Source organism: Streptomyces sp. WM6378, assembly GCF_001279695.1.
In the GTDB taxonomy this organism is placed as follows: Bacteria; Actinomycetota; Actinomycetes; order Streptomycetales; family Streptomycetaceae; genus Streptomyces.
The window spans coordinates 1-55,937 of the sequence record NZ_LGDD01000296.1 but is presented as its reverse complement, the minus strand read 5'-3'; the positions used below and the strand labels follow the sequence as shown (position 1 = coordinate 55,937).

The window sequence follows — 55,937 nt, the reverse complement described above, 5'->3', positions numbered from 1 at the left end:
CGATGGTCTTGATGTCCCGCGTGAGGTTGACGCACACGTTTTGCGCTCGCGGACTGATGGTCAGGACGCCCTCGCCCGTGGCGTGGGCGGCTGGGGTTACCAGCATGGGCGCGAGGATGAGTGGGGCCGTGAACAGCATTCTCTTCTTCATGGCCTGACAACGATCAAATTCCGCTGAGGAAACCAACCCTGGTTGGGCAGTCCGATCGCTCCTGCGGAATTCATCGAGCGTCTGCCGAGTGACACCCACCGACGAGGCGTCGGCCGCGTCGGCTGCTTCCATCCGAGGTGTCAGCCCGAACCGGAGGCGCTGATCGGGCTCGACACACTGCCGACGTGCGGATCCACCAGCTCGTGGAGCGCTTCCGTGGAGCGCTCCGGCTCGCATGGGCGGCGGCTTTGTCGGAGGGGTCGCGTCCGTCCGCACCCCTCTCCAGCCTCGCGCTCATGACTTCAACTCGTCGACGTCTGTGGTTGGTTGAACTCCTCGCTCTCATCGCCACCACCCTCCTCGGCGTCCCGATCGCTCATGGCGCCGAGGGGACCTCGCGCACCCCCGACCGAATCGGCTACGACGTGGCGTTGCGCTCCGACGCCACGGGCACGAACTGGACCGGGCGGGAGCGGATTTCGTTCACGCACACCGGCACGGGCCCGGCATTGCGCGAGGTGTACGTACGGCTGTGGGGCAACGGCGCCGACGGTTGCGGCGGTCCGGCTCGCCGTCGCCGGTCCGCGTCTCCCGGTTCGAGGGCGGGACCGCCGACGCACCCTCCGTGAATGCACCGCGCTGCGCATCGGCCTGATGCACCCGCTCGCTCCGGGTGCCCGGACGTCCGTGTCCTTCGACGTGTCACTCACCGTGCCGGACCGCATGGCACGGTTCGGCCGCGGCGGCGCGTACCGCTATCTCGGCAACGCGCTCCCCGTCCTGTCCGTACGCGACGAGGGCGGCTGGCAGCTGGCTCCCGATGTGGGCTTCGGGGAGAGCTACTTCACCCTTGCCGCGGACTTCCGGGCAGTCCTGGACCATCCGTCGGAACTCTCCGTACCGGCGACCGGCCGCGCCCCGACGCCGCGATCACCTCCACGATGGGCTTCTGGGCCCGTCCACCGGGCAACAACGGCTGGACCGCTGTCGTCTACCGGGCGGGCTCGTGCGCGCTGCACGACCTGGAGCGCGAACTCGGCAGCCCGGCGACGGAGCGGATGCTGCGGCGGTACGCCTGCGACCACTGGTACGGCGTCTCGACCAACGCCGCCTTCATGCGAGCCGCGCAGGCGGCGTCCGGCCGTGACCTGACGCGGTTCTGGGCGGAGCACCGGATCCGGGCGCAGGACAGCTGACCCGGCCCGCCATGCGCAGGCCGCCCCACGCCCCGTGACCTCGCCTTGTTCCCGGCGACGCAGTCGCTCGCGGGGGATTAAGATCTCCGGGTTCGGCCGGGGGACCGATTCATGGTTTCTTTCTTTTTTTGGGGGCGACACCGTGGGTGTCATCGTGGGCGCAATCATCGCCGTATTGATCATCGGGCTGGCCTGGTGGCTGGTGCGTACCTACAACCGGCTGGTCCGGTTGCGCAACCAGACGCAGGCGTCCTGGGCGCAGATCGACGTCCAGCTGAAGCGGCGGCACGAGCTGATCCCGAACCTGGTCGAGGGCGCGCGCGGCTATGCCGCGCACGAGCGGGCCACGCTCGAAGCCGTCGTCGCCGCACGTGGGGCCGCCGTCGACGGCGGCCTCGGGGTCATGGACAAGGCGGCCGCGGAGGACGCGCTGACCGCGTCCCTCGGCAGGCTGATCGCACTGGGCGAGAGCTACCCGCAGCTGAAGGCCGACCGGCATTTCGCCACGCTGCAGGACGAACTGACCACCGCCGAAGACAAGATCGCCTACGCGCGGCAGTTCTACAACAGCGCAGTACAGAGCTACCACAGCGCTCTGGAGAGCTTCCCGGGCAACATCCTGGCCGGCCTGGGCGGCGCGCACGCGCGCAGGGACTACTTCGAAGCAGGCGCGGCCCCGCAGGACGCGGTGCAGGTGAGATTCGCGTGACGTTCGAAGCGCAGGTGTACTGGGGCGGCGCCGCCCTGATCGGTGTGTGGCTCGCGTTGTTCGGGCTGGCCCTGGCGGCCACGCGCAACGGCACCGTGGAAACCGGCCCCGCCACGCAGGAGTTCGGGCCGGACCCGGAGCCCCCGGCCGTCGTGGCGCTGCTGGCGAACCGGTGGCGGTCCGTCGACCGTGCTGCTGCGGCCACCCTCCTGGACCTCGCGGCCCGCGGCCTCATCGAGGTGCGGCAGCCCGATGACGACCCGGCACGCAGCACCGTGCACGTCACCGGCAAGGACGCCGGACCTCTCATGCCGTACGAGCGGCGCGTCCTGGACCGTGTCGTCGAGCGGGCCGGGGACGCGGGCGCCCCGATCGGGGCCATCGCCTTCCGCGCCGAAGAGCGCGCGAAATCCTGGAACAGCGCACTGCGCCAGGAGATCGTCGCGGAGGCGCGGCAGCGCGAGCTGTCCCGCGCCCGGTTCGCACCCCTGCTCGCCAGCGCGTTGTACGTGACCGCCTTCGCCCCCGGAGTGCTGTTCGCGGTGGCCGTCGTCTCCGGTGGACACGGCATCCGTGGCGCCGTACTGATCGGGGCCGCACCAGCGGTCGCCCTGATGTGGCTGCTGGCCCGGGTGCTCGGTGAGCGGGCCACCCCGCGAGGCCTCGAACGGGCGGGGCACTGGGCGGGAGTCACCGCCTGGCTGCACGCGCACGAGGAGTTCGCCCAGTTGCCGCCCGCGGCCGTCACGGTGTGGGACCGCTACCTTGGCTTCGGGACCGCGCTCGGCGTCACCAGCCGGGCCGGTCGTCTGCTGGGCTTCGACGCGGGTGACAAGCGCCGGGTCTGGTCCGCGTACGGCGGCACCTGGCGGCCGGTGCGGATCCGTTACCCTCGGCTGCGCCCCGGTTTCGGGGCCACCACGCCCCGGCTGCTGCAACTGGCCTGCGCCGCAGGTGTGGTGGCCGTGGGCCTGTGTCTGTTCGCGCTGCTGCGGCAGCCGGACTGGGCCGTCACCGGTGGTGTGGACGCGACCCATTCCCTGCGGCGCCCCGGGCTGGTCCTGAGTGCTGGTTGGGTGGCCGTCGCTCTGCTGGGTGTCGCCGTCGCGGGGCGCTTCAGCCGCTGGACGCTGCTCGTCGCGTTCCTCGCGATGATGCCCGGCAACTTCGCCGACTCCCACGACTGGCTCGACCAAGCCATGGGAGAGCCGCTGGCGGCCGAGACCGTGGCGGTGGCCTGCTTCGGCGCGCTGACCGTGTACTACCTGACCCTCGCCGTACTGGAGCGCCGCGCCCCGCAGGCCGTGACCGGAGAGGTGCTGCGCATGGAGCCGCGTAGGCGTGAACAGGCGCCGCGCTTCCTCGCACTGGACACCGGCGACGGGGACCGAACCACCGCCTGGGCCCTGCCGCCCGGGATGCCGGCTGTCGCCCCGGGCAGCGTGGTACGCCTCGCGGTGTCACCGGCTACGCGCTCGGTGCGCTCGGCGGCCGTCGTCACCAGCTGATCAAAGACACGGTGACGCCTCGCCGACGGCAGCGGGGCGAGTAGTGGCCCCCGGTCCAGCAAGCCCCGGACCGGGGGCGCCGTCGCGTCAGAGGGGTGGAGCGGGCCCGAGTGGTCAGCTCGGTAGCTCGCTGGGCTCATAACCCAGAGGTCGCAGGTTCAAATCCTGTCCCCGCTACTGCTGAAGAGGCCCGGATCCGTGTGGATCCGGGCCTCTTTGCATCGGAGCTGCCCGAGGGCGAGGTCCTCCGGTACCGACGATCCCTTCTGGCGGCAGCCGGACGCCCGAGCCGCCTCGGAGGCCATTTGCCGGACAAGCAGCCATTAGGTCGCGGCAGTCGTGAAATTCGGCGTGTCACGGATGAGTTGGGACATATTTCGCACTAACTTCCATGGTCGTACGAAGTCGATCAACTTCTGATCGCTTCCGTTCGACCTATCGGAGATGAAATTGCGCAAGCTTCGCAAGGCCGCCGTTGTAATCGCCGTACTGGGCAGCGTCGGCCTCCTCGGCGTAGGCACCGCAAACGCCCACGGTGGGAGCCGGGGCGGGACGAACTCCTTCTTCGGCAACGGGGAGGACGGCGGAAAGGCAGGCGGGAAGGGTGACATGTTCAGCGTCTCCCAGGCCACCCAGTGCCGCTCGCACGACCTGAACATCGACGTCCTCGGTTCCGTCGGTCTCCTCAACGGCGTGCTCGGGGGCGCGCTCAACGGCGAGGGCAACGCGGGTGCGCAGCAGAGCCACCTCGGCTCCAGCATGGGTTGCAACAACGCCGCCTTCCAGAAGTAAGACGGGCGGTCCCGGTGCCGAGCCACTGGCTGGGCACCGGGACTCACCGAGCGCCCGGTCCACGCTCCGTCGAGCGCGGGGCAGTTGAGCTTGCGACCGAGGGCCGGGCGGCGGAATCAGCCAGACGTCAGGGATGAGTCAGGCAGGTCTGGCATCGTAGATGTTGTGAACGGCGAGGAAGACCGGAGCCGGGAACAAGGAGAGGTGCCCGGAGTGGTTGATCGGGGACCGGAGCATCGCCGAGGTCGGATCCTTCGGGGTCCACGCAGGTTCGAATCCTGCCCTCTCCGCCATGGCTCAGCCTGACAGCGAGCACCCCCGCGCGAAGCCGCCCCCCCGGCCGCACGCGCCGGGACGTGAATTTCCAACTCGACTTCCATTTCATGGAGTTGAGCGCGCTCGAACTGAATTCTGCTGGGCGCCGTCGTATCGGAGTGGAGTCGCTCGGCGACCCGCCGGACGTCAGCGTGTTCCCCGCGGAGGTCGAGCTCGTCGGGAATGTGACCGAGGCCAGACGGCGCGAGTTCACCACCGCACGCTGGTGTGCCCGGCGCGCGCTGGCGGGGCTGGGGCAGCCGCCCGTGCCGATCCTTCCTGGTCGGCGCGGCGCACCCCGCTGGCCCGAAGGGTGCTCGGCAGCTCGACGCGGGAGGTGCGGGCTACGGCCGCGGCCCGGTAGCCGACACATGCTGGGCATCGACGCGGAGCCCAATACCCCGCTCCCCGAAGGCGTACTGGACTCGATCACGCTGCCCGACGAGCTGCGGCTGGTGGAGAGGCTGATCGACACCGTCCCCCCAAGTCGCCTGGGGCCTCCTGTTCTTCAGCATGAAGGAGGCCGTTTACAAGGCCTGGTGTCCCGTCACCGGGCAGCGGCCCGAGTTCGAGGACGTTCACCTCGCCTTCGGCGCGGCCGGCTCCGTGTTCGGCAGCGGCCTGACCTGGGGATCCGCGACGCTCACCTGGCCGGACTGCAAAGTCGCCGATCCCCGGCCCGCCACCTGACCACATTTCCTTGGCTGGGGATCTGCCTACCAAAGGACATCCCGTGTACGAACCATCAAGGAATTCTTCGCCACTCAATTCACCGTGCCCGACGATCAGCTCACCCCGGACGCCTTCCTCACGGATATCGGCATCGGCTCCCTGGCCCTGGTGGAACTCGCGCTCATCCTGGAACAGGAAAGCGGAATTCCGATGGACGGCCATGCCGCGATGGCGGCTGGAGTGGCCGGTGTGATCAAGGCCGTCCTCGCCCCTCCAGCACGGCCTCCTTCCCAAGACGCTGCATGCCGAGCAGCCCTCGACCCGGGTCGACTGGTCGGCGGGAACGGTCCGGGTGCTGATCGAGTCCGTCGCCTGGCCGCAGGGACCGGAGCCGCGCGGGGCCGCGGCGTCATCGTTCGGCGTCTCCGGCACCAACGCCCACCTGATCATCGAGCAGGCCCCGCAGCCCGACCCAACACCACCTGTTTCCACGCCAGTTGATGGATCGCTGCCCTGGCCCATATCCGCCCACAGCGACCGTGCCCTGCGCGCCCCCAGGCGATGTGGCTGCGTACGTATGTGGCGTACCGCCCCGAGCTCCACCCCGACGATGTCGCGAGCGCCCTGACCGCCACCCGGACCACCTTCGAGCGCCGCGCGGTCCTGCTGGACTGTGCACCGGGGAGTCGGACTGCGCCCGACCAGGACGAAGAAGACCGGCCGGAAGTCGATGGGCAGCCGGGTGGTTGTGATGGGTGCGCTGGGTCTTGCCTCGGTGGCTCTGGCCACGGCGCAGGCGTTCGCCAAGGGTGCTGTGGACATCACGGCGCCGCACACCGCTAAGGTCGGCAAGACCATCACGGTCAAGGCGCCTGGAGGCGACGACAGCGCCGGCTACCTGCATCAGCTGTGCCTTGAGGAGAACGGGTTCGGCGAGGGCTGGCACCAGGAGACGTGCAGCGCTGCGGTCAAGGGCGATGCGCGGGTTACCGCACAGGGCACGTCCGCGCGGCGCGGCAACCTGCAATTCCGGGCGGTGCTGTACGGCTTGACCAGCGCGCACGACCAGAAGCCCGTGCGCCTGCACGCCTCTGACGTGGTGACGGTGCACGTCCGCTGAGCGTGCCGCGAGCCAGGGAGTCGTAGGTTTGAACCGGATCGGCATCAGTGAGACCGCCACCTGTGTGGCGGTCTCACGAATGTGCCACTGGGCGACTCGGCGACGTGCGCCGCGGGCGGCGCGCACCTTCGACCCCGTGCCGGAAGCGGGACCAAACCCGTCGACTCGCCAAGGTCGCGCCGCTCGGCCTCGGCATGTCCGGCATCGCGCTGCGATCAGCCGCCAGGCAAGAATGAGGGGATGTATTGCCTGCAGGCGGTCATCGCCACCGAATCCGTGCTCCGCAAGTTGGCCGACTCCGCAACGGAGGCGTGCATAGTTCCTCTCGGCCAACACCTCTGTCTCCTGCCGATGACCGACGCGCTGTTCGATGCGGCCACGGCTGCCGGAGCACCCGAACTCGACGGTTTCTGGAAGGCGCCAGCGGGCTTTGATCGCCTGCTGACCGCATGTTCGGAGGCAGGGCCGGTGGCCTACGTCGAGGCCGACTACTTCGGCGGGGCAGGTACCCAGAACGCGCAGGTGTGGGATGCAGGGGAGACGGTCCTTGGCCCATTGCGCCTGGCCGACGGGGAACCGTCGCCGACGACCGGCACCCCGATCTCTCAGGCGCTGCGGCGACTCGGCGCCGCCAAGGGCAATCACGTCGACGAGTTCTCCGCAGTCGGACTCGGCCGTCACCGCGACACAGACGACTGGCTCTCGCCCACGAACCGGCCAGGACCCGACGAGCAGACCGCTTGACTTGGTACAGAGAAGCTATCTCTGGGTGCTTGGGATCGACTGGGGCCGAGCGACACCGGTGGAGGCTCGGGACCTCCTGCCATGGACGTTGTTTCGGCGCCCACCTCGTCAGCCGGGTCACGGCGACGATGGTGGTGTTGGAGCCTTCGTCAGGTGCGTGTCGCCGATCGTCTGCCACAGCCGCAGCGCCCGATCGCGGTGTCGGCGCGCCAGGTCGTGGACGCCGGCGGCGGCGTCCAGGTCGCCGATCAGTTGCCAGCACGCGGCCTCGTCCTGGCGGTCGCCGTGCCGGTGGAACAGGTCCGCCGCGCGCTCCAACGCCGGGGTCGCCCGGGCCCGGTCCTGCTGACCGGCGTACACCCGGCCGACTTCCAGCAGGGTGTAAGCGGCACAGCGCTCGTCGGCCAGTTCCTCGAAGGTGGCCAATGCCTGCCACAGACAGCGCAGCGCCTCGTCCGGATCACCACGCCGATCGTGCAGTCTGCTGAACCGCCGCAGCACGACGGCCACTCGATGTCCGTCGTCGAGCGCCCTGGCCTGGCGCAGAGCCCCGGCGAACCAGGACTCCGCCTCGTCCAGTTCGTCCTGCATGAGCCGCATCACGGCCATCGCACAGGACAGTTGCGCTTCGAGGTGCCGATCGCCCTCAGCGACCGCGATGGCCAGCGCCTGCTCGACACGCTCGACGGCTTCGTCGTAATGGCCCTGCACCCGGCTGACCGTGCCCAGCATCGCCACCGACAACGCCTCGCCGCGTTTGTCACCGCCGTCCTGGCAGCGCCCGACGGAGGACTCCAGGGCACGGGTCGCCCCGTCGAACTCGTCCCGGTAGATGTGCAGCTGGCCAAGACCGCGCAGCAGCACCGATGCGCCGCGTACGTTGCCGGCGACCTCGGCCGCGTCCAATGCGAGCCGGTGCCCGTGTTCCCAGTCCTGATACAGGCACAGGTGGTCGTAGTAGGTGACCGGGCCGGCCGCCAGCTCCCAGGCCAACTCGTCCAGTCCCCAGTCCACGGCCAGTTTCACCGCGCCGAGCAGGTTGTCGCGTTCCGCGTCGAACCAGCTGACCGGGTCGGCCATCATCCGGTCCACGACCGCTTCGGGCAGCGACCGGCGTGGCGCCGAACCGGGCGCGGCAGTCAGGAGCCCGGCCGGCAGCCGCTCGGTCCCGCGCCCGGCCAGATCGAGCCAAGTGGACAGCACCCGGATGATCGCGTCCCGTTTGTCCGTCGTCGGCAGCGGGGCGGCGATCTCCACGGCACAGGTCCTGATCAGGTCGTGCAGGCGGTAGCGCGGCTGGCCGGTGGCGTCGGTGGCGGTCAGCCGCACGAGGCTGGCATCGACGAGGGTGTCAAGGACGTCGTCGGCGTCCGCGCGGTCCAGTAGCGGGCCGACCACCCAGCCGGGCAGGGTGTAGGCGCCGAGCAGACCCAGCAGGCTCAGCGCGCGCACCGCGTCGGCCGGCAGCAGCCGCAGGCTCAGTTCGACGCTGGCTCGCACGCTGAGGTCCCCGATCCTCAGCTCGGCCAGTCGCCGGGACTCGTCCTCGATCCGTTCCCGCAGCACCCGCAGCGACCAGGCCGGGCGGCCGGTGAGCTTGGCGCTGGCGATCCGGATGGCCAGCGGCAGGTTGCCGCAGCAGTCGAGGATGGCGTCGGCTTCCGCGGATTCCCGCTCGACGCGCTGCCGCCCGACAATTCCGGTGAACAACTCCCGTGCCTCGGCCGGGCTCAGCACGTCCAGGTCGATGTGCCGAGCACCGGGAAGTTGCGTCAGCAGAGTGCGGCTGGTGATCAGCACGGCGCAACCGTCGGCCCCGGGCAGCAACGGAACCACCTGGTCGGCGTGACCGGCATCGTCCAGCACCACCAGCATGCGGCGGTCCGCCAGCAACGAGCGGTAGAGCGCGGCCCGCTCGGACAGGCCGTTCGGGATCGCGCTGCCGGCGATCGAGAGCGCGCGCAGCGCCTCGGCCAGCATCAGCCCCGGGTCCCGGGGCTCGTCCGATGTGGCGGCGAGGTTGAGGTAGAGCTGGCCGTCGGGGAAGGTGGCGCTTGCCAGCCGAGCGGCGTGGGTCACCAGGCAGGACTTGCCGACACCGGGACCGCCCACGATGACGGCCACCCGGGCTGGGTTCGGCGCCGGGCCGTCGAGCAGTGCGGCGACCTCGGCCAGTGCCTCCGCCCGGCCCACGAAGTCGGGTACGTCGAGCGGCAGTTGACGCACCGGCATCGCCATCGACATGGCCGGTCCGGTGGCTGGCGCGTCGGGACTTTCCGGTGGGGTGTCCGAGGGGCCGCTCGCCGGGACCGGAGCCGCCAAAGAGGGATCGGCGGTCAGGATGCGCTGATGCAGTGCCTGGATCGGCGGGGTGGGATCGACGCCGAGTTCGTCGGCCAGCGTCCGGCGTAACCGCTCGTACACCTGCAGTGCCTCGCCTTGGCGTCGGCACCGGTAGAGGGCGACCATCAAGTGTTCGGCGACTTGCTCGTCGTAGGGGTGGTCGCGGATCAGGGCGGTCAGCTCCTCGATGACCTCACGATGACGCCCCAGGTCGAGTTCGATGCCCAGACACTGTTTGTGCGTGGCCGCGCGCTTCTCGTTCAGCCGTGCCGCATCGAGCTCCAGGACCCGGCTGGAGATGTCGACCAGAGCGTCGCCGCGCCAGCACGCCAGCGCCCGCCGCAGCGCGACAGCCGTATCGGACGGGGCATTGTGCCGTTCGGCGAGGCTGCGCGCATGGTCGAACTCCAGCAGGTCGAGCTGGTCCGGGGCCAGGTGGATCTGGTAGCCGCCGCGCCGGGTGCTGATCAGGGAGCCGGGTGCTCCACACGCGGCGAGGTTGCGGCGCAGCCCGGAGACGGCGTCCTGGACCTGGCGGACGGCAGTAGCGGGTGCTTTCCCGTCCCACATCACGGCGACGAGCCGTTCCGTGGCGACGATGTTGTTCACGTCGATCAGAAGCGCGGCCAGCATCTTGGCCTGCCGCGGTCCGTCCAACCGGACCTCGCGTCCTCTGATCTGGGCGTGTAACGGCCCCAGCACGCCGAATCTCATATTCCCCCTGGCACTCGACGATCGGCGCCGAATCCCCCGTCCGACCTCGCACTGGCACGAAATCTAGGACGGCCGACGGATCCGTGTCCATAGCGTCACCCGTAGTGGGGGTCAGCGAAGTGCGGGACGTTCCCGCAAGGCCCAGAAGGAGAAATGTCTTGAACTTGCGTAGGAAGTTTCTCGCCGGTGCCTTCGCTGGAACCGTAGTACTCGCAGGCGTCGCGGCAGCCACTCCGGCGAGCGCGATCGCCAACGTTGGTTGCAACGCCAACACCCTGCATGAGCGGAGCCACACCCACGACTACTGCTACGCCGGCGTCGGTGAGGCTGGGCGAACATCTCAGAGGTGTGGCAGACGACCTCGGGGGGCAGCACGAGCGTGACCGACATCAACGTGCATGGGGCGGACCGCAACACTTATTTGTCTGTGGGACGGGGCATCAACTATGAGCAGGTTTACGTGACTTGGGGGGACGCTTACGGGGTTCACATCAAGTAGCGGATCGCTGCTGGCGACCGCCAGCAGCGGTGTCCACGGCGTATCGACGCCATCGGAGGACCACCGCCGGTATCTGCTGCCGAAGCGCTTCCGCATGGAGGCCCCAAGGTTCCCTCGGACGATCCACATATGAAGGCGGTCAATGCACGCTGGGCGGCCTGCATGAAAGGCAGAGGGTCAAATACCCCAGCCCTTGGGCCTCGTACAGCAGCCCGAAGTGGAGAGAGCCTGCGGCTGTGTCACCTTCCCCGACAGACCCCTCACACAACAGAGGAAATCACCACTGCCACAGCCGATGTGGAGTGCAAGCTGTCCACCAATCGGGTCGGCGTCGCCGCAGCCGTCGAGATCGCCCATGACCGTCAATACATTGAGACGCACACGGCTCAACTCGCGGCGTTCAAACGGCGCCTTGGCGACCAACTGCGCGCGGCCGTGCGACTGACAGGCTCCAGCTCAGCTTGATTTCTCTGGGCTGAGGTGCCGTGGGCTCCCGCTCTGGCGGCTCACTCTCGCGTAACACGCGCAGTGGACCTGGGGCCCGCCGTACTCGTCCGTAGAAACCCAGGACTTCCATTCGGGCATAGCCTGGTAATGAGGGCATTTCTGAACATGTGCCTCGGCGTGTGTGCCCCCGTGGAGGAGGGATCATGTCGGTTCCTGAAGCGCGGCAGACGCCACTGGATCCCACTACCCAGGAGGCATTTGCCGCCGAAGTGGTTGACGTGCTCAACAAAGCGGTGCTGGGGCTGCTCGCCAGCGTCGGCCACCAGTGCGGCCTCTTCGATGCCCTGGCCGGCCTTCCACCGTCGTCCAGCGCCGAGATCGCCAAGGCGGCGGACCTCGACGAACGGTATGTGCGTGAGTGGCTGGGTGGCATGGTCGTCGGCGGATTCGTCAAGTACAACCCCGAACCGGGGACCTACTTCCTGCCGCCGGAGCACGCGGCATCGCTGACCACTGCGGCGGGCCCGGACAACCTGGCGGGCATGATGCCCTACCTCGCGCTCATGGGCGAGGTCGAGCAGCAGGTCGTACGGTGCTTCCGCGACGGTGGCGGTGTGCCGTACTCGGCCTATCCGCGCTTCCAGGCGCTGCAGGCAGAGGAAACCGCGCGGGTCTACGACCTAGCGCTGGTGAACACCATCGTGCCGCTGGTGCCAGGACTGGCCGAACGCCTCGGCGACGGCATGGACGTCCTCGACGTGGGCACGGGACAGGGCCACGCGCCTCTGGTGCTGGCGAGGGCTTTCCCCGCCAGCCGCTTCCACGGTCTGGACCAGTCGGAGGTTGGGATCGACGCCGCGTGTGCCGCTGCGGCCCGTGCCGGCCTGCGAAACCTCCACTACACCCTTGCCGATTCGACGGAGATCCGCGGCGAATACGACCTCATCACCGCCTTCGACGTGATCCACGACCTCGCCCGGCCGGCCGAGACACTCACGGCGATTGCCCGGGCCTTGCGAGAGGACGGCACGTTCCTCATGGGCGACATCGCCGCCTCCAGCAGACTGGAGGAGAACATCGAGCACCCCTTCGGGCCCGCGCTCTACGGATTCTCGGTCTTCTACTGCATGACGACCTCGCTCGGCACCGGTGGAGCCGGGCTGGGCACGGTATGGGGTCAGGAGACGGCGCTGCGCATGCTCGAAGAGGCGGGGTTCGCGAACATCGACATCAAGTCCGTCGAGGGAGACCCGATCAACGTCTACTACGTCGCGACCAAGCGCTGACGACCACGACCGGACGGGACCCGTCAATCGCCCGGCGGGTCCCTCCGTCGTCATACGCGGAGCGCTGTCATGCACGGAGCGGGATCACGGGATCAGTGGATGCCCGCTTCCTCCGGGACCACGACCTGGTCGATCATCCGCTGGATCTTCTCGGTCGGCAGGGCCACCGCGAGCGCCCAGTAGTAGATGGCGAGGCTGAACACCGCCACCACGGCCATGTCCCACCACAGCGGGAACCACGGGTGCTTCAGCGGGCCGAAGTCGCTGGCGTAGACGATGAGCCCCATGCCGATCAGATAGGGGGGCAACCACTGTGCCGCCCGCAGATCGAGTTGTGGCGTGATCGGGTTCATCTTGAACACCCGGTTGGCGATGAGGATGACGTAGCCGATGAGGATCGCCACGCCCAGCTTCCAGTCGGTCTGCCATCCCGACCACAGGATCAGCAGGTTGGCGACGACGAAGGCCAGCGGCGACATCCAGGATCCGCCGGGCAGACGGTACGGACGGTCCGCGTTCGGCAGGCGGTTGCGGAACACGCCGAACGACAGCGGCGCACCGGCGTACATCAGCACGCTGGCGCTGGTGATCAGCCCTACCAGCGACTGCCAGCTCGGGAACGGCAGGAAGCAGATGCAGCCGGTCACGAACGCGGCGATGAGGCCGGGCCAGGGCACACCGCGCCGGGTGGTCTTCTCGAAGACCTGCGGCACGTAGCCGTTGCGGCTGAGGCCGTAGGACACCCGCGAGGACCCGGTGATGTAGATCAGGCCGGTACCGGCGGGGGAGACCACCGCGTCCAGATAGAGGACGGTGGCCAGCCAACCCAGGCTGATGAGCGTGGCGACCTGGGCGAACGGACCGGTCAGGGTGTTGAACGCGGCGGTGGTCCAGGTGCCCTGGACCTGCGAGGCGGGCAGCGCGGCGAGGAAGACGACCTGCAGCAGGATGTAGATGATCGCGCCGATCACGATGGAGCCGATGACCGCACGCGGAATGTCGCGTTTCGGGTTCGCGCTCTCGCCGGCGAGCTGGTCGGCCTGCTCGAAACCCAGCAACGCGAAGATGATGCCACTCGTGGAAACCGCGCCCAGGATGCCCTTCGCGCCGTAGGGGTTGAACCCGTCGGCGGCGGTGAAGTTGCTGCCGTGGAACGAGATGATGGCGAACACGAAGATCGTCAGCAGTGGGATGCCGACCTTCCACCAGGTCGCCGCGCTGTTGGTGCGTGCCAGCAGCCGGATGCTGAGGAAGTTGACGGCGGTGATGACCGCCATCAGCACGATCGCGACGGCGATCCCGGAACCGGTCAGCAGGTCCTGGCCGCCCTTGATCGTCAGCCACCCTTTCGCCCAGGAGTAGTGCTGGCCGTACGTGATCATCGCCAGCACCTCGATGGGCGCGACCGTGGCCGCCTGGAGCCAGGAGAACCATCCGAACGACGCTCCCGCGGCTCCGCCGAACGCGTAGTGCGGGAAGCGGGCCGTGCCGCCGGAGACCGGGTACATCCCGCCGAGCTCGGCGTGCACCAGGGCCAGAATCAAGATCGCGACACTGCCGATTCCCCAGGAAATGATCGCGGCGGGTCCGGCCACTCCCAGCGCCTTCTGGGCGCCGAACAGCCATCCGGATCCGATGATCGACCCCTCCGATGCCCAGATCAGCCCCACGAAGCCGATCTCTCGCCTCAAGCCCGGCCGTCCGTCGCGCGTGACAGATGTCGCCTCGGATACGCTCATGGCCGCACCCTCGTTCAAGGTGATATGCATCACAATCGTATCGCTGGGTCGCGCGCTGCGCCGGACGTGGGAAGCGCCCGATTTTGGCGCTGTTCCGCTCCGAGTGGCCCCGCGCCAAGCGCGGCGCCCAGAACATCCACCGGCTTCGAAACCCGCAGGTCATCGGGGTCAGCCGACTCCGTTCAGTGCTCGTGCCTGCCCTGCCGGGCCGCGGCTGCGGCTGCGCGGCCGTTGGCCGAGAAGTGCTGGTAGTCGGGTGGGGACCAGCGTCCGCCCCACAGCCAGCCGATCTCGCGCATTGCCGTGCTGATCGCATCGCCCCGGTGGATCATGCCCTTGTCGTGCCGGTTCCGGTCGAGGAAGACGGCACCGGCCGATGGATACACCACGTCATTCACATCGACGTATGGGTTCTCCAGCGTGTTGATGTCCACGGCGTCGCCGTAAGAGTGCTGGGAGACCTGGGTGGGATCCCCGGTGACGGAGCGGCAGTTGAAGGCAGATGTGTTGTCGGCGGCCATCGCCGCCACGTCGTCGCCGTCGAATTCGGCCATCACCTGCATCTGCCGGATCGGGAAGTGCGCCTCGAAGGCCCGCTCGAAGACGTACAGGAGCGGGGCAACCGCCTGCTCGCCGACCACGAGTTCGCCGGGGTGGACCCGGCCGTCGAAGCCCCAGTGGTTCATCTGGATCAACCGGAGTCCGGACGGCGGGACCGGGCAGCCCGGATGCCAGCTGCGGCCGAGTTTGGCGGCCGGCACGTCCGATACGCTCGCGTCCAGCGCGGGCACGTCTGCCGACGGCGGCACGGCCGCCGCCGCAGGCCCCAGGCAGCAGGCGAGCAGGGCGGCGCCGGACATCGCGAGGGCGAACGGCGTACGCCGGATCCTGGCCGTGGAGGTCCGGGTCGAAGGGGGCGGGGTCTCGGCTGTACGAGGTGCGGGCTTGGTCACCGGACAGGAATAGCGTGCCCCAGCCGCGCGGGTGCTGTTGGCGGCGTCCGGCCAGCCGGATTTCGCCCAATACGCCCAACCGGCCGGAACCGGTCGGCCGAAGACTGTGCAGCAAAGCGTGGCGCGGCGGCGAGGGACGTTACCTGCGCGGTCATGGGGATCTCCCCTGCCGCGTCGGTGGCCTGCGGGACGGATCCTGATCCGGAAGGTGGCGGTCGTCGCCGTTCGGCGTGACACCGACCTCGGCGGGTGAGGGGGGTTTGTATAACCTCAGCAGGGGGGTGGCCTTTCCGGCGCTCGGCCTGGTCCTTCGGGGAAAAGCGTGGGGCGACTACGTGCGAAGCCGCCGCCCCTTGCTCATTGCTGCGGAGTGGAGCGAAGCAACCCTGCCTCCAGGCCGTACAGCGGTCTGGACCGGCTGGGCACAGCCCAGCTTTGACGCCCCGAAGCCCCGGGAAGAGAGGTAGACGCCGACCATGACCAACGAGTGGTACGTCCTCATCGAGGAGGACACCCGGACAACTGAGCACCCCGACGGCGTGGAACTGAAGCTGCATCGATGGACGCTGGTGGGCGCTCACCCCATCGGTCACGATGAGGCGGAGGCGGTTGCGGCGGCCGAGGATGCGGCGCTGCACTACACGCCACTCGTGCTGGCCCGGAATGCGCGGCCGGGGGACGAGCCGGCCCGGCATGCGTTCCTCGCTCAGGACGGTGCCTGGGTCGTGCTGGTGAGGCAGCGTCACCGCGAGTGCCACATCAGGGTGACCACAGCCCGGCTCGTGCACTCGCAGGCAGAGAAGGAAGCACCGGCGAAAAGCCTGAAGGAAAAGTTCCGCGGCGCCTTGGAAGGCCCGCCGGCCCTCGTGAAGCCGTGGGCCCCACCGGGCAAGCGGCAACAAGCCTGACTCCGAGCCCTCCTCACTCAGGGAGCCCCCCCTCATCTGGCCCGGGGTTGGGGGGGCGTTAGTCGAGGACCCCGCTTATATGCGTTACGACTTCAGGGTGGTTCCCGCAACAAGGTCGCGGATTCCGGCGCGCCATCGGGCGGTTTAGGGGTCTTTAATACTAATTTCCGTGACCGTAAGGAATCGATCTGCCAGCAAGGCGGCCGTCCTGGTCGCTGCCCTGGGCAGCTTCGCAATGCTGGCCGCGGGCACGGCGCAGGCGCACGACGGCGGGAAGGGCGGCGACCAGTTCGGTATCGGGCAGAGCAGCAACTGCCGGTCGCACGACCTGAACGTCGACGTCCTCGGCCAGGTCGGCATCCTCAACGGCGTGCTCGGAAACGCGCTCAACGGCGAGGGCAACCCGGGTGCGCAGAACACCCACCTGGGTTCGAGCATGGGCTGCAACAACAGCGCCTTTTAACCCGGGATTGTTGCAAAGTCCTGTGGCTGCCGCATCGCACCTGGCCAGGGAGTTGAGTCTCTGGCCATGGGCGAGCGCCTACGACGGCCCATCGGTGCATGATGAGCGTCGAGGCCATGACCAGCACAGACGCCACGGTCGAACCTGCGTCCCCAAGGGGCCGAAGCGACCACGTCGCCGACTTTGCAACAACCCTGCTGGCTGGCCTGCCCGAACGCAGCGCCTGCCGCACACCGAGCCGGAGCTGTGGCGGTGTGGGTATGCCCGACTCTCGAAGGGGTGCGACTCCTTGGGAGGGACTGGCCGAGCTGGGGCTCGGCGAAACGATCGCGAGAGGTACGGCTGCTCGCTGGTCGAATGCCGCAGGTGGCTCCACCCGCCGATCCACATCGGCCGGGTGGTCGCCACCGGATGGCGCAGAACCAGCGGAAGGATCACGTACCGCTTGCGAATCCGCAGGTCTGCGCTGGTGATGCGGTCCCTCCGGGGAACTGCACCCACGTGCTTGTGAGGTCTGCTGGGAGTGGTCCAAGAGACGGAGACGCCTGCCCTCGTGGCTGGGGCTGCGCGAGGGCGGGTGGTGTTGTCCGGCCCGGGTGGCTACAGGCCGCCGGTCATGTCGCGGACCGTCACCTGGGCGCCCGTGATGGTGTTTTGGGCTGTGGCGAGGAGCGCTTGGACGGTGGCGGAGGTGTTGCCGGCTCCGGACGCGGCTGTGGCAGGGGTGGTGAGGGCACCGAGGAGTGCGGCGGTTCCCAGAAGTACGGCGGTGATTCGACGCATGGTGTTGTGCCTTTCGGGGCGGGGGCGTGGTGTTCGGCTCGGCAGTCGATGGAGTCGTTGCTCTAACCGCCTGAGTTGGTGATCGGGCACGTCACCCACCCCAATGGAGGACCGGGGAGACGTGCCGCATGACTGCTGTGCAAGGAACACGTGAGAACACCTCATACGTAGTACGGGATTCGTAGTACGGGGGTTCAAGGCGAGCGCGCGGCGAGGCTTGTCCTGGCGTCCGTCTCAGGCGTTCCTCACGGACCCTTGGGAGACCGGTCTGGACGTGGTGGGCGTGGCGTTGTCGGCGGCTTCGCCGATGTCACCTAAAGCTTCCGAGTGCGGTGACGGTTTTGATGATGATGGGGAGGACGCTGGCGGTTCCGAGGAGGATTGCGGCGGTCCGGCGCATGAGGGATTTCCCCTTGATCTGGTGGTAGTTGAGCTTGGCTCGGTAACTGGTCCAAGCTGCCGCACGACTGCTCAAGCCGGTGGATGGACACGCTGCCGGTTACCCGAACAGCGGCCCCCCTTTCCGATAGCCACCCCGGCCCGCGTCAGGTCTCGCCCGGAGCTGACATCGACCGACTCCGCCTTCCATACCCACGTAACCCGGCTCGCCCTCCTGGGGATTGGACCGGATCGTTCAACCTCTAGGGTGTGCACCGCAGAGGTTTGGTGATCGGCTCGGAGGTGCCATGTTCCCGCAGATGAGGTTGCGCGCGATAACGCTCGACTGCGCTGATCCGCTGGCTCTGGCGGCGTTCTACGAGCAGGCCACCGGCCTTGAGCCCCATCCGAAATCCGATGCCGACTTCGCCGGACTCAACTGCGAGGACGAACTCTTCATCGGCTTCCAGCGGGTCCACGACTACCGGGCTCCGTCCTGGCCCGACCAGACCGTTCCCCAGCAGTTCCATTTCGACTTCGCGGTCGACGACCTGGACGAGGCCGAGGCTCGGTTGCTTGAGCTGGGCGCGAGCAAGCCGGATCATCAGCCGAATGAGGACCGGTGGCGGGTCCTCACCGATCCTGCTGGGCATCCATTTTGCTTGGTCAAAGGCTAATTGGCACTGATTCGACGAATATCCCTCCATCCCTCATGGAGCTCCTGCACGAACCGGACCTGACCAGGCGATCGGCCGTGTCTACGAAGGCCGGTGCAGCAGGCCACGTTCGAGGGCGATGACCACGGCGCGGGTCCTGTCGTTCACATCGAGTTTGGCGAAGAGCCGCAGCAGATGGGTTTTTACGGTGGCTTCCGCGATGACGAGCCGCTTGCCGATCTCCGCATTGGTGAGCCCGTCGGCGACCGCGTTCAGCACTTCGGCCTCTCGGGTCGTGAGAGGAGCCTGTACGGGCTGCCGCATCTTGGCGACGAGTTTCTGGGCCACCCGCGGGGCGAGTACGGTCTCCCCGCGTGCCGCCGCGCGAATGGCGTCGGCCAACTGGTCGCGGGTGGTGTCCTTGAGCAGATAGCCGATGGCTCCGGCCTCGACCCCGCGCTCGATGTCCGCGTCGGTGTCGTACGTGGTCAGGATCAGTACCCGGGTCCGCGGATGCCGGGCGACGATCTCGGTTGTGGTCGCGACCCCGTCGAGTACCGGCATCCGCAGGTCGATCAGTGCGACATCGGGTTCGTGCCGGTCGACGAGTTCGAGCGCCGCGCGCCCGTCGGAGGCTTCGCCGACGATCTCGATGCCGGGTTCGCAGGCGAGCAGAGCGATGACGCCGGCGCGCATCACCGTGTGGTCGTCGACCACGATGACGCGGAGTTTCCTACTGGTCATGCCGTCACCTCGTGCTCCGTGGGAGTCATGGGAACCATCGCGAGAACGCGCGTACCGTCGCCGACCGAGCTGGTGACGGTGAGCCGGCCGCCCAGTTCGACGAGGCGTTTGCGCATCCCGTCGAGCCCGAACCCGCGTGACTGCCCGACCACGAAGCCGCGCCCGTCATCGGTGATTTCCAGCTCGACGCCGTACGGCTGCGGCGTGAGCACGACGCTCACGGTGGAGGCTGCCGCGTGCTTGCGCACATTGGCCAGCGATTCCTGCGTACAGCGCAGCAGCGCGACTCTCGTCCGCTGGTCGCACACGGGGTCCGCCAATTCCGCGACGACAGTGAGACCGGTGTCCTCCGCGAACCGGTCCAGGGTCCGGCGCAGCGTCTCGGCCACCGAGCCGGCGGCCACCCGGCTCTGCTGTGCGGAGCCCACCAGTTCGCGCGCCTCGGCGAGGTTTTCGCGCGCGGTGCTCTCGATCGAACGCAACTGCTGGGCGCTCCTGCCCGTATCGCTGTCGAGCCCCGCGCACGCGGCTTCGGCGAGGACGATGATGGACGCGAATCCCTGCGCGAGCGTGTCGTGGATCTCGCGCGCCATGCGCTCCCGTTCGTCGGCGGCCCCCTGCCGCTGGTGGGCCTCCGACAGCCGGAGCTGGGCCTGCTCCAATTCCTCTATCAGCCGGGCGCGTTCGCCGCTCTGGGCCACGACCGAGTGGACCCACAGCCCGATCAGCACGCTGGCGGCGACCACGATGAGGGTGGAGACGACCGTGGACCCCAGGTACTCCAGGCTCCAGCCCTTCCGCAGCCAGCTCCCGGTCAGTGTCGACACGGTGGCGAGCCCGGTGAAGACCAGACAGGACCGCACAGTCCTGGCGAACAGCCAGAAGTGCGGCAGTGTCACGATGAACAGCGCCGCATAGCCGCTCCAGAGATACGCGATCCCGCCGAGCCCCAAGACCAGCACCCACAGATAGGTGTACGGGCGGAGCACGGGGTTGCCGGGGAACCGGTCGAGGACCGTGTAGCAGAGCACCAGAGCGCCCAGCAGCAACAACGGCCAGTACGTGCTGCCGCCCAGGTACTCCATCGTGGCAAGACCGGCGGCAAGACCGCCGAACAGCACCCAGCAGACCGCGTTCCACCGGCGCAGTGTCCTGGCCCAGAACGGATCGGCGGGGTGGCCGAATGCCGTGCCGCTGAAGGAGTTGGGACGGTTCTCGGCCCTCGACCGTGGAATCATGTGGATCAACCTACTTCGACTGCCACAGCCGCCGGCTGGGTCGCCCGCCGCATGCCGCGCGAGGGCCACCAACTCCTCTCGCCGAGCAGCAGCATGACCGACGGCAGGATCATGATCCGGATGATGAAGGCGTCGAGCAGTACCGCGGCCGCCAGCACGAAGCCGATCTGCTTCATCTCGATGATGTGCAGGAAGACGAAACTGGCGAAGACAGTGACCATCACCACCGCGGCGCTGGTCACCACGGCCGCTGAGCTGCCGATCCCGTCGAGCACCGCCTTGCGGGTCGGTACGCCGGCGAGGACGGCCTCCCTGATCCGGCTGACCACGAACACCTGGTAGTCCATCGAAAGACCGAAGAGGATCACGAAGAGGAACAGTGGTACGCGGGAGCCGATCGACCCGGTGGAGTGGAAGTCCAGTAGGCCCTCGGCCCACTTGGCCTGGAACACCAGGACCAGCAGTCCCAGCGCGCCCGCCGCGGACAGCAGGTTGAGTACGACGCCGATCAACGCGAGCACCACAGAGCGGAACGCCAGCACCGTCATTCCGAAGGTGACGAGCAGCAGCGCCCCGATGACCAGGGGCAGCTTGCCGTTCTGGTGGGCGGGATAGTCGGCGGCCCGGGCGACATCGCCGGTCACCCCGGTCTCGGCCCCCGGTATCCGCCCGGCTGTGGCGGGCAGGTAGTCGCCCCGCAGGCGGGCGAGGGACTTCCCCGCCTCGGCGGAGTTCGCGAGGTAGGGCACGGACACCTCCAGCACACTGACGCGCTGGTCGTCCGAGGTCCGCAACCGGGGCCGGCCGGTGAACAGCGGGTCGGCCTGCGTGCGCCGCCCGAGCTCCTCCAGCGCTGCGGCCACCTCATCGGCGCGGTCCGGCCGGGCGCGTACGACGACCTGATGTGTGACCCGCAGCTCCGGGAAGGCCTCGTTCAGCCGGTCGTACGTCTGCATCGCCGGGATGGCCCGCGAGTGCGTGTCCCGGCCCATCTCCACCAGCTTCAGCTCTGTCAACGGGGCGGCCAGGCCCAGCAGAACGAGCACCGAGACGCACAGGGTGGCCGCGGGATGCGTGCTCGCGGGCCGCATCAGTGCTGCCCACACCCGGCGGGTTCCGGCCTTCCGCACCCTCCGTGGCGTACGCGTCCTGCGGGCCGCCCGGCGCTCGGCCCGCTGCCCGGTCTTGACGAGGAGCGCGGGCAGTACCGTCAGCGAACTGGCCACGGCGACCAGGACGACGACGATGGTGCCGGTGGCCAGCGAGGAGAAGATGACGTCGGAGGCCAGGTACAGCGTGGCCGTGGAGACGACGACCGCGAGTCCGGAGACCACGACCGCCCGCCCCGAGGTCGCCGCGGCCAGCTCTACGAGGGCCTCGGAGCCGAGCCTGCCGCCGGAGCGCGCCCGCTCCTCCCGTTCCCGCTTGAGGTAGAAGAGCGTGTAGTCGACGCCGACCGCGAGGCCGATCAGGATGATGACGTTCGTGCCGACCCCGGCGTCGGGCGAGACGTGCGAGGCCACCATCGACAGGCCCATGGCCGCGGCGATCGACGAGAGTGCCAGCAGCAGCGGCACGGTGGCCATGAGGAGGGAGCCGAACACGAGCAGCAGGGTGATCAGGGTGACGGGCAGGGTGATCGTCTCGGAAAGTGCCAGGTCGCTGCCGCGCTGAGCCTCCACACCCTGGCTGATGGAGGGGCTCCCGGTCTCCTCCACCAGCAGATCCGGATGGCTCTTCTGCACCGCGGCAGTCTGGGCGCGCAACGGACCGACGTGCTTGCGTGCGTCCAACTCCGGCCCCTTCATGGTCACTTGGACCACGAGGACCTTCCCGCTCCCCGAGACGCGCGGCCCGGCCACGCCCTCGACTTCGGGCAGCTTCGTCATCCGGGCAGCGACGTCCCGCGCGGCGGCTTCGGAAGCCCGCTGGTCCAGAGTGCCGGACCTGGCCGAGACCAGCACCTGCTCGACGGGCTTGCGCTGCAGATGTCCTTCGGACGCCATCGCCTCCGCGCGACCGGCCTCGCCGACCCGGTAGTCCTCAGTGGTGGCGTTGTGGGTGCCGACCGCGATGCCGAGGCCCAGACACAGCACCACGAACACCAGCCATCCAGTGATCGCGCGCCAGGGGTGCAGGGCGCTCCAACGAGCGGTGCGCACAGGTAGTTCTTTCATGGGGAAAGCGTTGCCGGTCACGCCATGCGCACGACAGCATCGCCCGGTTGTACCTTCCGTCCACCGGTCGGTGGACCCTTCTGGTGGGGCTGCCCCCCCCGGAACTGATCTCCAGGTTTGGCTGCTGTCGTACTGGTGACGGTCTGGCAGTCAAGCAGGCCAACGTCACGCCACTTGCCTTCTCCTCCGAGAGACCAGTGAAGTACCTGAGTACTGAACTGAGTACGACAGCTCAGGTCCGTGCCTGGCCGGGAGCTGGAAGCTGGGGCCATGACAACACCGCCTTCCATCTGCCCGCCGCCCCTGCCGCCGACACCCCCGCTGCCACATGGGGAGCGGCGAACTCGGCGTGCCTGGACGGTCGTCACCGTCGGCACGCTGGTTCTGGTGCTTCTCGCCGGGGGCGCGGTGTGGTGGCTGGCGCGGGACGACGACAGCTCCCCGCTGGCCGGGCGACCGCGCGTGACGGATACCGCGGCCGGCCTCTCGTACGCCGTGCCGGAGGGCTGGAAGCGCAACGACGGCAAGAGCCTGATCCAGGCCTTCACTTCCTCGATCACCACGAAGCGGCCCGACGGCCACGGCGGATCCGCCGTGCTCGCCGGGCGGGGCGGGCCCGTCGACGAGTCCGCGCTGCAACAGCGGACGGAGACGGCGGCGCGTTCCAACGCGGAGTTCTTCTACCCGGACGGCAAGTCGACGGTGGAGGAGTCCCGGGCTACGACGGTGAGCGGCCGTTCCGCGTACACGGTGGTGCTGAGCACGCGCGACGACAGCGGGAGGGCAGGCCGGATGCGTCTCACCATCGTCGCGCAGACCGGCGACCGGTCGGCCTTCCTGCTCGGAGTCACCGAGTCACCCGAGCCGGCCGACAGCCGCGAGGCCGACGCGGTCCTGGCCAGCGCGGCGGTGAGTTAGCGGCGAGGGGGCCGCGCCGGTGTCGCCCCCGCGGCATGTGCACGGGTCGTCATGGACTGCTGACGGCTACGCCTGCGGCTGCGCGGGTCTCCCGCCCACTGCGTCCCCTTCCGCGTTGCCAGCCCTCAGATACTCGATCAAGTGTGAGAAGGGCATCGTGCGTCAGCTCTGTTGCCGCTCGGGCGTCTGTATCGGCGGTGAATAGCCTGGCGGTAGTCGATATCGTCGCGAACTCCTGCCAGCGTACGAACTTTCGGCGATGGATCTCGCCTTTCTCCTCCTCGCTGGCACCGTCGTAGAGGCTGTTGAAAAGTTCCCCGGAGGAGGCCTGTCGCATGGCGGCGCGTGTCAGAAGCCGCAGGTAAATGTCACGCTGGTTGTCGAGCTTCCAGCATGCTTGGGCTGCCTCAAGCTGATGCCGCGTCTGTTGACGTTGCGACTTGGTCACCGATCCGGCCCACACCGCGCCGGCCGCGCCGGGAGCCGATCCAAGGAGGCCCATAGCCCCGGTCAGCAGTTCGAATGACATGCCTGCATCCTTGACCTGCACGTTTTCACCTGCCCGCCGATCCTGGACATCCGCCCCCAGTGGGTCCTTGCGTAGGACGTGTTCGCAAATGCGTGCAGGGTGGTGACTGCGTATCAAATTGCCTGGGTTAGCCTGGGGCGCCCTTGGCCGCACCCTGGGCGTTTCGTCACGTTGCATATTTGGGGATGCCCATGTCGAATCTCGTGTCGGTTTCTGGTCGTTGGATGCGTTTGTCCGAGGGCCCGGATGTCTATGTGGCTACACCGTCCGAAAGAGCTCCTGTAGCGACCGTGGTGGTCGGTATGGAGCTGTTCGGCGTCACCCCCTGGGTCCAGAAGGTGTGTGAGCGCCTGGCGGCAGCCGGCTACGCGGCTGTCGCCCCCGATTTCTACTGGCGTCAGGCCCGCCGCGCCGATCTCGGCTACGACGATCACGGGCGCAAGGAAGGCTTCCGGCTGCTGGGCCATCTGACGCGCGAGGGGGTTGTTGCCGACACCGAAGCCGCCCTATCCGCGGGTGTCGCATTGGGTGCCGGTCCTGCTCGCGCGTTCATCGGGTTCTCTCTGGGCGGCCACCTCGGCATCCTGGCTGCCACCCGCTTGCGGTTGGACACTGTCATCAGCTGCTACGGCGGCTGGACCCTGGACGGGGGCATCCCGCTGGCCGAGCCCGAGCCTCCCCTGACGCCCATGGGCGCGGCCGCCATTGCCCAGCACAACACCATGCTGCTCGGTATCGTCGGCGGACAGGACTTCCTGATCTCCGCAGATGAGTGGCAGCGCCTGGGGCAACGGCTTCAGCAGGCCGGCGTACGGCATGAATTGATCGACTATCCCCAGGCCGAGCATGGCTTCCTGTGCGAGGACCGCCCGCAAAGCCATGACGTGAAGGCCTCGGATGCTGCCTGGCAGCAGATGCTCAAAGCCCTGGCCCAACTGCCGCACGGGGGCTGAACTGTCTGGCTCACCGCTGCGGGAGCGGCGAGCCACAGCCACTCGTTGATGGCTGCGACCAGTACGTCGCTTCGTAGAGGACGGCCAGCTTGTCGGATCTCGTGGGACCGCGCGGTGCCGCTTGAGGCGGTTGATTCCGCACTCCACCGCGCGGCGCTTTCTGACGATCTGCTTCGCAGGCGCGCCCTGAAGGTCGTTCGACGGGCGGAAACCCAGGTCACTTACGACAGGCCCTTGCGCATCAGCGTGCACATGGTCTCGTACCGGCAGATCGAGCCATCCGGGGCCTCCGTGTCCCAGGCATCCGGCTGCCGGTCGTAGGCCACGTAACCGAGCCGCTCGTACAGGGCGCGCGCACGCGGGTTGCTCTCCTCGACGCGCAGCTCGGCCCGCCGCACTCCACGTGACCGGATACGGCCTTCCGCGGCCCGGATGAGCAGCGTGCCGACGCCGTGCGACTGCAACGCGGGCATCACCGCGAGCTGCCACAGATAGCCCGCACCGGGAGTGGCGCGGTAGTCGATGCCGCCGATTGCCACGGGCAGACCGGTTGCCGTGCAGGCCGCCAGGTAGTCCACCTCGCCGCTCTCCGCACGCTCCAACTCCTTGGCCACCTGGTGGAGATGGGTGGAGGACCCGGACCAGGAGCAGGCCGGAAGATCGGCGGGCGTCAAGTCGCGGACCGCGATCGGTACGACCACTTCGGTCCCCGAGGTGTGCTGAAGGTTCATGCCCTCATCCCAGCAGTGCGGCAGCGACGCCACCACGGAATTTTGGAACCGGTCAGTCAGAGCCGACGGGTTCACCTCGTGCTGTGTGATCGGTGCGGGACGCTCGTTCCGGAGCGCGGTCGTCTCCAGTCATGCGCGGAGGTGACGGGGTGAGTGCCTGAGGTGCGCGGCCGGGAGTTTCGGTGCCGGATCCGTGGGCGAGGTCGTGGCCAAGCCGGGGCGAGTGGTGGTGGACTGTTTGGCCGTTGCGGATGGTGGCGATGAGTCCGGCTTCACGTAGGGCCGAGGCATGTCGTGACGCCGCTGCGGGGGATACGCCGAGGACCGCGGCGAGTCGCCCGGTGGTGAGGGCGGGCGTACGTTGGCGATGCTGGGGTCCTTGTCGCCCAGGCTTGGCTCGCACAGTCTCATGGGCATAGCGCCGCAAGGCCGCAGTTCGCGAGAGGGATGTCTAAACCCTGCCCGGGCCGTGCCGCGTTGTTCCAGGCCCGCCCGGGCCCGCTCCGTGCGACACGCCGTCGGTTCAGCGGGGCTCGCCGAACCAGCGGTCGAGCGCCTGCTCCAGGTCGCCCGCGCCGGCCCAGCACACGTATCCGTCCGGCCGGATGAGCATCGGCTCGGTGTCGGCGCCCTGGCCCACCCGGTCCACCCGGTCCGACCAGGGGCCGGCGATCGTGGCGAACGTGTCGGCCGGGTCGAGCAGGATGCCGTGCCCGGACCGTAGCAGTTCGTGCACCCGGGCCGTGCCGAGGTCCAGGTCCGGTGCAGGCCGGCCGACGAGCGGATGGGTTTCGTCGCCCGGCATCGGGTAGCGGAGGGCCATCCCGGACATCAGGTCGGCGAGATGGCGCTGGACGTCCGGGAGTTGAGCCATCGTCGTGAAGAGCTCCCGGGCGGCCAGCACGTCCGGATCGCGGGTACCTGCCCAGTCCATCAGGAGGCTCTGTGCCCGGACGTTGCGCAACACGGCGGCCCCGGCCGGATGCCGTTCCGCGTGATATGTGTCGAGCAGGTTCTTCGGTGCCCAGCCGTGCACGGCGGCGGCCAGCTTCCAGCCGAGGTTGAGCGCGTCCTGCATCCCGGTGTTCATGCCCTGCGCGCCCAGCGGAAGGTGGACATGTGCGGCATCGCCCGCCAGGAACACCCGACCGTGCCGGTACTGCTCGACCTGCCGCGACGCATTGGTGATACGGCGGGCGTAGCGCAGTTCGAGCAGGTGCACCCGAGTTCCGAACACGGTGCTCAGGCCGTGCCGGATTTCGTCCTCGGTGACCGGGATCTCCCTCGGCAGTGACCGGCCCGGCCCGCCGATGACCAGTCGGCGCAGGTGCCTGCCCTGCGGATCGGTGCCGAGCGGGAACAGTGCCGCCCAGTGCCCGTCCGCGCCCCAGGTGTGCGACGTGGCCGGGTCGACGCCGCCCAGCCGGACGTCGGCGGCGATGATCGTCAACGTACCCGCTTGGCCGGGGAATCCGGCCCGCAGCAGCGACCGTACGGTGCTGTGCGCTCCGTCGGCGGCGACGAGGTAACGGGAGCGGAGGGCGGCGCCGTTGGCGAAGGTCGCGGTGACCCCGTCGGGGTCCTGGGCGAGACCGACCAGTTCGTGGTCCCTCCGGGCGCGCAGGCCGTGTGCGGCGAGGCGCTGTTCGAAGAACCCCTCGACGACCACCTGTGGCACGGACCGCCAGGGCAGACGGTGCCGGTCGGAGTGGATCGGGAGGGGGATACCGGCGAAGTGGCCAGTGGTGACGGGGTGATCTCCGGTGGCCAACAGGGGCTCAAGGAGGCCCCGTTGGTCGAGCGCCTCCAGAGTGCGGGACTGCACGCCGCCTGCCTTCGACAGGTCGCTGCGCTGCGACAGCTTGTCGACGAGTACGGTCGACACCCCCGCCGTCAGCAGCTCGTTGGCCAGCGTCATTCCGGTCGGGCCGGCGCCGGCGATGAGTACATCGGTGTCCACGGACTCTCCTTTGACTATGTCGATCGGGACAGGAGCAACGCTGCGTCGGCCGAGTCGTCCGGGCCAGTAACAGCACTGATTCCGTTGGTACTTGACACCGTCTAACCTCGGTGCGGTGGAATCCGACTACGCATCCGACTACGACGACCTGGATCGTCGGCTCGTGCATGCCCTGCAGATCGACGGCCGCGCCCCCTTCAGCACCATCGCCGAGGTCCTCGGCGTGTCGGATCGCACCATCGCCCGCCGGTACGCCCGGTTGCGGTCGGCCGGGGCGGTACGGGTCCTGGGCGGGGTCGACCCGACCGCGCTCGGCGCCATCCTGTGGTTCCTGAGGGTGCGATGCGCGCCCGCCGCGTCGCTCCCGGTCGCCGAGGCGCTGGCCAGACGCCCCGACACGTCCTGGGTGAGCCTCCACTCCGGCGGCACCGAGATCACCTGCGTGGTCCGTACGGAGAGCGAGGCGGACAGCGAGGCACTGCTGCTGGCCAAACTCCCCCGCACCCCGCGGGTGGAGGGCGTGACCGCGCACTCCGTGCTGCACGCCTTCTACGGCGGCCCGGACAACATGGTCGGAAAATTCGGGTCGCTGGACGCGGAGGCGGTCGAGCGACTGCGCCCGCCTCCGGTGCCGCAGCGACGAGGACCGGCGCGGCTCGACGACGGTGACCGCAAGCTCCTCGCCCTGCTCGCCACCGACGGCCGGGCCGGGTTCGAGCAGTTGGCCGCGGCGACCGGCTGGTCACCGACGACGGTCCGGCGCCGGATGACGGAGCTGCGCGAACACGGCCTGCTCTATCTCGACGTCGACGTCGACCTGCGCATGTTCGGCGTGAACGCCCGGACCCTGCTCTGGCTCTCGGTCGCCCCCGCGCACCTGGAGGAGGCCGGTCAGGCGCTGGCCGGGCATCCGGAGATCGCGTTCGCCGCCGCCACGACCGGCCCGACCAACCTGTACGCGAGCGTGGTGTGCGCGAACCAACGGGAGCTGTACCGGTACCTGACCACCCGGATCGCCGCCCTCCCGGCCATCACGCACCTCGAAACGGCACCAGTGATCAAGACTGTCAAGCAGGCGGCGAACCGGACGTAACAACCGACCAGCACCCACCAGCACGCCGGCCCGGCACTTTGCGATGGCGTCCAGTCCGGTCCGTCAGCCTCCGTCGGCCTTCAGCAGGTCCGCGCACTTCTCCCCGATCATCATCGTGGTGATGCACGGATTGACCGCCGGCAGGAACGGCATCACCGACGCGTCCGCCACCCGCAGTCCGCGCACGCCCTTGACCCGCAGCTGCGGGTCGAGAGCCGCCTCCGCCTCGTGCGGCGCACCCATGCGTACGGTGCCCGCCGGGTGGTAGACGGTGTTGTGGGTCTTGCGGATGTAGTCAAGGAGCTCGTCGTCGGACCGGGTGTCCGTGCCAGGGGCCAGCTCCCTGCCGGCCCAATCGGCCATGGCGGGACGGGAGATGATCTCCCGGGCGAGCCGCAGGCCCGTGGTCATCACGCGTACGTCGTGCTCGTCCGTGAAGTAGCGCGGGTCGACGCGCGGCTTGTCGCGGAAGTCGCGGGTACGCAGCCGGATGGTGCCCATCGAGCGGGCGCGGGTGACGTTCGGGGTCAGACAGAAGGCGTTGTCGGAGGTGGGGTAGCCCCGCCGGTAGGTGTTCATGTCGAACGGCACCGAGCCGTAGTGGAACATGAGGTCCGGGCGGTCCAGGCCCGGCTCGGTGTCGGCGAAGATGCCGATCTCCCACCACTGCGTGGACGTGGTGACCATCGGGCGTTTCGCCTCCCACATGATCACGCCCTCCGGGTGGTCCTGCAGATGCGAGCCTACGGCGGGGAGATCGACGGCCACGCCCACACCGGTTTCGCGCAGATGCCCGGCCGGGCCGATGCCCGACAGCATCAGCAGCTTGGGGGAGTCGATCGCGCCGCAGGACACGATCACCTCGCGCCGGGCGCCGACGCTCCCGGTGTGGATCAGGTCCGGCGCCTGGTACTCGACCCCCGTGCAGCGCATGTCTCCGTCGAGCACCAGGCGTTTGGCGTGCAGGCCGGTGCGCACCTCCAGGTTCGGCCGCTTGCCCAGAACGGGGTGGAGGTAGGAGACCGAGGCGGAGGAACGGGTGCCGTCCGGGCGGCAGTTGATCTGGAACCAGTGCGCCCCGCGCTTGACCGTCGTGCCGGTGTTGAACGGCGTGACGGGGATGCCGGCCTCGGCGCAGGCCGCCAGCAGGGCCGATCCGCACGGGTCGTTCGGCGGGACGGTTCGGATGGTCACCGGGCCGGTGCGGCCGTGGTGGTCACCGGGCGCGTCGTTGGTCTCCAGGCGCTGGTAGAGGGGGAAGCAGTCCGCAGCGCTCCATCCCGTGCAGCCCAGGGCGCCCCACTCGTCGAGGTCCTCGGCCGGAGCCCAGAAGGCGATGCAGGAGTTGTGCGAGGAGCAGCCGCCGAGCACCTTGGCGCGGGCGTGCCGCATGAAGCTGTTGCCGTTCTCCTGCGGTTCCACCGGGTAGTCCCAGTCGTAGCCGGATTCCAGCAGACCCATCCACCGGTCGAGGCGCAGGATGGCGTCGTCGCCGACATCGGAGGGCCCGGCCTCCAGGACGCAGACGGTGACGGACGGGTCCTCGGTCAGCCGTGCGGCCACCACCGCTCCGGCCGTACCGCCGCCGACCACCACGTAGTCGAACTCCTCCACGTCAGCTCCTTCTCGTCGCACGATGCGCTGTCATGCGCGGTCTCACACGCCCGGTCTCACGCTCCGCCGTGGGCCGACGGGGGCTCCGGCAGTTCCCCGATGGCGTGTTCGGCGAGAACGCCGGTCTTCCCGCGCTGGACGAACCAGTAGTAGGTGAAGCCCCCGACCGCGACGACGCCGACGAACAGGACGCCGCCCCAGCGCAGGTACCAGTGCTGGGGCCCGGTGGCGTTGTAGACCTCGGCGCGCGGCCACAGCAGGTTGACCGTCATCGCGGTGCCCCAGAGCACGGCCAGGACGTTGACCGGCAGGCCGAGGCGGCCCAGCGAGAAGTGGTCGGTCGCCGACGTCCAGCCGCCGCGCAGCCGCTGTACCAGCATGGGCAGGGTGACCAGCAGATAGGCGACGTAGATCATGACGATGGCGATGCTGGTGACGACGGAGAAGATCTGCGGCTGGTTGATGTTGACGACCAGGATGGCGATCGCCACGAACCCGATCAGACAGGTGGCGAGCACCGGAGTCCGGAACCTCGGGCTGAGCCTGGCCAGCTTCGAGCCGGCCGGCAGGTTGTTGTCCCGGGCCATGGCGAAGGCCAGCCGCAGGCCGGCGGTCTGCACGGACAGCGCGCACACGGTGATGGCGATGACGACGCACCACAGCACGGCCTGGCCGACCGTCTGGCCGAGCGCGGCCTTCACCACGTACTGCAGACCCTCCACGGACAGCTGCTTGGCGTGCAGATCAGGGGTGGCCAGCAGCGCGAAGAGCAGGATCAGGCCGCCGAGGACGAAGGAGGCGATGAGCGCGCGCAGGATGGCGCGCGGAGCGTTGCGTGCCGGGTCGATGGACTCCTCCCCGAGCGAGGAGGCGGTGTCGAAGCCGTACATCACATACGCCGAGGCGAGCGAGGCGGTCAGAAACGCGCCGAGGTATCCGAGCGTCTGCCCCTGGCCGTAGCCCTCGGTGTGCACGATGGCGCTCGGCCCGCGCGTGATGTGGGCGGCGAGCAGACCCACCAGCACCACGGCGGCGATCAGCTCGATGAAGACTCCGGCGGAGTTGATGGTGGCCATCAGCTTCACCCCGAACGCGTTGACCAGGGTGGTGAAGACGATCAGGATCGTGCCGAGCAGCACGGCGTTGGCAGCCGCGTCGTACTTGCCCGTGCCGTCCCCGACGACCTGGAAGACGCTGGAGATCTGAGGCAGCGTCAGCTGGTAGGCGAGAGCCACGGCGGCCAGTGACACCATGGTCGCGATCGTCATCATCCAGCCCGCGAGCCAGCCGACGTGCGGACCCCCGGTGTACTTGGACCAGTTGTAGACCGACCCCGCGACGGGGAAGCGGGCGGCGAGTTCACAGAAGCACAGGGCCACCATCAGCTGGCCGAGGAAGACCATCGGCCAGGACCACCAGTAGCCCGGCCCGGCGAAGCTGACGCCGAAGTAGAACAGCTGGAAGGTGCCGGTCAGGATCGAGATGTAGCTGATTCCGGCGGCGAAGGTGTGGAAGTTGCCGAGCGTACGCTTGAGCCCGGGCTTGTACCCCAGCTCGGTGAGTGCCGCGTCGTGGTCCAGGCCGCCGCTCGCGGCTGGTTCCGGTCGATCGGGCGGGACGTCCGGCATGACGGTTCTCCTGGTTCCGTACGGACAGGTGCACGGCGGCGGGGTCACTCCACGGGCGGCCGGGTCACTCGAACCACCGTTGCGGCCGGGGTGCCGTGTTGCGCCAGATGTGCTTGGCCTCCTGGTACTCCGCGAGTCCCGCCGGTCCCAGCTCCCGGCCGACGCCGGACTGCTTCATGCCACCCCACTCGGCCTGCGGCACGTACGGATGGAAGTCGTTGATCCACACCGTCCCGGCGCGCATCCGGGACGCCACACGATGGGCGCGCTCGGCGTCCTGTGTCCAGACCGCCCCGGCCAGGCCGTAGACGGTGTCGTTGGCGAGCGCGACCGCCTCGGCCTCGTCGCGGAACCGCTCGACGGTCAGAACCGGGCCGAAGGACTCGTCGCGCACCACCGACATGCCGGGGGCGCATTCGTCGAGCACGGTGGGCGGGTAGTAGAAGCCGTCGCGCAGCGCCGGGTCGTCGGGGCGTGCGCCACCGCAGCGCAGGACGGCACCCTCGGCCACTCCGGCGGCCACGTACGCCTCGACCTTTTCGCGGTGAGCGGCCGAGATCAGCGGTCCGGAACGGGCGTCCTCGTCGAACGGGCCGCCGAGCCGGATCTGCCGTGCCCGGCGCACCACCTCGTCCACGAACGCGTCGTGCAGCTCGTCCTGGACCAGCAGCCGCGCGCCCGCCGAGCAGACCTGCCCGGAGTGCAGGAAGACCGCCATGAGGGCGTAGTCCACCGCGGTGTCGAACTCGGCGTCGGCGAAGACGATGTTGGGGTTCTTGCCGCCCAGCTCCAAGGCGATCTTCTTCACCGTGGGGGCGGCCGCCGCCATGATCCGCCGGCCGGTGACCAGGCCGCCGGTGAACGACACCAGGTCCACCCGCTCGTCGGAGCTGAGCGGCGCGCCCGCGGTGGCGCCGGCCCCCAGCACCAGATTGGCGGCGCCGGCCGGCAGCCCTGCCTCGGTGAGCGTCCGCATCAGCAGGATCGCGGTGTGCGGGGTCAGTTCGCTTGGCTTGAGGACGAACGTGTTGCCCGCGCCGAGAGCCGGGGCCACCTTCCAGGCGGTCTGCAGCAGCGGATAGTTCCACGGGGTGATCAGCGAGCAGACGCCGACCGGCTCGTGCACGATCCTGCTGTCCGCGGCCGGGTTGCCGGTGTCGACGACACGGTCGGTGCCGCCGGAGGCGACCAGGTTGCCGAAATAGCGGAAGCAGGCGGCGATGTCGTCCATGTCGTACTGGCTCTCCACCAGGCGCTTTCCCGTGTCCAGGGATTCGGCCCGGGCGTACGCCTCCTTGTCCCGCTCCAGCAGGTCGCCGACGCGCAGCAGCAGCCGGCCACGTTCGGCGGCCGGAGTGTGCGGCCACGGCCCCCGGTCGAACGCCTCGCGGGCAGCCGCCACGGCCGCGGCCGCGTCCTTGGGCCCGGCCTCGTCGACGGCGGCGACGAGAGTGCCGTCCGCCGGACAGCGGATCTCGCGCACCCCGCCGTCGACGGCGGACGTCCACTGGCCACCGATGAACAGCTCCGGCATGGCATCCCTCCCGGGCTCGCATGAGGAAGCAGGGTGGCCGGCGAATACGGCCTGTGACGAGCTCCGAGCTCAGCCTAAGTGGCCTGGATCACAGCAGCGACATGCGCGCCGCCAGTCGGCCCAGCCTCGCCCGGAGGGGTGGCCGTGGGGCAGCCCGCAGCGGTCGCCCGGACAGTGTGAGGACCGGCCTGCCCCGGCGAGGGTCAGTCCTGGTCAACCATGGTGGATGCGGCGGGGCCGTTACCGAATCCGCTGGGACCGTTGGCGGCGGATTGGCCTGCGCCATCAAGGCTGAACTGCATGTTGCCGTCAAGAGCCGAGGGGGAGGTGTCGTCAGCGGTGGCCATGCCGGCGCCGCCGAGGACGACGGTGGCGGTCAGGGCGGCTGCCGTGAGGATGGATCGGATGCGCATGTGTTCTCTCCTGGTTGGTCAGGGACGCCGTGCGTCGACGCCCAACTGAAGGCATGCGCGGAAGGGCAAGGTGTTACGCAGGTTCTGGAAGAACTGCACCCGACCAGGCCATCCCAACGACGTGACGAGCGCATGCGAACACGGCAGTCACAGTCACCCGTGGAGCGAGACGCCGCGCCGGGCCAGATAGCTCACGGGGTTGATGTCCGAGCCGTAGCCGCGCCGGGCCCGGATCTCCAGGTGCAGATGCGGGCCGGTGGTGCGCCCCGTGCTGCCGCTGTCCCCGATGCGGGCCCCGGTCGGGATGCCGGCGCCCTTGCGCGTGCGGATGCGGTTCAGATGGGCGTAGATCGCGTAGTGCCCGTCGGGCATGCGGACGGTCACCGCGTTGCCGTACGAGCCCGACCGGGCTGCGAGGACCACGGTGCCGCCGCCCACCGCGTACACCGGCGTCCCTCGCGGCACCGCGAGGTCGATGCCCGTGTGGTGCCCGCCTTGCCAGTTGCCTCGGGCTCCGTAGCGCTCGGTGACCCGGTAGCCGCGCCGCAACGGCAGCACGCCCTTGCTGGGCGGCGCGAACCGGTCCGAGTCGTCCGGCAGCTGGGCGTCCCCCAGGGCGAGCGCCTCCTCGAACTCGGCGTCGTACTCGATCAAGCACTCGTCATCGGAGAGCGCGGTGGCCTCCGGCGCCGCCGTCCCCACGGCAAGAGTGCCGCCAAGGAGCGCCATGGCCATACCCAGAGCGTCACGTCGTGTGGTGCCCGCCTCAAGCGGGCGGTCTATGTGGTAGCCCATGCCCGTCAGGACATCGCCAGCGGGCTCGACTCGCAACGCTGGTTGGGCCGTACGAGTGCGACGGCACCGCGAGCCGGGGGCTCGGCGTGACGACGGACGGGTCGTCGTTCCTCGGATGTCGGCACGTCAGGTCTGGGCAGAAGTGTCCTGTTCCATGTCCTCGTCGTTGGCGAGGTATGTCGAGAGCTACCAGACTGAGCCGCCGCCTTGCGGTGACGCTTGCAGGCCCGTTGTCCCTCCTTCTGGCATGCGCGGCCACCACTGCCGCGCATGCCACCGGTGAACCATCCGAGAAGATCAGCCCTGTTGGCGGCTATGCGGCCCTGGGTGATTCGTACGCCTCGGGCGTCGGTTCCGGACAAGCCGATGGGGACTGCCGTCGCAGCTCCCTCGCCCACCCCGCGTTGTGGGCCGCCGGGCACCATCCCGGGCGGTTCGACTTCGCGGCCTGCTCAGGGGCGAGCAGCGCCGATGTCACCGCGACGCAGCTGTCCGGGCTCGATCGCGGCACGACGCTGGTCAGCATTACCGTCGGCGGCAACGACGTCGGTTTCGCCGACGTCATGAAGACGTGCACCCTGAACAGCGAGAGCGCCTGCCTGGAGAGTGTTGCCCGATCCGAACACGCCATGGACCATGACCTGCCCGGAAGGCTCGATGCCGCCTACCGTGCCGTCAAGGTCAAGGCGGCACATGCCCGGGTGGTGGTGCTCGGCTACCCGCACCTGTTCACCCGAGGCGCCTGCCTGATGGGGCCGGTGAGCGGGCGGGAACAGTCCGCGCTCAACACCGCGGCCGACCACCTCAACCGTGTCACCAAGGACCGTGCCCGTGCGCACGGGTACGTCTTCGCCGACGTCGCGGCCGCCTTCGCCGGCCACGAGATCTGCTCCGCGGACCCGTGGATCCATGCTCCGTCACTCTTCACCGCGGACGTGGCCTACCACCCCACCGCGGAAGGCCAGCGCGAGGGCTACCTCCCCGCCTTGACGGCAGCGCTCAGCCCCTGACTGACGGGCACGGCGACGGGAGAGGGAGACGTTCGGCGAGGCTGCCGTCCGGTGAGCTGGGCAGAATGGCCCGCGTTCTGCAGGAGTTGCAGAGTCGCGGGCCGTCTGCCGCACCCGGTAGCGGGCGTCGCACGGGGATCGAGGCGGGTTCTAGGACTGCGGCCGGTGCGTCATGATCAGCTCGAACTCCTCCAGGCACCGCAGCCTGGCGTTCAGCCTCTTGAGGGACGCGCCGCGGATCGCCGACTGCGGCCCCCGCGTCGCGGCCAGCGTGGCCTTGTCGCGGAACATCGCGCCGACGTGCGCGCGCCCCGTCGCGGCGTTCAAGAAGAGCGTCGCACTGACCGCACCGTCGAGCGCCTCCAATTGGGGACGGCTCAGCTCCTCGAACGTCTGCTGGTACACGGGAGCATCGGACGGGTCGAACTCCACGTACCCGGACCGCATCCACATGCCCGGCGCGATCTTGGGCGCGGGCGTGTACGACACGGCCTCCCAGTCGTCGGCGGTCACGGTGTCCGCGAAGGGCGCGAGCAGCCCCAGGCGGCGCTCGCGCAGCCGCGTGTCGCTCTCCGTCCGGGCGCTCTCGCTCTCCCACCACGAACCCATGAGGATCTTGCCGAGCTCGCGGTCCGCAAACAGCCCGAAGCGGTGGTATCCGGGGTTCTGGGTGAGCAGCCCGGGGGCCTCGCTGCGAAAGGCGTCGAGCACACCGTCGAGGTTGGCCGGGTCGCCGGTGGCGTAGATGGTGCGCACGTACCAGGTTTGCATGGGTCGTCCTGTCAGAGGGGGGAAGGTCCCGCGGCGGTGGCGCGCGGTTGTCTTCCATGCGAAGGCGAACCGCGCTGGTGCGCGATGTGAGTGGCCCATTCGGCCTACCGGCGTCCGGCGCCACACCCGGCCCGATGACCCGACTCAGGGGCCGGGGATGTTGCCCCGAGCTCCGCCGATGTCACAACTGCCAAGAGTGGTAGGTGAGTTGAACCGGACGCTCCGGATGCCGGAGGCCTGTTCCTGGTCTCCGTCCCGACCTTCGTTCTGGTGTCCCTGGGCCCCGGAGACCCCGCCCGCACGATCGTCGGCCAGCACGCCACGGTCGATCAATACCGGTCCGTGCGCGCCCAGTTGGGCTTGGACGACCCCTTACCCGTCCAGTACTGGGACTGGCTCGTGCGGGTGTTCCACGGCGACCTCGGGGCCTCGCTGTTCAGCGGGGAGGAGGTCACGTCGAAGCTGAACAGCCGGCTCCCCGTCTCCCTGTCGCTGGTTGTCTCCGGGACCGCCGTCTCCGGCATCCTGGGCGTGGCACTGGGCCTGCTCGGCGCCCGGCGCGGCGGCTTCCTGATCCGGGCGGTCGACCTCCTCTCCCTGTTCGGCCTGGCGGTTCCGGCGTTCTGGTTCGCCCTCGTCCTGATCGCGGTCGGGGCCGTGAAGCTGCGCTGGTTCCCGGTGACCGGCTACGTGCCCTTCGCCGACGACCCGGTCGAGTGGGGACGCTCGCTGGTCCTTCCGGTCCTCTCCCTGTCGCTCGGCGCGGCCGCCGTCATCGCCAAGCAGACCCGCGACTGCGTACTGGACTGCTTCGGCCGGGACTTCATCCGTGTCATGCAGGCCAACGGCTTCTCCCGGCGATCGATCCTCTACCGGCACGTCCTGCGCAACGCCGCCGTTCCGGTGGCGACCGTCCTGGGCGTCGTGCTCGTGAGCCTGCTCGCCGCCGCCGTGTTCGTGGAGACGGTCTTCGCCCTGCCCGGGCTCGGCGGCCTCACCCGGCAGGCGACCGTCCAGCACGACATCCCCGTCATCCAGGGCGCCGTTCTGTACATCACCGTCCTCGTCGTGCTCGGCAACCTGCTGGTGCACGTGGCCTACAACCGCCTCGACCCCAGGGTGCGTGCCCGATGAAACGTTCCACGACGACGCGGCGGGACCGCACGACAGCGGGCGGGAAGGCCCTGCGCCGAGCCCCGCTGATCCGACGGGTGCTGCGCCGCCCGGCCGGCGCGGCCGCCCTCGGCTGGCTGGTGCTGCTGACCGTCGCCACCCCGGCGGCCTCCCTGCTCGTTCCCCACGGCCCGCTCGACCAGTACCTGGGTCAGGTACTGGCCGGCCCCGCCGCGGGCCATCCGCTGGGCACCGACGATCTGGGCCGCGACCTGCTCAGCCGGGTGCTCTTCGGCGGCCGCTCCACCTTCCTGGCGGCCGGCGAGGCCCTGTTGGTGTTCCTCGTCATCGGTGTCACGGCGGGACTGGCCTTTGGGTTCCTGGGCGGCTGGGTGGACTGGCTGACGGTGCGAACCGCCGACCTGCTGTTCGCGCTGCCCGGCATCGTCATCGTCCTGGTGGTGCTGTCCGTGTTCCCCGGCAACCTGCACGCCGCGATGATCACCTTCGGCGTGCTGGGGAGCCCCGGGATGCTCCGCGTACTGCACGCCCAAACCCTCGGCATCCGCGAGGAGTTGTACGTCGCAGCCGCCAAGATCGCCGGTCTGACCCGCAGTCAGATCTTGCGGCGCCACATCCTGCCCCGGGTGATGAGCACCGTCATCGGGCAGGCCGCCCTTTTCGCCGCGATCGTCGTCGCCATTCAGGCGGGCCTCGGCTTCCTACGCCGAACCGGCACATCCCTACACCCAGGCGCTGCTCGCCGCCGTACCCGAGCCGGATCCCTGCGTCCAGCGCGCCCGCCCGGCACACCGTGCGGCGGCCCCACCGGCCGCCGCGCCCTCCGCCACGGGCTGCGCCTTCGCTCACCTTTGCCCGCACGCGGTCGACCTGTGCCGCAGCGAGCGGCCCGTGTTGCTGCCCTTGGAGACACAGGGGCAGACCGGTGCGCCCAGCGGTCCTCTGGCCGCGTGCCATCGCACTCCGGAGCCGCGCCGTCTGCTCCCCGCCGTCCCTCAGCCCCAGTCGTAGAGGAATCGTCTTGTTCAAGAAGCACATGACCCAGGGGCTCGCGACAGCGGCGGTGCTCGCCCTCGCCGCCACCGCCTGCAGCGGATCGGGCTCTTCCGATACTGCCGGGGGCGGCGGACAGGGAGGCACCCTGACCGTTGTCGCCGCCGGGGCACCCGCCAGTCTCGACCCGGCCGAGGCCAATGTCGGCAGCGACAACTGGTTCGTGAACCTCGCCTACGACACCGCCCTGAGACAGGGAGCCAACGGCCGGCTGGAGGCGGGCCTGGCCACGAAGTGGGGCTACCAGGGCACGGGCAACACCGACTTCGAGTTCACCCTGCGCGACGGCCTCAAATTCCCGGACGGGGCACCGCTGAACGCCCAGGCGGCGGCAGCCTCGCTCAATTACACGCGCAAGAACGGACTCAACGTCGCCTGGGCCTCGGCCATCGAGTCGGTCACCGCGACCGGCCCGCTCACCGTGCACATCCACTGTTCGAGCCCGCACCCCAGCCTTCCGCAACTGCTGTCCCAGATCCTGATGATCGGCTCGATGATCAGCCCCAAGGGCCTCGCCGCCCCGGCCACCATGGGCACACGGTCCTACGGCGCGGGCCCGTACGTGCTCGACAGCGCGCACACCGCCTCCGGCGACCACGACACCTACACGCCCAACCCCAACTACTGGGACAAGACGAAGGTCCACTGGAAGAAGGTGGTCAGCAAGATCGTCGCCAACCCGAACTCCGCGCTCCAGGCCGTCCGGACGGGCCAGGCCGACGCCGTGGCCATCACCCCTTCCCAGGCCGACACCGCGAAGTCCCGCGGACTCGAAGTCGTGGGTTCCCCGAGCGTCTTCATGGGCGTCAACCTCGCCGACCGGCAGGGCGTCGTCGCCGGGCCGCTGAAGGACGTCCGGGCGCGCCAGGCGCTCAACTACGCCGTGGACCGCGACGCGATCACCCAGGCCCTCGTGCCGAAGCACGGGCACTCCACCAGCCAGATCACGCTGCCCGGGCTCGACGGTTTCGCCGCCGACTACGACGACCACTACTCCTACGACCCCGCCAAGGCCAAGAGGCTCCTCGCCGAGGCGGGCTATCCGAACGGCTTCTCGCTGAAGGCGGAAATGCAGGGCTTCCTCGCCATCGACCTCGTCACCCAGGCCGTCACCGAGCAGTGGAAGAAGATCGGCGTGCCCACCGAGGCCACCACGGACACCAGCATCGGCCAGTGGCTCGCGAATGCGACGTCCAAGAAGTACCCCGTGCTGGGCTTCGGCTACGGCGGTGCCTCCAGTTACGCCCTGTCCTTGGACTGGATGCTGCCGCACGCAACCGCCTTCAACCCCTTCGCGACCTCCGACCCGAAGCTGACCGCGATGCTGGCGAAGGCCGCGGCAGCCCCCGCCGACCAGCAGTCCGCGCTCTACCAGCAGATCATGCGGTACGTCGTCGACCAGGCGTGGTTCGTCTCGGTGCTGCGCATGGACGGGCTCTACGCCTTCAACGCCAAGAAGCTGACCGGCTTCACCGCGGCCCCGAGCTACCTCCCCGATCTGGCGTGGGACGTGGCGCCCAAGTAGCCCAGCTCAACGGCGCGACGGGGCCGGAGGCAGGGAACTTCGGCCCGGAGCGCCGTAAAGCCGCGTCCATAGCGGTGCCGTCGGTGGCCAAGAACGTTCGCTTCGGGTGAGGCTGCGCCCCCGGCTCCGGGAGGCCGCAGAGAGACACCAGGCGCGCCAGCCCCACCCCCATGTGATCGTTCTAGTCTTAATGGGCGCAATATATGACGTTTTCTGCATGTCCCTCGTTCGAGGGGCGTCCGGTGGATCAGGGTCGGACACGGCGCGGCGTCTGGTGCGGTGCACCGCAACGCGCCGGAGCGTCGTGACGGCGGAGCTGTCGGGAGGTTCCAGCAACACGGCGAGGTGCCGTGCCAGACGCCGCGCCCTGTCCGTGATCCTCCAGGGGCCGGCGGGTTCCCCACGGGGCCGACCCGTCCCCCTTTCTGACCCACCGAATGGGAGCACAACCGTGATCAAGCAGATTCTCGCCGGGTCGGCCCTCGCCGTTGCCGCAACGATGGCCGTCGCCGTGCCCGCCTCGGCAGACGCCACCGACTTCGGGACCCGTAACGGTGACACCTTCATCGCCGGCGGCGCGGGCGGCATCCTCAACACCTACGGCGCCCCGCTCATCAACGTCGACGGTCGCTGCCTGGTGCCGATGCCCGAGGGCGAGGGCATCGGCGGCCACCTCCTCGGCGGTCCCAAGGCCGCCTGCAACGCCGCACCCGTCAACCAGTATCAGGGCCCGCAGAAGCTCCTCTGACCCCTCGCCCGCCGACGCGACAAGCTGAGCGAACAGCAGCCCGCGCAGCTCGCCGGGCTCGCATTGGGTTGGGCGGGGCGGCCGGTACCGCGGAAAGCCGTTGAACCCGCAGCAAGATCAGGATGGAGAGTGCCCCCAAGGGTCCCGAGGCCTCACAGGCCCCGGGACCCCGCACGCTCGCGACGCCGCCGACCTGGCCGGGGCACCGGATACACACGTTCAAACTGGTGTCATCGGCGGCCAAGAACGTTCGCTTTCGGGTGTGGCTGCGTCTCCGGGCGCGGGAGGCCGCCAGCGGACAGCGGAGGCATCAGCTCCCCTGCGTATTGGTCCGAATGGGCGCATTTTGTGACGTGTTGTGCGCGTTCTTCGTTCCAAGGGGCGGCAGGTTTCACAAGGCGGGCCTGCCACCTCTTACCAATCCATCGAATGGGAGCACAACCGTGATCAAGCAGGTTCTCGCCGGAGCGGCCTTCGCCACCGCCGCAACGATGGCCGTCGCCGCACCCGCCTCCGCAGCCACGGCGACCCAGGCCCCCAAGGCCCCTGCCAACGCGCTCCAGAACCTCCTCTCCGCCCCTCTCGCGCAGAGCCCGACCACGAGCGGTACCGGCTGCGGCTGCATCGGGGACACCGTGAGCGGCCTCACCGGCAACGGTCCCGCCAGCAACCTGACCGGCACCGTCAGCAGCACCACCAGCAGCCTCACCGGCACCAACAACGGCACTACCGGTAACGGCGGCAACAGCGGCAGCAGTGCGAGCGGCAACGGTGCCACGGACTTCGCCACCCGCAACGGCGACACCGTCATCGCGGGCCAGGACGGAGACGGCGCGGGCGGCATCCTCAACACCTACGGCGCCTCACTCGTCAACGTCGACGGTCGCTGCCTGGTGCCGCTGCCCGAGGGCGAGGGCATCGGCGGCCACGGCCTCACCGGTCCCAAGGCCGCATGCAACCTGGCACCCGTAGACCAGTACGAAGCCCCGCAGAAGCTCCTCTGATCCATCAACCACCAACGCTGCCAGGCTGAGGCAGCTTGGTGGACATCCTGACCCGGATGTCGTTCTCGCCGTGACGAGTGACTTCGTGCAGGCCCAGTGGCTGGTACAGGGCTGGGCCCGCTGGTCGACGACGAGGACGTCCGAATCAAGGTCTTGGCCCTGGGCTGCGGCGTGGGTCGGGCGGCGTTGTCGTCGGCGACGGTGATGCACCGTCTCGGCCTGTTGGTGGGGTGGGGGCGGGGTGCTGTCGGTGGGCGTGGTGCGGCGGTCCCGGGGGTGTGCTGTGCTTCCCCCAGGGGCCGCCGTGCCACGTGCCCGGTGTCGAGCCGGAACGACACACCCTGTGTGATCACGACTTGGGCGTGATAGAAGAGTCGGGCCGGGGCCGGATCCAGGTTCAACTGGTGGTGATCGTCGCACCGAAGGTGGCCTGCGGATAGGCGCTGAAGTTCCTGATGTTGATCGAGTAGGCCGTGCACCCAGCACTGACCACCCCGCCGGGTGGGGTCAAGGGGATGGCCGCAGAGCATCGGGCGAGGGCGGGGAAGACCAACTTCCCGGACTGGAGCCCGGTGATGGTGAATGTTGCCGTCGCTGAGCCCGCCAGGCTGCCGTCGTTCTTGAAGGTCGCTGTCAGGGAGCAGTTGTCAGTACCGCACGACGACCCGACCCACTGCATCGACGTCTCGTCGAAGTGCGACCTACCGCAGTACAGGGCAGTGCATGGGGTGTATGTGGGGGCAGGGGGAGGTGGCGGCGTGTAGATGGGGGCGGGCGGACGCGGTGGCGTATACGTGAAGGCGGGTGGGGGTGGCGGCGTGTACGTGTGCAGGGGCGTTGGAGTTGGCGACGTGCCGCCGAGTGCGGCTTTCAACTGCGTCCAGTCGTGTATCCCAAAGAAGGCGGCGACGGACAGGGCGAGGCCGATGGCCCCGATGATTAAGCGCCAATCGCTGTTGTCGTCTGCCACTGGTCCCCCGTCATGTCCACTTCAATCATGGGCGGGTGAGCTTACTGAAAAACAGTCAGGGGTACCACCAAATCCGCCGGCGCCGACCACCTAGACATCACCGGCGCCGGCTGGGCACTTGTCGGCGCCGAAGCTGCCGTACGGCTTGCGTCATGGCCACCAACGGCGCCTTCGACCTTTAATGGGCGCCACTCCGCCCGCAGCGAGCTCGAACGCCGCCATCCCCGCCCCGGCCAGCAGGGCTACGGTCCCACGGCAGGATCAGGAGATCTGGCACCTCTGCCCGGTCCTTCATCCGAGGCAATGGGCGGGGCGAACCGCCGCACCTGCTCGTCAGACACAGATGCAGCAGTAGAGGCGGTGTCGTTGCGCGACCGCCCGGCCGGCCAAGTCGGCTGCCCGGTCGAGGAACTCTGTCAGGACGGCAGCGCTCGGGTGACGGTCTTTCGGCCTGCGGGTAGCTTCTGCGATAGGACGTCGCTCCTCATCACATGGGATGGGGGAGCTGGCCACGGACCCATTCAGGGTCGGGGTTGGTGTGCGGTCGGCCCGCTACGACGACAGTCGGCACGGTCTCGTTGCCGTCGTTGGCCGCTCTGACCGTTGCCGCTCCAGCCGGGTCACGCCAGATGTCGACCCAGTGCAACTGGCGGGCGTTACGGCCCAACCGGATGCGCAGTCGCAGGCAGTACTTGCAGCCCGGCCGCCAGAAGACGACCGGCCTGCCGTCGACCGCGCTGCGGCGCTGTGCCTCCAGCGCACTGACCGGCCTTGGGAAAAACAGAGCCGAGTGCACAACTGCTATCAGCACAAACGCCAGCAGGAACACTGCGGCTGTGCCGGGGTTCCCCATGACGATCAGTCCAGTCGCAGCGACCGAGCCGCAGAGCACAAGCAACATCGGCAGGATCCACGCGCGCATCATGATGACGCAGGTTACCGATGAAACGGGAGGCGCCGGCGACGAGGTCCACGCCCTTGCCGCACCCTCCCGGCGAAGGGCATGGACGGAAGCCTGGCAACACGCCGCCTGGCCGATCTCGTGGCACGAGAACCCGGCCGACGACGTCCGAGGGCCGGGCGGGGCCCGCAGGGTGGGAGCGCATTGAGCAGCTGCTCACCGCCGCGTCCCCCGGCACCGTCGGCGCCGTCTACGATCCGGGCACCGACGTCGTCACACAGGCTGCGCTTGCCATGGGCGCCGCGGTGGCCGTCCGGGAAGCCGAGCTGTGCGCGAAGCCGTCCGGATCACGGCCCGCACCGATACCCGTCCAAAGTCCGCACGGCGGCCTCATGCGCAGCCGGCGCGCTGTCCCTGGTCGGGGTGGCGGGGGAGACCCGGCCCGGTGGTGGGCAGGCCCCCGGTCTTGCTGGGGCCCTCCAGCTTGCTCGCCTCCCGAACGGTGTGGAGGTGGACCAGGACGTCGTAGGTCTGGCCGATGGCGACCTCAGGCGTCTTGTCGTTCGGGAACTGCGTGCCGACGCTGTAGGTCGGGCGCGCGATGGCCAGCCAACTGCGGGCGGCGGCAGGGGCCTTGCGCAGGTCGGCGTAGTAGTCGCGGTACCGGACCTGGTCGAGCGTGTACTCGTTCGTGCAGGGACCGGCCGGGCCGACGGTGAACTTCTTCCACTCGCCGCCGAGCGCCTCGCCCTTGGAGAGGAAGGAGCCCTGGTCGAAGGTGGTGCCTACGGCGAGGTAGTCCGCACCCAGCGTGTCGCGGAGGAACGAGCCCTGGGTCTTCGGATACATCGCGGGGTCGGAGGCCACGTAGCCTGCGTGGTCGTTGTGGGCCGACAACAGGACTCTGCTGCCGGTGCGCCGCTGCCACCATGCCGTGGTTTCGGCCATCACCTGGTCACGGTAGCGCTCCATTGCGGTCAACGATGCCGGGTCGCCGGGGTCGAGGCTCAAGAAGGTGTAGGTCTGGGCGATGTTGCGGGCGCTCTGGAGGACGAAGTCGACGTCCTCGCCGCCCGTGGATTTCTGACGCTGCACAAGTTCCAGTACCTGCTGCGCCTTGGCCGCGTTCTGCTGCCGCTCGGCGAGAGGCCGTTGAAGGTAGGCGATGGCGTCGTCGAGCGGGCGGAGGCCGGTGAGGAGCTCGTTCAGGCGCGGCAGGGATTCAGGATGGGTCCGCGACACGTAGTCGGTGACGTTGTCGAAGACCCGCTCGTCGAGTGTGGGCGCGCCGATGTCGTCGCCCAGGAAGTGGACCGGGCGTTCCGGGTGCTGGCGGTTGTGGTCGCACATCCACTGGACGAGGGTCACGAACTCCTGGCGGTCCCAGGGAGATCCACCCATCACTTCGTGGACGACCTGCCGTGCGTCGCCATTGCCGTGCTGGAGGTAGTCGTCGATCCGCAGACCTGCCGACCAGCTGATCTCCAGAGCGAAGGTGGTGAATCCCTTCTGCTCGACTAGGTAACGGAAGAGCCGGTCCTTCAGGGCGAAGAACTCGTGCGAGCCGTGCGTGGCCTCACCCACGCCGACCACCTTGGCGTCGCCGACCATCACCCCGAGGGCCTGCAGATCGGCCGTGCCGGAGCCCGGCTCCGTCGACCGCAGCGGATGGGCGATCCGGTCCAGCGCGCGGACGGAGGCCGATGCGTCGGTCGGTGCGGCCGCCGCCGGTGTGGATGCCGCCGGTGCTGCGTACGCGGCTGCCGCGGGGGCCAGCGTCGCGGCCAGGGCGAGGGCTGCCGCGGCGAGATGCTTCCCGTTGCTGATCATGTGTGATCACGTTCCCAACGTGCTTGTTGTCCGGTGCTGCTGAGAAGATCGTCACGTGTGTGGTGGCCCCGGCGCGCTGGGGCCGGCCCGACACCTTTCCGGGGGATAACCCCATGACCCGGCTTTCGGAGCAGTCCCCTGGGCCCGGCAGGACGGGGGTCGGGAGCAGTGCCCTGTCCCGGGCATCCTCATTCGGCACCGCAGGTGTCTGCCCTCGCGGCGGGCCAGTCCATCCGACACGACGAGCGGATCGGACCACATCACCTGAGCAACGAACAGACCGGCAAAGGTGGGACAGTTGAGACGGGCCCGTCTGCGCTCGAACGGCGGTGGTGGACGTGAGGGGGAGGCCGAGTAGGCTCAGTGCGTTTCAGCCTCTTGGAATCCCACCACGGCCGCGCCGTGCTCGTGAGCCCACTCGGTCAGCACGGCGATCGGCTTCACCAGCGTCCGGCCCAAGTCCGTCAGCACGTACTCGACCTTCCCGGCCTCGGCGTGGCGGTCGACAAGCCCGTACCCCTGCAACCGCCGCAGCGTCTGGGTCAGCACTTTCCGCGAGATTCCGCCGATCAGGTCGACCAACTCGCCGTGCCTGCACGGTTCGCGGCTCAGCGCGAACAGCACGACCACCGCCCATTTGTCGGCGATGATCTCGATCGCCAGCCGAGCCGGGCAGTCGGCGAGGAAGACGCTGCCGGGGTACTCACGCATGCCCCGACGGTAGCCCACTGCCAGGAACCTGGAGGTACCTACCGCCTCAGTAGCGTCCACCGCGGAAGCCAACGAGCAGGGGAACCGAATGAGAGCAGTAACCGGCTGGCCGGGCGGGCGGAAGGTCGTCGCGCTGGTCACCGTCGCGTTGGAACTGTGGTCACCAGGGCACTGGCCCGCCTACGCGCCGATGGCCGCGGCATGGCCGCTGTCCGGCATCGACGACACACACAGCGCCTCTTGGGCGGACTACGGCGTCACCACCGGCATCTGGCGGCTGCTCGATGTCCTCGGTGACGTGCCCGCCACCGTCGGCGTCAATGGACTGGTCGCCGAGCGGTACCCCGAGACCGTCATGGCCGTGCATGAGGCGGGTCACGAGATCGCCGCACACTCCTGGGCCCAGGACGTGGTGCCCGCGCTCCTCGATGTCGACGCCGAGCGGACCAACATCCGTCGTTGCACCGACATCCTTGGCCAAGTCACCGGCGTACGCCCGACGGGGTGGATGAGCCCACGCGCCACCGGTTCGAGGCACACTGAAGACCTGCTCGCCGAGGGCGGCTATCGCTGGACCGGCGACCACGGCGACCATGACCTCCCGCAGGTCCTGTCCACCGCTCACGGTCCTCTGGTCTCCCTCATGCACAGTGACCACTCCGACGTCCGCGATGCTGGAGCCGGTCCGTACGCCTACCGCGACCTGCACCTTGAGCTACTGAACCAGATCCTCGCCGAGGCCGGCCCAGGCGTCTTCCGCCTGACCATCCACGCCCATGTCGCAGGCCGACCGCTCCTCGCGGGCATGGTCGGCCAGATCCTCGACCACATCCGCGAGTCCGGCGACGTCTGGGTTGCCACCCACGCCCAGGTGGCCGAACACGTCCTGACACACCAGGGAAGAACGCCATGACCCACGTCCTCGTCGTCGGCGGCACCGGGGCCATGGGCAGCCACGTGATCCAACGCCTGCTGGCCACCACCGACGTCACCATCACCGTCCCCAGCCGCCACCCGGAGTCCGCCCACGCCACCGAACTCGCCGCCATCGCGCCCGACCGCGTGCGACTGGTCCGTTCCGACTCGGCTGCCCTTGAGGTCCTGATCGGGCAGGCCGACCGGGTGTTCGCCAATACCGACTTCTTCGCGACGGGCAGTGCCGTGGGCGAGTGCCAGCAAGGGCTGCACTTGCTGGCCGCCGCGGAGCGAGCCGGCGTGGAGCGTTTCATCTGGTCCTCGTTGGACAGCGCGGTGTCCCTGACCGGCCACCCCGTCCCGCACTTCGACAGCAAAGCCGCAGTCGCAGCCCACATAGGCCTGATGCGGTCGGAGGAAATGCTCCGCAAGGAGACCGACGGCTGGTACACGGACCACGTCTCGGTGCTGACCACGGCGCCGTACTTTGAGAACCTGCGGGACCGACTCACCCCCCGACCGGACGGCCGGGGCGGCCTGACCTTCAACCTCCCCCTCGGCACTGCCCACTACCCGCTCGTCGCCCTCGACGACATCGCCTGGTTCGCCTGCCACATGTTCGACAACTGGCAGTCCTGGGGCGCCCGCGACCTCGCGGTGCTCGGCGACAGCCTCACCGGCGACGAGATCGCAGCTGCCTTTACGCAGGTCACGGGCACCCCCAGCACCTATATCCCGATGTCGCATGACGAACTGCGCGCCGTCGTCCCCGACTTCGGCCACGACTACGCAGCGATGTTCCAGTTCTTCGCCAACCGTGATCTCTATGCCCGAGACCGGGACATCAACCTCCTGCGCCGTCTGCACCCCGACCTGATGGCCTTCAAGGACTGGCTGCACCACACCGGATGGACGGCATGACCACCCGCCACGTCAACTCCGAACGCAGGCACCCAGAACAGGGCTCGTCGCTCCGGACCAGGACCGGGCCGAAGTCGGCCCGAGCTGTTGTTGCCGAAGGGAACGAAGGCGGGGCAGCCGCCCGTCTGGCCTCGGCGCCAGCTGATCGACGGCATCCGGTTCCGGGTCCGGACCGGTGTTCCGTGGCGGGACGCGCCCGTTGAGTACGGACCGTGGGGCCCGGATCTACGACCTGTTCCACCGATGGCAGCGGGCCGGCACCAGGCCGTCGAGCAGGACCAGAAGCCCATGTCGCTTGCGGTGACCGCAGGGCAGCGCGGGGACTCGCCGCAGTTCGAACCGGTGCTGGCGAAGGCCCGGGTGCCCCGCATCGGTCGGGGCCGGCCACGAGTCCGTCCCAATCGCGTACGGTCTGACAAGGCGTACGCCTCCCCGCAAGAACGCGCCTACCCGCGCCGCCGCGGGATCCGCTGCACCGTCCCGGAGAAGGCCGACCAGGCACGCAACCGCAGAAAGCGCGGCTCCAGTGGTGGGCCCCTTTCCGATCGCATGGCGCTGGGGATCAGCCGCCTCAAGAGACACCGCGCCGTCGCCACTCGACATGACAAGCTCGCGGTCCGCTACGAGGCGACTGCGCTCTTCGCGGCCATCGATGAGTGGCTGTTATCGAGACTCGTCGCTAGAGCTCGTGGTCCTGGGCCAGTTGCTCCCAGCGAACGCTGCGAAGCGCGAGGTCGGCGTCCTCGCCCGAGGGAACATCCAAAACGGTCTGGAACCAGACCACGATGAGGGAGGAACGGTGTAGCGCCGGGTCGAGCTCAGGGGCGACCGCTGTCGAGTGGAAGGCGCCGATGCAGGCCACGGAAGGCAGCACCTCGACGGGTCCGAAGGCGCCGGCGGTCTGGTCCGGGTACTCGCGCGAGGGTGGAACCAGATGGACCGGCATGGTGGGAAACGCACATTCAGCCTGCCGCTGGAGGCCACTGACCTTCATGTCATTGATGGGTTTGCATGGGTAGCCCATCAGCATCCCTCCGTAGGTCGAAGACATACGCAGCTCGGTGAGCTCGATCGAACGGCCGGACGAGAGGACTATGTGGCTCAGCGACATGGCGACACCCTATGCGCACGATTCTCCTCCGATACACGGCCTAAGGTCCAGGCTGACGAGAACGGCCTTATCGCCTGGGATGTCCGCATCACCTGGGATGTCAGCGTCGATTCAACGGTGTGCCGCGCTCATCAGCACGCCGCCGGGGCGGTCAAAAGGGGGATCTCCAGAAGGAGCCGCCCGGCGGTGTCGAGGTCGAGCCGGACGACCACGGGCTCGGGCGCTCGCGAGGTGGGCTGACCACCAACGTCCATCTCGCAGTCGAGTAGGGACAAAAGCCCATGTCGATCGTGATCACGGCCGGGCAGCGCGGGGACTCCCCGCAGTTCGAACGGGCCCTGGAACGGATCCGAGTCCCTCGGCTGCGGCTAGGACGTCCCCTTGCACGACCTGACAAGGTGCGGGCGGACAAGGCGTACGGTTCCCGGAGGAATCGCGCCTACCTGCGCCGACGTGGGATCCGGTGCACGATCCCGGAGAAGAAGGACCAGATCCGCAACCGCAAGAAGCTTGGCTCCCGCGGTGGTCGGTCCCCGACGTTCGACAAGGCCGATTACCGCGAGAGGCACGCGGTCGAATGCGGGATCAATCGCCTCAAGCGCCACCGAGCCGTGGCCACGAGGTACGAGAAACTCGCCGTCCGCTACGAAGCAACCGTGCTGGTCGCGGCCATCACGAGTGGCTGTGACCACACGGCCACCGGCCTTCAGTTAACCCTTTGCCGAGGAACCGATGAGCCAGCTAAGTTCGCCCAGCCGTCCATGTTGATCCGGACCGGCACTGTCGACCAGGAGGTGTGGAGCACATGCGCAGGAGTGCCCAGCAGTTGAGCCCGCGTACTGACCTTTGCCACCTCCTCACGACGGAGACACCTTGTCGCTTCGCCTCACCCCACTGACCGACCCCGCTCACGGTGCGCACAGCCGACGCCTTGCATGGCTGGCGTCCGACGCCGATTTCAATCCCGTCGGGACGGCCTTTCTGCGCCTGTTCGATGGCGGACAACAGCATCTGGCCGAACTGACCCTCCACGTCCACCCCGTGGAGCGCCGCAAGGGCGTTGGCTCCCAGCTCCTCGACACCGCTGTGGCCGCCGCCCGGGACAACGCCCGACGCTGCGTCAGCGCACAGGCCCAGGCCGGATCGCCCGGCGACCGCTTCCTGCCGGCCCACGGCTTCCGCAAGGTACTCACCCTGAGGTTTGCCCGCTTGGCGCTGGCTGACGTGGACGCCATCGCCCTCGCCGAGGTCATTGAGCGTCTCCATCCCGGCTACCGGCTGGCGTCATGGCAGGGAACCGTCCCTGACGCCGTCGCCCAGACGTTCGCCGACTCACGCCGGGCCATGGACGACATGCCCATGGACGACACCGACTACGGCACCGTGGCCTGGGACGTGGACCGGGTCCGGGCTGCGGCGAAGGCCGTCGAAGAGCGCGGCGACCATCTGCACACGGTCGTCGCCATCGACACTGCTGACGACTCGATCGCCGGATTCACCGAACTCGTCATCCCCGGTAATGGCAGGGGCGATGGCCAGCACTACGGCACCGGCGTGCTGCCCGAGCACCGCGGACACGGCCTCGGCCAATGGATGAAGGCCGAGTCGATCCGACACGCCCATGGGCGCTATCCGGATCTCGGCGGCCTCGTGACCGACACCGCCGACAGCAACACGCACATGAGACACATCAGCGACAGCCTCGGCTACATGCCCACGCACACGACACTCCAGTACCAGCTCGATCTGTAGAGACGGGCGGACGGGCCGGACCTGAGCATCATCTCGTCCGGCCCGTCGGCCCGGTGTGTGCGGCATCCAGCAGGCGGGCGTAGCCGGTGTCGGTGAAGCCCACGCGACGCCTGGAGGCCAAGGCCTGCCGGCCGCCTGACACCAACGCATACCGCCGGTGTTGGCGCGATCCGCTCGCTGGTTCCTGCTCCGTGGTGAGGGGATCCTCAAAGACACCTCTGGCCGAGCTTCCGCGGAGCGATGAGAGGCGCCGCTCGTAGGGGCTGCCCTACCCCGTTTCGGGGGCTGACCGGAGTGCCCGCGGCTGGAGCCGCGTGATCCGCTAGCTCGTACGGGAGTTGTGCGACAGAGGGTGGACGGGTGAAGGCTCGGGTCGGATATTCCGCGTGGATCGCGGGTGTGGTGCAGTTCTTTGTGATTCATGGGATCACCGAGTCAGCCTGGATGAGACCGTACAGTTGGGCACGGAACAACATCAGTGACCTGGGCAACGTTCACTGTGCCATGCAGCGGGAGCCCGAGCCGCGGTATATATGTTCGCCCGAACATGACTTGATGAACGTCTCCTTCATCGCCCTGGGGACGCTGCTCGTGGTCGGTGTCGCGCTGACTGGGCCCATGTGGCGCCGAGGTGCGAGCGCCGCTATGGCCCGGCTTCTATCGGCCGGTGCCGGCCTGGGATTTGTGCTCGCCGGGCTGGCACCTGCGGACGTACACGAGAACCAGCACGTCCTGGGTGCACTGCTCATCATGGGAACGGGCAACATCGGCCTGGTGCTGGCGGGAGCGGGCCTGTCAAACGCTGTTCCGGCGCTACTTCGTCGGGCCGCCGGCCTGCTGGGTATCACGGCGATCACGGCCTTGGGGCTCTTCTCTTCCCACAATTACCTGGGCCTGGGTATGGGAGGAATGGAGCGAGTCGCGGCGTTTCCCATCCTGATGTGGACGCTGGCTGCCGGCGCCCTCGGTCTGTTCCGGCAGGCAACGTCCCGCACTGCCTCCCGACGACGCCGGAGCTCCTCAGGAGTGTGAGGCCGGGGGTGGCGTGACGGCGTCGAGATCGTGGCTTAGGAAGTCGGCGAAGTCCTGCGTCGGTTCACGACGAGATCACGTTCCCTGAGCCCCGGTACCACGGGAGTTGCGGCGGCCGGTGAACTGCCAGCGGGGAGTTTAGGAAGCCCCTGGGCTGGACTCTTCCGGTCTCTTTGCGGCGGCCGATGAACTGCCGTCGGCGGAACTCCGTCTGGCATTCACGAGATTCGGGCAGCACATCGAAACATGTTCACGGCTTTGGACAGCACTCTTGTGGCTCGGCGTTGGGTTCCTGGTCGACAGTTGTGGCATTGCGGCCGCCGCTGAACTCCTGGAATTGGCGAGGGTCGTCGACATGCCTCGGCTGGCCGAGCGCGGCCTTCCTGCCCGGCGGGTCGAGCAGGAGCTTGGTCCAGGCGCGAGTCAGCCAAGCCTGGAACCGGTCCGGGCTCCACTCGCGCTGGCGCATCAACAGGCCGCTCACTTGCGGGGAGTTGAAGACCCAGAGGGTGTCGCGGATGTCTTCCTCGGTGACGCCGTCGGCCAGGCAGCCCGCGCTCCTGGCCTTGTTCGCGATGGATTGGGCGAGGGCCGTCATGCCCCGCAGTCGCTGGCCGTCCAGGTCGGCGACCAGCTCCGCCACGGCCGGGTCGTTGGGCGCGGCGGTCCAGGCAGCGAGCAGCAGGCCGCCGGCGCGCTCGGTGACGTCACGGACGCGGGCGGCGTACATGGCCAGGACGAGGAAGGGGTCCGGTTCGGCGAGCATGCGTTGGGCGGAGTCCCGCTGCATGACCGGCACCGGCTCGTCGTCTCCGGCCAGGGCGATGTCGATGGCGTGCTTGAGCAGGTTGGCCTTGGTCCCGAAGGCCGCGTACGCGGTCTGCACCGACACGCCCGCCGCTGCCGCTACCTCTGTCAGCGGGACCGACGCGTAGCCACGGTCGGAGAACAGTGCGGCAGCCGCGTCGACGATCCGGCGCCGGTTCTGGCGGGCCTGTTCCTGGCGGCCGCTGGCGTCATAGGACCGCTTGACCTTGGGCTCCATTCAGATAGAGTATCAGTAAAACGAATGGAGTTTTACTCCATCTGAAGAGGGGCATGCGCCCCACGGCGCGGCGCCCCGGACGGGAGCCCACCTCATGGAGCCACCGACCACGACGTCAACGAACCGAGCCGCCGCCCAGGACCTCAAGCAGCTGTGCGCCCGCGCCATCCAGGTCATGGCCACAGGCGATCTGCCGGGTTTTGAATCGGTCTACCACCCGCGCGCCACCAACCAGGAAGCGGACCACGAACCCGCTGCCTGCCGCCGGTCGGGGCCGGCTGCCTTCCACGCCCACCGCGCTATGGCTGCGAGCCGCCTTCGCCGACCTGTCCTGGCAGATCAACTCGGTGGTCGCAGAGGGCGACCTCATCGTCGTGCACGCCACGATGTCCGGACGCCATACCGGCCCGTTCGTCACCTACGACCTCGCCGGGGCCGTCGAATCGGCGATGCCGCCGACCGGGAAGCAGTTCAGCGTCGCCCAGACCCACTGGTTCCGCGTCGCCGACGGCCAGGTGATCGATCACTGGGCCAACCGTGACGACCTGGCCATGGCCAGGCAGCTCGGCTGGGTCCCACCCAGCCCGCTGTTCCTGCTGCGCATGGCACTGGCTAAGCGCCGTGCGCGACGCGCCTCCGTGTGAGTGGCCGCGCCGGCCGCTCCGAGCAGTGGGGTTGTAACTGCGCCCGCCCCGAGGCGACTTGACCTGCAAGGGTCGCATTCGGGCCCCACTCAAAGGAACCACCATGAACGACTCACCCGCAGATCTCGTCCGCCAGGGGTACCGTTCCTTCGCCGAAGGTGACATCCCGGCCGTCCTCCAGATCCTTGACCCCGGCATCACCTGGCACGTCCCGGGACGTAGCCCGCTGTCCGGCGACTACCACGGCCCCGAGGGGGTCCTGAAGTTCTTCAGCCTGTGCCAGGATCTCTCCGGCGGGACCCTCAGGGTCGAAGCCGACGAGATTCTCGCTGACGGCGAGCGCGTCGTCGTCCTCAGCACCGTGTCTGCCGAACGCCACGGCCGGTCCTGGTCCGCCTCCGAAGTCCACGTCTGGCGCGTCAGCGGCCAACGGGCCGTGGAATTCCTGGAGTTCCAGGGGGATCAGGAAGCCGAGGACGCCTTCTGGTCCTCGTGAGGGCCCTTCCCTCCTGGAGAGCCAGCTCACTCGTCGCCAACAACGGTCGCTGCGTGTGAGAGGTGGTTTGCCTATGGGGCGATGAGGAACAGCCGGTGCTCGGAGCCGAGGTTCACGCTGAATCGGTCCAGCCGTGGGTTGCGGCCGGTGATCCCTGCGTGGATGAGCGACGACGAACAGTCAGACGAGGACCGAACCTTGCCGACATCCGGCCGTTTTCGGCGGCGCACTGGGCGTGGGCTGCACGGAGTCCCTCGGCGGCAGCGACATTGGGGTACAGAACGGGAGCGACATCGGGGTACAGAACGGGACTGGGCCGGAGTGGCTGCCGGGACGGCCCCGATGGGGGCATCCCGGCATGACCGCTCTTGGTGAGTCGGCAACGAAGTGGCGAGGTGAGAGTGGGCCTGCGGTCATGGTCGGCGCCGAGGCCGTGGCTTCATCAGATCGCTGCGGTTGGCTCAGTGGCTGTGGTCGCGGCGCAGTTGGGGGAGTAGCTGTTTGAATGCGTCCGACGGGAAGTAGCGCAGCTCGCCGTCCTTGACGGTGGCGTTGAGCGGGTCCAGTTGGCCGTCGTGCAGCCAGAACACATCCTGGCTCAGCACGGGTCCCTGTTCGGCCAAGCCCCGGACCGCGGAAACCAGGGTATCGAGCAGGCCCAGGTCGTCGCCGCTGTGGATCGGCACGGCGTAGAAACGGTTGTTGCTCGGCATCGCGACGAGAGCGCCGTGCGGCAGCCTCTGCCCCAGCACCTGCTCAAGGCGCAGCACGTGCGCCGCGCCCGGCAGGCCGTCCTGGCCGGTGACGACGTACAGGGCAGGGCCGCCGTTCCCGCCCGCGAGCGACTCGATCGCCAGGCGGTCGCGCTCCATGTTCCCCAGCGCGCGGGCCAGCAGGTCGGGGGATGTGCTGTTCCAGCGGGGCGTGAAGTGGGCGGGGACGGCGTGGGCACCGCCGGTGCTGGGTAAGTCCATCGCCACCAGGAGCGCGGCCAGGCCCCCGCCGAGCTGCGCGGTGATCGAGTCCGAGCCGAGATCGGCGATGGGGGTGACCACCAGGCGGAGCCGGGAGTCGAGGTCATGGAGCGGGATCCCGGCAAGCTTGTTGCACGGTTTGTGATCCGGACAGCCTTCCCCGGAGGCCGCGCCGTGCCGTTTTCCTCGCCCGAACAGTGCCATTGCTCTCCCCTGTCGCCGACAGCATGTGTGTCTTGGGTGACGCATGAGTCATCGCTGGCGGTTCCGTCACGAGCGCCAGGGTGTGATGGTCGTCCGCGAGCCGGGCGGCCGCATTGATGCGTGGCGCCCAAGTCCCGACCGACCGACCCTTGTCGGTCGTACACGCACCATGCCTGGTTACGGTCTGACCGTGTCTCGCCGCCCTCGGTTGCGTCGGATGCCCAGCCCGGGGACGTCCACCTGCATCCTGACGACCTTCAACGGACGACTCAGCACCGAACTGGCCATCCCGCACTGCGCTGCACACCCCGCCGACATCGTCTTGGCCCTGGAAGAGACCATCCACCAGCTGACGGACTGAGCTTCGTCCCGTGGCCTGGTCACAGGGGGTTGAATGATGGCCTGCGTTCCTGGGGCGTGTCCGGGAGTCACAGACACGCCTTGCCGCGCAGGCCCCGGACGCCGGGCTCTTCTCATCGGCGG

At 68.8% G+C, this 55,937-nt stretch carries 55 protein-coding genes and 5 pseudogenes (1 of these 60 running past the window's edge); 35 read left to right on the top strand and 25 right to left on the bottom strand.

All coding sequences use genetic code 11. The features are described from left to right. Positions 1-283, bottom strand: the 5' portion of a protein-coding gene (locus tag ADK54_RS25205; RefSeq protein ID WP_159047895.1) for a hypothetical protein. The gene continues 197 nt to the left of window position 1, outside the view; only the first 283 of its 480 coding nucleotides appear in the window; it begins with the start codon at positions 281-283; its stop codon lies beyond the left edge, outside the window. Between the two features lie 164 nt (positions 284-447). Between ADK54_RS25205 and ADK54_RS47665 the strand changes: the two genes are divergently transcribed. The 12 genes and pseudogenes from ADK54_RS47665 (at position 448) to ADK54_RS25165 (ending at position 7,207) form a co-directional block, all read left to right on the top strand. Next, positions 448-780, top strand: coding sequence for a hypothetical protein (locus ADK54_RS47665; protein WP_234392194.1), 333 nt, complete (start codon positions 448-450; stop codon positions 778-780). 312 nt (positions 781-1,092) lie between these two features. Then, entirely contained in the window at positions 1,093-1,347 is a 255-nt protein-coding gene (locus ADK54_RS47660; RefSeq protein ID WP_053727988.1) for a hypothetical protein, read from the top strand. A 154-nt stretch (positions 1,348-1,501) separates the two neighbouring features. Continuing rightward, complete coding sequence (locus ADK54_RS25190) at positions 1,502-2,056, top strand: LemA family protein (RefSeq protein ID WP_199827031.1); 555 nt, start codon at positions 1,502-1,504, stop codon at positions 2,054-2,056. Next, positions 2,053-3,564, top strand: a complete 1,512-nt coding sequence (locus tag ADK54_RS25185; RefSeq protein ID WP_053727986.1) for a DUF2207 family protein — start codon at positions 2,053-2,055, stop codon at positions 3,562-3,564. The genes ADK54_RS25190 and ADK54_RS25185 overlap by 4 nt, the downstream gene beginning before the upstream one ends. Positions 3,565-4,014: 450 nt before the next feature. After that, positions 4,015-4,356: a hypothetical protein gene (locus ADK54_RS25175; protein WP_053727985.1), complete on the top strand. Its 342-nt coding sequence runs from the start codon at positions 4,015-4,017 to the stop codon at positions 4,354-4,356. A 198-nt stretch (positions 4,357-4,554) separates the two neighbouring features. Then, positions 4,555-4,649: pseudogene (locus ADK54_RS46220) on the top strand. A 90-nt stretch (positions 4,650-4,739) separates the two neighbouring features. Further along, a pseudogene (locus tag ADK54_RS48885) lies at positions 4,740-4,982 on the top strand (hypothetical protein); the annotation flags it as partial. Positions 4,983-5,166: 184 nt separating this feature from the next. Further along, positions 5,167-5,361, top strand: a pseudogene (locus ADK54_RS43765) (hypothetical protein); the annotation flags it as partial. A 54-nt stretch (positions 5,362-5,415) separates the two neighbouring features. After that, positions 5,416-5,562 (top strand): annotated as a pseudogene (locus ADK54_RS48880) (phosphopantetheine-binding protein); the annotation flags it as partial. Positions 5,563-5,641: 79 nt separating this feature from the next. Further along, entirely contained in the window at positions 5,642-5,971 is a 330-nt protein-coding gene (locus tag ADK54_RS48875) for a ketoacyl-synthetase C-terminal extension domain-containing protein (protein ID WP_078966600.1), read from the top strand. A 45-nt stretch (positions 5,972-6,016) separates the two neighbouring features. Then, entirely contained in the window at positions 6,017-6,463 is a 447-nt protein-coding gene (locus ADK54_RS25170; RefSeq protein ID WP_234392193.1) for a hypothetical protein, read from the top strand. A 240-nt stretch (positions 6,464-6,703) separates the two neighbouring features. Next, the gene (locus ADK54_RS25165) at positions 6,704-7,207 is read left to right on the top strand and encodes a hypothetical protein (protein WP_053727983.1); all 504 of its coding nucleotides are present in this window, start codon (positions 6,704-6,706) and stop codon (positions 7,205-7,207) included. A 117-nt stretch (positions 7,208-7,324) separates the two neighbouring features. Here ADK54_RS25165 and ADK54_RS25160 read toward each other — a convergent pair whose 3' ends face one another. Next, complete coding sequence (locus ADK54_RS25160; protein WP_053727982.1) at positions 7,325-10,207, bottom strand: AfsR/SARP family transcriptional regulator; 2,883 nt, start codon at positions 10,205-10,207, stop codon at positions 7,325-7,327. Between the two features lie 1,206 nt (positions 10,208-11,413). Here ADK54_RS25160 and ADK54_RS25155 point away from each other — a divergent pair. Continuing rightward, positions 11,414-12,496: a class I SAM-dependent methyltransferase gene (locus ADK54_RS25155; protein ID WP_053727981.1), complete on the top strand. Its 1,083-nt coding sequence runs from the start codon at positions 11,414-11,416 to the stop codon at positions 12,494-12,496. A gap of 92 nt (positions 12,497-12,588) precedes the next feature. Here ADK54_RS25155 and ADK54_RS25150 read toward each other — a convergent pair whose 3' ends face one another. Beyond that, positions 12,589-14,235: an APC family permease gene (locus ADK54_RS25150; RefSeq protein ID WP_053727980.1), complete on the bottom strand. Its 1,647-nt coding sequence runs from the start codon at positions 14,233-14,235 to the stop codon at positions 12,589-12,591. A gap of 182 nt (positions 14,236-14,417) precedes the next feature. Beyond that, complete coding sequence (locus tag ADK54_RS25145; protein ID WP_234392192.1) at positions 14,418-15,188, bottom strand: M15 family metallopeptidase; 771 nt, start codon at positions 15,186-15,188, stop codon at positions 14,418-14,420. A 476-nt stretch (positions 15,189-15,664) separates the two neighbouring features. Here ADK54_RS25145 and ADK54_RS25140 point away from each other — a divergent pair, with 476 nt between their 5' ends. Both ADK54_RS25140 and ADK54_RS25135 read left to right on the top strand, forming a co-directional pair. Continuing rightward, positions 15,665-16,096, top strand: coding sequence for a hypothetical protein (locus ADK54_RS25140; protein WP_053727978.1), 432 nt, complete (start codon positions 15,665-15,667; stop codon positions 16,094-16,096). A 235-nt stretch (positions 16,097-16,331) separates the two neighbouring features. After that, entirely contained in the window at positions 16,332-16,559 is a 228-nt protein-coding gene (locus ADK54_RS25135; RefSeq protein ID WP_053727977.1) for a hypothetical protein, read from the top strand. Positions 16,560-17,159: 600 nt separating this feature from the next. Here ADK54_RS25135 and ADK54_RS48315 read toward each other — a convergent pair. Beyond that, entirely contained in the window at positions 17,160-17,342 is a 183-nt protein-coding gene (locus ADK54_RS48315; protein ID WP_053727976.1) for a hypothetical protein, read from the bottom strand. A 686-nt stretch (positions 17,343-18,028) separates the two neighbouring features. On the opposite strand from ADK54_RS48315, the gene ADK54_RS25125 reads away from it, so the two are divergent. After that, positions 18,029-18,397, top strand: coding sequence for a VOC family protein (locus ADK54_RS25125; protein WP_053727975.1), 369 nt, complete (start codon positions 18,029-18,031; stop codon positions 18,395-18,397). 81 nt (positions 18,398-18,478) lie between these two features. On the opposite strand, the gene ADK54_RS25120 is transcribed toward ADK54_RS25125, so the two are convergent. Genes ADK54_RS25120 through ADK54_RS25110 form a run of 3 tightly spaced genes read right to left on the bottom strand, consistent with a single transcriptional unit; the run spans position 18,479 to position 22,535 of the window. Then, positions 18,479-19,120, bottom strand: a complete 642-nt coding sequence (locus ADK54_RS25120) for a response regulator (RefSeq protein WP_053727974.1) — start codon at positions 19,118-19,120, stop codon at positions 18,479-18,481. Next, complete coding sequence (locus ADK54_RS25115; protein ID WP_078966599.1) at positions 19,117-20,358, bottom strand: sensor histidine kinase; 1,242 nt, start codon at positions 20,356-20,358, stop codon at positions 19,117-19,119. The genes ADK54_RS25120 and ADK54_RS25115 overlap by 4 nt, the downstream gene beginning before the upstream one ends. Before the next feature lie 5 nt (positions 20,359-20,363). After that, positions 20,364-22,535 carry an MMPL family transporter gene (locus ADK54_RS25110; RefSeq protein ID WP_053728027.1) on the bottom strand — a complete coding sequence of 724 codons (2,172 nt, stop codon included), beginning with the start codon at positions 22,533-22,535 and terminating at the stop codon, positions 20,364-20,366. Positions 22,536-22,805: 270 nt separating this feature from the next. On the opposite strand from ADK54_RS25110, the gene ADK54_RS25105 reads away from it, so the two are divergent. Beyond that, on the top strand, positions 22,806-23,453 hold the full coding sequence (locus tag ADK54_RS25105) for a hypothetical protein (protein WP_159047893.1): 648 nt from the start codon (positions 22,806-22,808) through the stop codon (positions 23,451-23,453). A gap of 49 nt (positions 23,454-23,502) precedes the next feature. Here the strand turns inward: ADK54_RS25105 and ADK54_RS46210 are convergent, their stop codons facing one another. Then, the gene (locus ADK54_RS46210; protein ID WP_159047892.1) at positions 23,503-23,982 is read right to left on the bottom strand and encodes a hypothetical protein; all 480 of its coding nucleotides are present in this window, start codon (positions 23,980-23,982) and stop codon (positions 23,503-23,505) included. A gap of 191 nt (positions 23,983-24,173) precedes the next feature. Here ADK54_RS46210 and ADK54_RS25100 point away from each other — a divergent pair, with 191 nt between their 5' ends. Further along, on the top strand, positions 24,174-24,935 hold the full coding sequence (locus ADK54_RS25100; protein WP_159047891.1) for a dienelactone hydrolase family protein: 762 nt from the start codon (positions 24,174-24,176) through the stop codon (positions 24,933-24,935). A 221-nt stretch (positions 24,936-25,156) separates the two neighbouring features. Here ADK54_RS25100 and ADK54_RS25095 read toward each other — a convergent pair whose 3' ends face one another. From ADK54_RS25095 to ADK54_RS25090, 3 genes are all read right to left on the bottom strand, one after another. After that, the gene (locus ADK54_RS25095) at positions 25,157-25,666 is read right to left on the bottom strand and encodes a GNAT family N-acetyltransferase (protein WP_053727971.1); all 510 of its coding nucleotides are present in this window, start codon (positions 25,664-25,666) and stop codon (positions 25,157-25,159) included. 52 nt (positions 25,667-25,718) lie between these two features. Next, positions 25,719-26,069: a helix-turn-helix domain-containing protein gene (locus ADK54_RS43750; RefSeq protein WP_420717370.1), complete on the bottom strand. Its 351-nt coding sequence runs from the start codon at positions 26,067-26,069 to the stop codon at positions 25,719-25,721. 120 nt (positions 26,070-26,189) lie between these two features. Beyond that, positions 26,190-27,626, bottom strand: coding sequence for an FAD-dependent monooxygenase (locus ADK54_RS25090; RefSeq protein WP_053727970.1), 1,437 nt, complete (start codon positions 27,624-27,626; stop codon positions 26,190-26,192). A 115-nt stretch (positions 27,627-27,741) separates the two neighbouring features. On the opposite strand from ADK54_RS25090, the gene ADK54_RS25085 reads away from it, so the two are divergent. Continuing rightward, positions 27,742-28,719, top strand: a complete 978-nt coding sequence (locus ADK54_RS25085) for an Lrp/AsnC family transcriptional regulator (protein ID WP_053727969.1) — start codon at positions 27,742-27,744, stop codon at positions 28,717-28,719. A 63-nt stretch (positions 28,720-28,782) separates the two neighbouring features. On the opposite strand, the gene ADK54_RS25080 is transcribed toward ADK54_RS25085, so the two are convergent. The 5 genes from ADK54_RS25080 to ADK54_RS25060 form a co-directional block, all read right to left on the bottom strand. Beyond that, complete coding sequence (locus tag ADK54_RS25080; protein ID WP_107090615.1) at positions 28,783-30,333, bottom strand: GMC family oxidoreductase; 1,551 nt, start codon at positions 30,331-30,333, stop codon at positions 28,783-28,785. A gap of 56 nt (positions 30,334-30,389) precedes the next feature. Beyond that, complete coding sequence (locus ADK54_RS25075; protein WP_053727967.1) at positions 30,390-31,961, bottom strand: APC family permease; 1,572 nt, start codon at positions 31,959-31,961, stop codon at positions 30,390-30,392. 64 nt (positions 31,962-32,025) lie between these two features. Beyond that, positions 32,026-33,495, bottom strand: a complete 1,470-nt coding sequence (locus ADK54_RS25070; protein WP_053727966.1) for an aldehyde dehydrogenase family protein — start codon at positions 33,493-33,495, stop codon at positions 32,026-32,028. A gap of 203 nt (positions 33,496-33,698) precedes the next feature. Then, positions 33,699-33,908 (bottom strand): hypothetical protein, encoded by a 210-nt coding sequence (locus ADK54_RS25065; RefSeq protein ID WP_053727965.1) that lies wholly within the window; start codon positions 33,906-33,908, stop codon positions 33,699-33,701. A 153-nt stretch (positions 33,909-34,061) separates the two neighbouring features. Continuing rightward, positions 34,062-34,703 carry a M23 family metallopeptidase gene (locus ADK54_RS25060; RefSeq protein ID WP_078966596.1) on the bottom strand — a complete coding sequence of 214 codons (642 nt, stop codon included), beginning with the start codon at positions 34,701-34,703 and terminating at the stop codon, positions 34,062-34,064. A gap of 176 nt (positions 34,704-34,879) precedes the next feature. Between ADK54_RS25060 and ADK54_RS25055 the strand changes: the two genes are divergently transcribed. Continuing rightward, positions 34,880-35,713: an SGNH/GDSL hydrolase family protein gene (locus ADK54_RS25055; protein ID WP_053727964.1), complete on the top strand. Its 834-nt coding sequence runs from the start codon at positions 34,880-34,882 to the stop codon at positions 35,711-35,713. A 150-nt stretch (positions 35,714-35,863) separates the two neighbouring features. Here ADK54_RS25055 and ADK54_RS25050 read toward each other — a convergent pair whose 3' ends face one another. Further along, entirely contained in the window at positions 35,864-36,484 is a 621-nt protein-coding gene (locus ADK54_RS25050; RefSeq protein WP_053727963.1) for an antibiotic biosynthesis monooxygenase, read from the bottom strand. A gap of 237 nt (positions 36,485-36,721) precedes the next feature. On the opposite strand from ADK54_RS25050, the gene ADK54_RS25045 reads away from it, so the two are divergent. The 6 genes and pseudogenes from ADK54_RS25045 to ADK54_RS43745 all read left to right on the top strand — a co-directional run bounded on the left by ADK54_RS25045 (position 36,722) and on the right by ADK54_RS43745 (position 41,948). Further along, positions 36,722-37,618 carry an ABC transporter permease gene (locus tag ADK54_RS25045; protein WP_053727962.1) on the top strand — a complete coding sequence of 299 codons (897 nt, stop codon included), beginning with the start codon at positions 36,722-36,724 and terminating at the stop codon, positions 37,616-37,618. Next, a pseudogene (locus ADK54_RS48870) lies at positions 37,615-38,283 on the top strand (ABC transporter permease); the annotation flags it as partial. The gene ADK54_RS25045 and the pseudogene ADK54_RS48870, both read left to right, overlap by 4 nt. Positions 38,284-38,353: 70 nt before the next feature. After that, complete coding sequence (locus ADK54_RS48865; protein ID WP_159047898.1) at positions 38,354-38,629, top strand: hypothetical protein; 276 nt, start codon at positions 38,354-38,356, stop codon at positions 38,627-38,629. A 10-nt stretch (positions 38,630-38,639) separates the two neighbouring features. Then, positions 38,640-40,196: an ABC transporter substrate-binding protein gene (locus ADK54_RS25035; RefSeq protein WP_159047890.1), complete on the top strand. Its 1,557-nt coding sequence runs from the start codon at positions 38,640-38,642 to the stop codon at positions 40,194-40,196. 451 nt (positions 40,197-40,647) lie between these two features. Continuing rightward, positions 40,648-40,944: a hypothetical protein gene (locus ADK54_RS25030; protein ID WP_053727959.1), complete on the top strand. Its 297-nt coding sequence runs from the start codon at positions 40,648-40,650 to the stop codon at positions 40,942-40,944. 443 nt (positions 40,945-41,387) lie between these two features. Beyond that, a complete protein-coding gene (locus ADK54_RS43745) occupies positions 41,388-41,948 on the top strand; it encodes a hypothetical protein (RefSeq protein WP_107090613.1) in 561 nt (186 codons plus the stop codon). A 1,457-nt stretch (positions 41,949-43,405) separates the two neighbouring features. Here the strand turns inward: ADK54_RS43745 and ADK54_RS25015 are convergent. From ADK54_RS25015 to ADK54_RS25005, 3 genes are all read right to left on the bottom strand, one after another. Further along, complete coding sequence (locus ADK54_RS25015; RefSeq protein WP_053727957.1) at positions 43,406-43,843, bottom strand: glutaredoxin domain-containing protein; 438 nt, start codon at positions 43,841-43,843, stop codon at positions 43,406-43,408. Positions 43,844-44,209: 366 nt separating this feature from the next. Further along, complete coding sequence (locus ADK54_RS25010; RefSeq protein ID WP_234392189.1) at positions 44,210-45,649, bottom strand: erythromycin esterase family protein; 1,440 nt, start codon at positions 45,647-45,649, stop codon at positions 44,210-44,212. A 360-nt stretch (positions 45,650-46,009) separates the two neighbouring features. Further along, positions 46,010-46,360, bottom strand: a complete 351-nt coding sequence (locus ADK54_RS25005) for a winged helix-turn-helix transcriptional regulator (protein ID WP_053727956.1) — start codon at positions 46,358-46,360, stop codon at positions 46,010-46,012. A gap of 88 nt (positions 46,361-46,448) precedes the next feature. Between ADK54_RS25005 and ADK54_RS25000 the strand changes: the two genes are divergently transcribed. The 3 genes from ADK54_RS25000 (at position 46,449) to ADK54_RS43740 (ending at position 48,985) form a co-directional block, all read left to right on the top strand. Beyond that, entirely contained in the window at positions 46,449-47,273 is an 825-nt protein-coding gene (locus tag ADK54_RS25000; RefSeq protein WP_053727955.1) for a polysaccharide deacetylase family protein, read from the top strand. After that, positions 47,270-48,196: an NmrA family NAD(P)-binding protein gene (locus tag ADK54_RS24995; RefSeq protein WP_053727954.1), complete on the top strand. Its 927-nt coding sequence runs from the start codon at positions 47,270-47,272 to the stop codon at positions 48,194-48,196. Before ADK54_RS25000 ends, ADK54_RS24995 begins: the two co-directional genes overlap by 4 nt. Positions 48,197-48,283: 87 nt before the next feature. Next, a complete protein-coding gene (locus ADK54_RS43740) occupies positions 48,284-48,985 on the top strand; it encodes a transposase (protein WP_324610193.1) in 702 nt (233 codons plus the stop codon). Here the strand turns inward: ADK54_RS43740 and ADK54_RS24990 are convergent. Together ADK54_RS24990 and ADK54_RS48860 are read right to left on the bottom strand one after the other, a co-directional pair. Beyond that, positions 48,876-49,307 carry a hypothetical protein gene (locus ADK54_RS24990; protein WP_053727953.1) on the bottom strand — a complete coding sequence of 144 codons (432 nt, stop codon included), beginning with the start codon at positions 49,305-49,307 and terminating at the stop codon, positions 48,876-48,878. The two genes, ADK54_RS43740 and ADK54_RS24990, sit on opposite strands and share 110 nt — an antisense overlap. Positions 49,308-49,438: 131 nt before the next feature. Then, positions 49,439-49,561: a hypothetical protein gene (locus ADK54_RS48860; protein WP_420717368.1), complete on the bottom strand. Its 123-nt coding sequence runs from the start codon at positions 49,559-49,561 to the stop codon at positions 49,439-49,441. A gap of 27 nt (positions 49,562-49,588) precedes the next feature. Here ADK54_RS48860 and ADK54_RS43735 point away from each other — a divergent pair, with 27 nt between their 5' ends. From ADK54_RS43735 to ADK54_RS24975, 3 genes are all read left to right on the top strand, one after another. Beyond that, entirely contained in the window at positions 49,589-50,137 is a 549-nt protein-coding gene (locus tag ADK54_RS43735; RefSeq protein ID WP_420717367.1) for a transposase, read from the top strand. A gap of 43 nt (positions 50,138-50,180) precedes the next feature. Continuing rightward, positions 50,181-51,059 carry a GNAT family N-acetyltransferase gene (locus tag ADK54_RS24980; protein ID WP_053727952.1) on the top strand — a complete coding sequence of 293 codons (879 nt, stop codon included), beginning with the start codon at positions 50,181-50,183 and terminating at the stop codon, positions 51,057-51,059. Between the two features lie 360 nt (positions 51,060-51,419). Next, entirely contained in the window at positions 51,420-52,091 is a 672-nt protein-coding gene (locus ADK54_RS24975) for a DUF998 domain-containing protein (protein WP_063802046.1), read from the top strand. Positions 52,092-52,341: 250 nt separating this feature from the next. Here ADK54_RS24975 and ADK54_RS24970 read toward each other — a convergent pair whose 3' ends face one another. Further along, on the bottom strand, positions 52,342-53,136 hold the full coding sequence (locus tag ADK54_RS24970) for a TetR/AcrR family transcriptional regulator (protein ID WP_053727950.1): 795 nt from the start codon (positions 53,134-53,136) through the stop codon (positions 52,342-52,344). Between the two features lie 200 nt (positions 53,137-53,336). Between ADK54_RS24970 and ADK54_RS24965 the strand changes: the two genes are divergently transcribed. Then, positions 53,337-53,780 (top strand): ester cyclase, encoded by a 444-nt coding sequence (locus tag ADK54_RS24965; RefSeq protein WP_199827030.1) that lies wholly within the window; start codon positions 53,337-53,339, stop codon positions 53,778-53,780. Between the two features lie 103 nt (positions 53,781-53,883). Next, entirely contained in the window at positions 53,884-54,276 is a 393-nt protein-coding gene (locus tag ADK54_RS24960) for a nuclear transport factor 2 family protein (protein WP_053727949.1), read from the top strand. Positions 54,277-54,737: 461 nt separating this feature from the next. Here the strand turns inward: ADK54_RS24960 and ADK54_RS24955 are convergent, their stop codons facing one another. Beyond that, the gene (locus tag ADK54_RS24955) at positions 54,738-55,454 is read right to left on the bottom strand and encodes a hypothetical protein (RefSeq protein WP_053727948.1); all 717 of its coding nucleotides are present in this window, start codon (positions 55,452-55,454) and stop codon (positions 54,738-54,740) included. 217 nt (positions 55,455-55,671) lie between these two features. On the opposite strand from ADK54_RS24955, the gene ADK54_RS46200 reads away from it, so the two are divergent. Next, on the top strand, positions 55,672-55,815 hold the full coding sequence (locus ADK54_RS46200) for a hypothetical protein (protein ID WP_159047889.1): 144 nt from the start codon (positions 55,672-55,674) through the stop codon (positions 55,813-55,815). The last annotated feature ends 122 nt before the right edge of the window (positions 55,816-55,937 follow it).

Coding starts and splice junctions, on each gene's coding strand:
- ADK54_RS47665 (WP_234392194.1), top strand. CDS start 448: ATGACTTCAACTCGTCGACGTCTGTGGTTGGTTGAACTCCTCGCTCTC.
- ADK54_RS47660 (WP_053727988.1), top strand. CDS start 1,093: ATGGGCTTCTGGGCCCGTCCACCGGGCAACAACGGCTGGACCGCTGTC.
- ADK54_RS25165 (WP_053727983.1), top strand. CDS start 6,704: ATGTATTGCCTGCAGGCGGTCATCGCCACCGAATCCGTGCTCCGCAAG.
- ADK54_RS25155 (WP_053727981.1), top strand. CDS start 11,414: ATGTCGGTTCCTGAAGCGCGGCAGACGCCACTGGATCCCACTACCCAG.
- ADK54_RS25150 (WP_053727980.1), bottom strand. CDS start 14,235: ATGAGCGTATCCGAGGCGACATCTGTCACGCGCGACGGACGGCCGGGC.
- ADK54_RS25140 (WP_053727978.1), top strand. CDS start 15,665: ATGACCAACGAGTGGTACGTCCTCATCGAGGAGGACACCCGGACAACT.
- ADK54_RS25135 (WP_053727977.1), top strand. CDS start 16,332: ATGCTGGCCGCGGGCACGGCGCAGGCGCACGACGGCGGGAAGGGCGGC.
- ADK54_RS48315 (WP_053727976.1), bottom strand. CDS start 17,342: ATGCGTCGAATCACCGCCGTACTTCTGGGAACCGCCGCACTCCTCGGT.
- ADK54_RS25125 (WP_053727975.1), top strand. CDS start 18,029: ATGTTCCCGCAGATGAGGTTGCGCGCGATAACGCTCGACTGCGCTGAT.
- ADK54_RS25120 (WP_053727974.1), bottom strand. CDS start 19,120: ATGACCAGTAGGAAACTCCGCGTCATCGTGGTCGACGACCACACGGTG.
- ADK54_RS25115 (WP_078966599.1), bottom strand. CDS start 20,358: ATGATTCCACGGTCGAGGGCCGAGAACCGTCCCAACTCCTTCAGCGGC.
- ADK54_RS25110 (WP_053728027.1), bottom strand. CDS start 22,535: ATGAAAGAACTACCTGTGCGCACCGCTCGTTGGAGCGCCCTGCACCCC.
- ADK54_RS25105 (WP_159047893.1), top strand. CDS start 22,806: ATGACAACACCGCCTTCCATCTGCCCGCCGCCCCTGCCGCCGACACCC.
- ADK54_RS46210 (WP_159047892.1), bottom strand. CDS start 23,982: ATGTCATTCGAACTGCTGACCGGGGCTATGGGCCTCCTTGGATCGGCT.
- ADK54_RS25100 (WP_159047891.1), top strand. CDS start 24,174: ATGTCGAATCTCGTGTCGGTTTCTGGTCGTTGGATGCGTTTGTCCGAG.
- ADK54_RS25095 (WP_053727971.1), bottom strand. CDS start 25,666: ATGAACCTTCAGCACACCTCGGGGACCGAAGTGGTCGTACCGATCGCG.
- ADK54_RS25075 (WP_053727967.1), bottom strand. CDS start 31,961: ATGCCGGACGTCCCGCCCGATCGACCGGAACCAGCCGCGAGCGGCGGC.
- ADK54_RS25070 (WP_053727966.1), bottom strand. CDS start 33,495: ATGCCGGAGCTGTTCATCGGTGGCCAGTGGACGTCCGCCGTCGACGGC.
- ADK54_RS25065 (WP_053727965.1), bottom strand. CDS start 33,908: ATGCGCATCCGATCCATCCTCACGGCAGCCGCCCTGACCGCCACCGTC.
- ADK54_RS25060 (WP_078966596.1), bottom strand. CDS start 34,703: ATGGGCTACCACATAGACCGCCCGCTTGAGGCGGGCACCACACGACGT.
- ADK54_RS25055 (WP_053727964.1), top strand. CDS start 34,880: ATGTCGAGAGCTACCAGACTGAGCCGCCGCCTTGCGGTGACGCTTGCA.
- ADK54_RS25050 (WP_053727963.1), bottom strand. CDS start 36,484: ATGCAAACCTGGTACGTGCGCACCATCTACGCCACCGGCGACCCGGCC.
- ADK54_RS25015 (WP_053727957.1), bottom strand. CDS start 43,843: ATGATGCGCGCGTGGATCCTGCCGATGTTGCTTGTGCTCTGCGGCTCG.
- ADK54_RS25010 (WP_234392189.1), bottom strand. CDS start 45,649: ATGATCAGCAACGGGAAGCATCTCGCCGCGGCAGCCCTCGCCCTGGCC.
- ADK54_RS25005 (WP_053727956.1), bottom strand. CDS start 46,360: ATGCGTGAGTACCCCGGCAGCGTCTTCCTCGCCGACTGCCCGGCTCGG.
- ADK54_RS25000 (WP_053727955.1), top strand. CDS start 46,449: ATGAGAGCAGTAACCGGCTGGCCGGGCGGGCGGAAGGTCGTCGCGCTG.
- ADK54_RS24995 (WP_053727954.1), top strand. CDS start 47,270: ATGACCCACGTCCTCGTCGTCGGCGGCACCGGGGCCATGGGCAGCCAC.
- ADK54_RS24990 (WP_053727953.1), bottom strand. CDS start 49,307: ATGTCGCTGAGCCACATAGTCCTCTCGTCCGGCCGTTCGATCGAGCTC.
- ADK54_RS48860 (WP_420717368.1), bottom strand. CDS start 49,561: ATGGACGTTGGTGGTCAGCCCACCTCGCGAGCGCCCGAGCCCGTGGTC.
- ADK54_RS43735 (WP_420717367.1), top strand. CDS start 49,589: ATGTCGATCGTGATCACGGCCGGGCAGCGCGGGGACTCCCCGCAGTTC.
- ADK54_RS24970 (WP_053727950.1), bottom strand. CDS start 53,136: ATGGAGCCCAAGGTCAAGCGGTCCTATGACGCCAGCGGCCGCCAGGAA.
- ADK54_RS24960 (WP_053727949.1), top strand. CDS start 53,884: ATGAACGACTCACCCGCAGATCTCGTCCGCCAGGGGTACCGTTCCTTC.
- ADK54_RS24955 (WP_053727948.1), bottom strand. CDS start 55,454: ATGGCACTGTTCGGGCGAGGAAAACGGCACGGCGCGGCCTCCGGGGAA.
- ADK54_RS46200 (WP_159047889.1), top strand. CDS start 55,672: ATGCCCAGCCCGGGGACGTCCACCTGCATCCTGACGACCTTCAACGGA.